Annotated in this window: 51 protein-coding genes (1 of these 51 only partly in view); 31 read left to right on the forward strand and 20 right to left on the reverse strand. The window is 67.0% G+C overall.

Annotated features, from left to right (window positions below; translation table 11 throughout):
• Positions 1–105: 105 nt before the first annotated feature.
• Positions 106–285 carry a 30S ribosomal protein THX gene (locus ACTJJM_RS02315; protein WP_010483110.1) on the reverse strand — a complete coding sequence of 60 codons (180 nt, stop codon included), beginning with the start codon at positions 283–285 and terminating at the stop codon, positions 106–108.
• Between the two features lie 110 nt (positions 286–395).
• Positions 396–809 carry a MerC domain-containing protein gene (locus tag ACTJJM_RS02320; RefSeq protein ID WP_019338435.1) on the reverse strand — a complete coding sequence of 138 codons (414 nt, stop codon included), beginning with the start codon at positions 807–809 and terminating at the stop codon, positions 396–398.
• Between the two features lie 135 nt (positions 810–944).
• Here ACTJJM_RS02320 and ACTJJM_RS02325 point away from each other — a divergent pair, with 135 nt between their 5' ends.
• The 4 genes from ACTJJM_RS02325 (at position 945) to ACTJJM_RS02340 (ending at position 6,711) form a co-directional block, all read left to right on the forward strand.
• Positions 945–3,149 (forward strand): TonB-dependent receptor, encoded by a 2,205-nt coding sequence (locus tag ACTJJM_RS02325; RefSeq protein WP_010483114.1) that lies wholly within the window; start codon positions 945–947, stop codon positions 3,147–3,149.
• A gap of 163 nt (positions 3,150–3,312) precedes the next feature.
• Positions 3,313–3,879, forward strand: a complete 567-nt coding sequence (locus ACTJJM_RS02330) for a TetR/AcrR family transcriptional regulator (RefSeq protein ID WP_010483118.1) — start codon at positions 3,313–3,315, stop codon at positions 3,877–3,879.
• Positions 3,879–5,552: an MFS transporter gene (locus ACTJJM_RS02335; RefSeq protein WP_241874655.1), complete on the forward strand. Its 1,674-nt coding sequence runs from the start codon at positions 3,879–3,881 to the stop codon at positions 5,550–5,552. Before ACTJJM_RS02330 ends, ACTJJM_RS02335 begins: the two co-directional genes overlap by 1 nt.
• 10 nt (positions 5,553–5,562) lie before the next feature.
• Entirely contained in the window at positions 5,563–6,711 is a 1,149-nt protein-coding gene (locus ACTJJM_RS02340; protein ID WP_019659169.1) for an HlyD family secretion protein, read from the forward strand.
• A 70-nt stretch (positions 6,712–6,781) separates the two neighbouring features.
• Here the strand turns inward: ACTJJM_RS02340 and ACTJJM_RS02345 are convergent, their stop codons facing one another.
• The 7 genes from ACTJJM_RS02345 to creB all read right to left on the reverse strand — a co-directional run bounded on the left by ACTJJM_RS02345 (position 6,782) and on the right by creB (position 14,659).
• Positions 6,782–7,273 (reverse strand): Fur family transcriptional regulator, encoded by a 492-nt coding sequence (locus ACTJJM_RS02345; RefSeq protein ID WP_004150412.1) that lies wholly within the window; start codon positions 7,271–7,273, stop codon positions 6,782–6,784.
• Between the two features lie 34 nt (positions 7,274–7,307).
• The gene (gltX, locus tag ACTJJM_RS02350; protein WP_010483126.1) at positions 7,308–8,711 is read right to left on the reverse strand and encodes a glutamate--tRNA ligase; all 1,404 of its coding nucleotides are present in this window, start codon (positions 8,709–8,711) and stop codon (positions 7,308–7,310) included.
• A 153-nt stretch (positions 8,712–8,864) separates the two neighbouring features.
• Entirely contained in the window at positions 8,865–10,451 is a 1,587-nt protein-coding gene (locus ACTJJM_RS02355; RefSeq protein WP_125437099.1) for a M28 family metallopeptidase, read from the reverse strand.
• 196 nt (positions 10,452–10,647) lie between these two features.
• Complete coding sequence (locus ACTJJM_RS02360) at positions 10,648–11,058, reverse strand: hypothetical protein (RefSeq protein WP_049482784.1); 411 nt, start codon at positions 11,056–11,058, stop codon at positions 10,648–10,650.
• 10 nt (positions 11,059–11,068) lie between these two features.
• Positions 11,069–12,388 (reverse strand): cell envelope integrity protein CreD, encoded by a 1,320-nt coding sequence (creD, locus tag ACTJJM_RS02365; RefSeq protein WP_071305705.1) that lies wholly within the window; start codon positions 12,386–12,388, stop codon positions 11,069–11,071.
• Positions 12,389–12,469: 81 nt separating this feature from the next.
• Positions 12,470–13,930, reverse strand: a complete 1,461-nt coding sequence (gene creC, locus ACTJJM_RS02370) for a two-component system sensor histidine kinase CreC (RefSeq protein ID WP_071305704.1) — start codon at positions 13,928–13,930, stop codon at positions 12,470–12,472.
• A gap of 3 nt (positions 13,931–13,933) precedes the next feature.
• The gene (creB, locus tag ACTJJM_RS02375) at positions 13,934–14,659 is read right to left on the reverse strand and encodes a two-component system response regulator CreB (protein ID WP_099559257.1); all 726 of its coding nucleotides are present in this window, start codon (positions 14,657–14,659) and stop codon (positions 13,934–13,936) included.
• A 35-nt stretch (positions 14,660–14,694) separates the two neighbouring features.
• On the opposite strand from creB, the gene ACTJJM_RS02380 reads away from it, so the two are divergent.
• From ACTJJM_RS02380 to ACTJJM_RS02395, 4 genes are all read left to right on the forward strand, one after another.
• Entirely contained in the window at positions 14,695–15,552 is an 858-nt protein-coding gene (locus tag ACTJJM_RS02380; RefSeq protein WP_019338445.1) for a 23S rRNA (adenine(2030)-N(6))-methyltransferase RlmJ, read from the forward strand.
• A gap of 95 nt (positions 15,553–15,647) precedes the next feature.
• Positions 15,648–16,193 (forward strand): GNAT family N-acetyltransferase, encoded by a 546-nt coding sequence (locus tag ACTJJM_RS02385; protein ID WP_004150340.1) that lies wholly within the window; start codon positions 15,648–15,650, stop codon positions 16,191–16,193.
• Positions 16,194–16,342: 149 nt separating this feature from the next.
• Positions 16,343–19,807, forward strand: a complete 3,465-nt coding sequence (gene mfd / locus ACTJJM_RS02390; protein WP_049411323.1) for a transcription-repair coupling factor — start codon at positions 16,343–16,345, stop codon at positions 19,805–19,807.
• 46 nt (positions 19,808–19,853) lie between these two features.
• Positions 19,854–20,471 (forward strand): HD-GYP domain-containing protein, encoded by a 618-nt coding sequence (locus tag ACTJJM_RS02395; RefSeq protein WP_071305701.1) that lies wholly within the window; start codon positions 19,854–19,856, stop codon positions 20,469–20,471.
• Between the two features lie 95 nt (positions 20,472–20,566).
• Here ACTJJM_RS02395 and ACTJJM_RS02400 read toward each other — a convergent pair whose 3' ends face one another.
• Positions 20,567–22,660: a M13-type metalloendopeptidase gene (locus ACTJJM_RS02400; RefSeq protein ID WP_241873803.1), complete on the reverse strand. Its 2,094-nt coding sequence runs from the start codon at positions 22,658–22,660 to the stop codon at positions 20,567–20,569.
• Between the two features lie 211 nt (positions 22,661–22,871).
• Positions 22,872–23,621 (reverse strand): 2,3-diphosphoglycerate-dependent phosphoglycerate mutase, encoded by a 750-nt coding sequence (gene gpmA, locus ACTJJM_RS02405; protein WP_019337589.1) that lies wholly within the window; start codon positions 23,619–23,621, stop codon positions 22,872–22,874.
• Between the two features lie 94 nt (positions 23,622–23,715).
• Between gpmA and nfi the strand changes: the two genes are divergently transcribed.
• On the forward strand, positions 23,716–24,390 hold the full coding sequence (gene nfi / locus ACTJJM_RS02410) for a deoxyribonuclease V (RefSeq protein WP_010483161.1): 675 nt from the start codon (positions 23,716–23,718) through the stop codon (positions 24,388–24,390).
• Positions 24,391–24,428: 38 nt separating this feature from the next.
• Here the strand turns inward: nfi and ACTJJM_RS02415 are convergent, their stop codons facing one another.
• Positions 24,429–25,409 (reverse strand): cation diffusion facilitator family transporter, encoded by a 981-nt coding sequence (locus ACTJJM_RS02415; RefSeq protein WP_010483164.1) that lies wholly within the window; start codon positions 25,407–25,409, stop codon positions 24,429–24,431.
• A 142-nt stretch (positions 25,410–25,551) separates the two neighbouring features.
• Positions 25,552–27,801: a TonB-dependent siderophore receptor gene (locus ACTJJM_RS02420; protein WP_313310746.1), complete on the reverse strand. Its 2,250-nt coding sequence runs from the start codon at positions 27,799–27,801 to the stop codon at positions 25,552–25,554.
• Positions 27,802–28,087: 286 nt separating this feature from the next.
• Here ACTJJM_RS02420 and ACTJJM_RS02425 point away from each other — a divergent pair, with 286 nt between their 5' ends.
• A complete protein-coding gene (locus tag ACTJJM_RS02425; RefSeq protein WP_010483168.1) occupies positions 28,088–29,503 on the forward strand; it encodes a GGDEF domain-containing protein in 1,416 nt (471 codons plus the stop codon).
• 107 nt (positions 29,504–29,610) lie between these two features.
• Here ACTJJM_RS02425 and ACTJJM_RS02430 read toward each other — a convergent pair whose 3' ends face one another.
• A complete protein-coding gene (locus tag ACTJJM_RS02430) occupies positions 29,611–30,825 on the reverse strand; it encodes an MFS transporter (RefSeq protein WP_414609959.1) in 1,215 nt (404 codons plus the stop codon).
• Between the two features lie 78 nt (positions 30,826–30,903).
• On the opposite strand from ACTJJM_RS02430, the gene ACTJJM_RS02435 reads away from it, so the two are divergent.
• The 15 genes from ACTJJM_RS02435 (at position 30,904) to map (ending at position 43,559) form a co-directional block, all read left to right on the forward strand.
• Positions 30,904–31,353 carry a winged helix-turn-helix transcriptional regulator gene (locus ACTJJM_RS02435; RefSeq protein ID WP_053442728.1) on the forward strand — a complete coding sequence of 150 codons (450 nt, stop codon included), beginning with the start codon at positions 30,904–30,906 and terminating at the stop codon, positions 31,351–31,353.
• Between the two features lie 73 nt (positions 31,354–31,426).
• Positions 31,427–32,554 (forward strand): metallophosphoesterase, encoded by a 1,128-nt coding sequence (locus ACTJJM_RS02440; RefSeq protein WP_414609960.1) that lies wholly within the window; start codon positions 31,427–31,429, stop codon positions 32,552–32,554.
• Between the two features lie 134 nt (positions 32,555–32,688).
• Positions 32,689–33,372: a response regulator gene (locus ACTJJM_RS02445; protein ID WP_019337583.1), complete on the forward strand. Its 684-nt coding sequence runs from the start codon at positions 32,689–32,691 to the stop codon at positions 33,370–33,372.
• Positions 33,369–34,748: a sensor histidine kinase gene (locus ACTJJM_RS02450; protein WP_440865115.1), complete on the forward strand. Its 1,380-nt coding sequence runs from the start codon at positions 33,369–33,371 to the stop codon at positions 34,746–34,748. Before ACTJJM_RS02445 ends, ACTJJM_RS02450 begins: the two co-directional genes overlap by 4 nt.
• 79 nt (positions 34,749–34,827) lie before the next feature.
• Positions 34,828–35,664: an alpha/beta hydrolase gene (locus ACTJJM_RS02455; protein WP_010483180.1), complete on the forward strand. Its 837-nt coding sequence runs from the start codon at positions 34,828–34,830 to the stop codon at positions 35,662–35,664.
• Position 35,665: 1 nt separating this feature from the next.
• Positions 35,666–36,025 (forward strand): EamA family transporter, encoded by a 360-nt coding sequence (locus tag ACTJJM_RS02460; protein WP_012479558.1) that lies wholly within the window; start codon positions 35,666–35,668, stop codon positions 36,023–36,025.
• Positions 36,022–36,420 carry a DMT family transporter gene (locus ACTJJM_RS02465; RefSeq protein ID WP_049433897.1) on the forward strand — a complete coding sequence of 133 codons (399 nt, stop codon included), beginning with the start codon at positions 36,022–36,024 and terminating at the stop codon, positions 36,418–36,420. The genes ACTJJM_RS02460 and ACTJJM_RS02465 overlap by 4 nt, the downstream gene beginning before the upstream one ends.
• Positions 36,421–36,430: 10 nt before the next feature.
• Positions 36,431–37,633, forward strand: coding sequence for a DegT/DnrJ/EryC1/StrS family aminotransferase (locus ACTJJM_RS02470; RefSeq protein ID WP_440865116.1), 1,203 nt, complete (start codon positions 36,431–36,433; stop codon positions 37,631–37,633).
• A 174-nt stretch (positions 37,634–37,807) separates the two neighbouring features.
• The gene (locus tag ACTJJM_RS02475; RefSeq protein ID WP_010483189.1) at positions 37,808–38,524 is read left to right on the forward strand and encodes an MtnX-like HAD-IB family phosphatase; all 717 of its coding nucleotides are present in this window, start codon (positions 37,808–37,810) and stop codon (positions 38,522–38,524) included.
• A gap of 48 nt (positions 38,525–38,572) precedes the next feature.
• On the forward strand, positions 38,573–39,973 hold the full coding sequence (locus ACTJJM_RS02480) for an aspartate aminotransferase family protein (RefSeq protein ID WP_005408663.1): 1,401 nt from the start codon (positions 38,573–38,575) through the stop codon (positions 39,971–39,973).
• Between the two features lie 28 nt (positions 39,974–40,001).
• Positions 40,002–41,066, forward strand: a complete 1,065-nt coding sequence (locus tag ACTJJM_RS02485) for a GNAT family N-acetyltransferase (RefSeq protein WP_049455637.1) — start codon at positions 40,002–40,004, stop codon at positions 41,064–41,066.
• A gap of 3 nt (positions 41,067–41,069) precedes the next feature.
• Positions 41,070–41,954 carry an arginase family protein gene (locus ACTJJM_RS02490; RefSeq protein WP_224329129.1) on the forward strand — a complete coding sequence of 295 codons (885 nt, stop codon included), beginning with the start codon at positions 41,070–41,072 and terminating at the stop codon, positions 41,952–41,954.
• A gap of 171 nt (positions 41,955–42,125) precedes the next feature.
• On the forward strand, positions 42,126–42,485 hold the full coding sequence (locus ACTJJM_RS02495; protein WP_010483197.1) for a bleomycin resistance protein: 360 nt from the start codon (positions 42,126–42,128) through the stop codon (positions 42,483–42,485).
• A gap of 68 nt (positions 42,486–42,553) precedes the next feature.
• Entirely contained in the window at positions 42,554–42,766 is a 213-nt protein-coding gene (locus tag ACTJJM_RS02500) for a ParD-like family protein (RefSeq protein ID WP_005412680.1), read from the forward strand.
• Positions 42,767–42,776: 10 nt separating this feature from the next.
• Positions 42,777–43,559 carry a type I methionyl aminopeptidase gene (gene map / locus ACTJJM_RS02505; RefSeq protein ID WP_224329384.1) on the forward strand — a complete coding sequence of 261 codons (783 nt, stop codon included), beginning with the start codon at positions 42,777–42,779 and terminating at the stop codon, positions 43,557–43,559.
• On the opposite strand, the gene ACTJJM_RS02510 is transcribed toward map, so the two are convergent.
• Positions 43,556–44,170: a LysE/ArgO family amino acid transporter gene (locus tag ACTJJM_RS02510; RefSeq protein ID WP_049433903.1), complete on the reverse strand. Its 615-nt coding sequence runs from the start codon at positions 44,168–44,170 to the stop codon at positions 43,556–43,558. The two genes, map and ACTJJM_RS02510, sit on opposite strands and share 4 nt — an antisense overlap.
• A gap of 103 nt (positions 44,171–44,273) precedes the next feature.
• Here ACTJJM_RS02510 and ACTJJM_RS02515 point away from each other — a divergent pair, with 103 nt between their 5' ends.
• The 5 genes from ACTJJM_RS02515 (at position 44,274) to ACTJJM_RS02535 (ending at position 49,954) form a co-directional block, all read left to right on the forward strand.
• Positions 44,274–45,167 (forward strand): LysR family transcriptional regulator ArgP, encoded by an 894-nt coding sequence (locus tag ACTJJM_RS02515; RefSeq protein ID WP_224329127.1) that lies wholly within the window; start codon positions 44,274–44,276, stop codon positions 45,165–45,167.
• 78 nt (positions 45,168–45,245) lie between these two features.
• A complete protein-coding gene (locus tag ACTJJM_RS02520; protein WP_224329126.1) occupies positions 45,246–46,652 on the forward strand; it encodes a TolC family protein in 1,407 nt (468 codons plus the stop codon).
• A complete protein-coding gene (locus ACTJJM_RS02525) occupies positions 46,645–47,658 on the forward strand; it encodes an HlyD family secretion protein (protein WP_224329125.1) in 1,014 nt (337 codons plus the stop codon). The genes ACTJJM_RS02520 and ACTJJM_RS02525 overlap by 8 nt, the downstream gene beginning before the upstream one ends.
• Complete coding sequence (locus ACTJJM_RS02530) at positions 47,643–48,830, forward strand: ABC transporter permease (RefSeq protein ID WP_224329124.1); 1,188 nt, start codon at positions 47,643–47,645, stop codon at positions 48,828–48,830. Before ACTJJM_RS02525 ends, ACTJJM_RS02530 begins: the two co-directional genes overlap by 16 nt.
• Positions 48,827–49,954 (forward strand): ABC transporter permease, encoded by a 1,128-nt coding sequence (locus ACTJJM_RS02535; RefSeq protein WP_049455632.1) that lies wholly within the window; start codon positions 48,827–48,829, stop codon positions 49,952–49,954. The genes ACTJJM_RS02530 and ACTJJM_RS02535 overlap by 4 nt, the downstream gene beginning before the upstream one ends.
• 44 nt (positions 49,955–49,998) lie before the next feature.
• Here ACTJJM_RS02535 and ACTJJM_RS02540 read toward each other — a convergent pair whose 3' ends face one another.
• The 3 genes from ACTJJM_RS02540 to ACTJJM_RS02550 form a co-directional block, all read right to left on the reverse strand.
• On the reverse strand, positions 49,999–51,375 hold the full coding sequence (locus tag ACTJJM_RS02540) for a hypothetical protein (RefSeq protein ID WP_010483218.1): 1,377 nt from the start codon (positions 51,373–51,375) through the stop codon (positions 49,999–50,001).
• Positions 51,376–51,520: 145 nt separating this feature from the next.
• Positions 51,521–51,889, reverse strand: coding sequence for a glycine zipper 2TM domain-containing protein (locus ACTJJM_RS02545; RefSeq protein ID WP_005415760.1), 369 nt, complete (start codon positions 51,887–51,889; stop codon positions 51,521–51,523).
• Between the two features lie 166 nt (positions 51,890–52,055).
• The gene (locus tag ACTJJM_RS02550; RefSeq protein WP_440865117.1) at positions 52,056–54,275 is read right to left on the reverse strand and encodes a methyl-accepting chemotaxis protein; all 2,220 of its coding nucleotides are present in this window, start codon (positions 54,273–54,275) and stop codon (positions 52,056–52,058) included.
• Positions 54,276–54,557: 282 nt separating this feature from the next.
• On the opposite strand from ACTJJM_RS02550, the gene ACTJJM_RS02555 reads away from it, so the two are divergent.
• Entirely contained in the window at positions 54,558–54,950 is a 393-nt protein-coding gene (locus ACTJJM_RS02555; protein WP_049455629.1) for a barstar family protein, read from the forward strand.
• A gap of 30 nt (positions 54,951–54,980) precedes the next feature.
• On the opposite strand, the gene ACTJJM_RS02560 is transcribed toward ACTJJM_RS02555, so the two are convergent.
• Together ACTJJM_RS02560 and ACTJJM_RS02565 are read right to left on the reverse strand one after the other, a co-directional pair.
• Positions 54,981–55,973, reverse strand: a complete 993-nt coding sequence (locus tag ACTJJM_RS02560) for a glycosyltransferase (RefSeq protein ID WP_010483226.1) — start codon at positions 55,971–55,973, stop codon at positions 54,981–54,983.
• On the reverse strand, positions 55,973–56,701 hold the 3' portion of the coding sequence (locus ACTJJM_RS02565; protein ID WP_235303970.1) for an O-antigen ligase family protein. 534 nt of this gene lie beyond the right edge of the window; the window shows 729 of its 1,263 coding nt (coding positions 535–1,263); its start codon lies beyond the right edge, outside the window; it ends in the stop codon at positions 55,973–55,975. The genes ACTJJM_RS02560 and ACTJJM_RS02565 overlap by 1 nt, the downstream gene beginning before the upstream one ends.

The raw sequence follows: 56,701 nt of genomic DNA on the forward strand, positions 1-56,701 counted from the left end.
TCTTCTGCGTTCCCCAACCAGATCGTGGTCTTGCCTCCACAAAAACGTGCATAAAAAAACGCGGCGCCAGGCGCCGCGTTTTTCGTTGAACCGGTCTGGGCCGGATCAGGCCTTGGCGACGGTCTTCTTCGCCACAGCCTTCTTCGCCGGAGCCTTGGCCACGGTCTTCTTGGCAACCGGAGCGGCGGCGCCTACGGCGACCTTGCTCGCGGTGTGCGAACGGGCGTTGCCGTAGCTGGCGTTGTAGCGCTTGCCCTTGGCGGTCTTGCGGTCACCCTTACCCATGTCTTCAACTCCTCAAATGTGAAATCTGGTTACCCCGTACTGACACGGGTTCGGCGGGGCCGCCTTGCTGGGCGCCCCCGCGCACGATCGAAAATCCTACCATGGAGCGCCTAGTGCGCGCAGCTGGCGTCGTGCACGTGACCGTGGTTGAGGCGCAGGTTGACCAGATGGGCCACACCCACCAGCAGGCCGCCGACGGTCATCACCACCGCGTGCGGCACCGCATTATGGTGCAACGGGTCGTACAGCACGCCGGCCCACAACGCCACCAGGCCGGGAATCAGGAAGCCCAGCGCACGCAGCGCACCGTGGCGACGGTAGCCCCAGACCAGGCTGAACAGCCCCAGCAGGGTCACGAACACCACCAGCGCCTGTTCCACGCCGTCGCTCAGCCAGAACGACAGGCCCAACGAGGGCGCTGCCGCCAGCAGCACCGGAATCACCGCGCAATGCACCGCGCACAGCATCGAACCCGTGGCGCCGAAACGGTCGAGCAGGTGGCGCAGGCGTGAGGACAGGGACATGACTTCCAGCAGGGTCGGCGAATCGTTATGGAATAATATAACATCCCTTCCCGACCCGCACGGTTTCCCTCCCCCTGTCCCGCTGACGGGATGCGTGCGCCCAGCGATTGATACAGTGTAACAAAGGACCCACCGATGCCCGCCCGTACCCCGCGGTTGAAGCCGCATTCCCTCGCCCTGGCCCTGACCGCCCTGCTTCCGACCGTAGCCTTCGCCGCCAGCGAAGACGATTCCCATCGTGACCGCCACCTGACTGAACTGTCGTCGGTGCAGGTCACCGCGTCGCCGCTGCAGGGCGACGCAGAATCGCTGGCACGCCCGGTGGAGGTTCTGGCCGGTGAACGCCTGGACGAGCAGAAGGCCGGCACCCTCGGCGATACCGTGGCCAAGCTGCCCGGCGTACAGAGCACCTTCTTCGGTCCCGGCGTCGGCCGCCCGATCATCCGCGGCCAGGAAGGCCCGCGCGTGGCCGTGCTGTCCAACGGCATGGGCAACATGGATGCATCCACCGTCAGCGCCGACCATGCCACCAGCATCGAGCCGTTCCTGGCCGACCAGATCGAAGTGCTGAAGGGTCCGGCCACGCTGCTGTTCGGCAGCGGCGCCATCGGTGGTGCGGTCAATGTGGTCGATGGCCGCATCGCGCGCGAACTGCCGGAGCGCCCGCTGAGCGGCCGCGCAGAACTGCGCGGCAATTCGGTGAACAACGAACGCAGCGGCATGTTCCGCCTCGATGGCGTCAGCGGCAATGTCGTGCTGCACGTGGATGGCCTGGTCCGCAATGGCGACGACTACCGCATCCCCGGTTATGCAGTGATCGACAGCCTTGAAGATCATCATGACCACGATCACGACCATGACGCGGCCGAGGGTGAAGAGCCGCGTCGCGGCCGCCTGGACAACAGCTCGATCCGTACCCGCGCCGGTGGCGTCGGCGCAACGTGGCTGGGCGACGGCGGCTACTTCGGCGTATCGGCCAGCACCTACCGCACCAACTACGGCATTCCCAATGGCGCGCACGTGCACGCCGATGGTGATGATCATGGCCATGACCACGGTCACGACCATGGCGATGAAGAAGAAGGCGGCGACGAGCACGACGTGCGCATCGACATGGTGCAGAACCGCTTCGAGACCAAGGCCGGCATCTACGACCCGGTCTCGTTCCTGAAGAACATCAACGCACGCGTGGCCTACACCGACTACGAACACGTGGAGCTGGAAGCCGGCACGCCGTCCACCCGCTTCACCAACCGTGGCATCGAAGCGCGTCTGGAAGCCGTACAGCAGCAGATCGGTGGCTGGGACGGTGCCTTCGGCCTGCAGTTTGGCAACAGTGATTTCGGCGCCAAGGGCGAAGAGGCGTTCGTGCCGGATACCGGCACGAAGAACATCGGCCTGTTCGTACTGCAGGAAAAGCAGTTCGGCCCGTTCAAGCTGGAACTGGGCGGCCGCCACGACCAGGTCAAGCTGGACCCGACCGGTGACTACCGCCGCCGTACGTTCGGTGCCACCAACCTGTCTGCCGCCGGTATCTGGAAGCTCAACGACGCCGTTGACCTGCGCATCGGCGTGGACAGCTCCGAGCGTGCACCGACCAACGAAGAGCTGTATGCCGCCGGCGCACACATCGCCACCCGCTCGCTGGAAATCGGCGACGCCAACCTGAAGACCGAGCGCGGCCAGCGCGTGGAACTGGGCATCCACACCCACAGCGAGCGCCTGGACTTCTCCGCGTCGGTCTACCAGACCAGGTTCAAGGACTTCATCTACCTGGCCGACACCGGTGTTACCGAAGGCCTGCCGGTCCGCGCCTGGACCCAGCAGGACGCGGTGTTCCGCGGCGCCGAGGCCGAAGCGCTGGTGCACCTGTTCGAGGGTGGCGCCGGTGACTGGGATCTGCGCCTGTTCGGTGACTACGTGAAGGCCAAGTTGGATGGCAGCGGCAGCCGCAACCTCGACATCGCCGTGCCGCACGGCGACCACAACCACAATTACAACGTGGAACTGGCCAACACCGGCTACCTGCCGCGTATCGCCCCGGCCCGCGTCGGTGCCGACCTGCGCTGGTCGAAGGACGGCTGGCGCGCCTCGGTCGGTGCGGTGCGCTACAGCCGCCAGAAGGACGTCGCGCAGAACGAGGAGCCGAGCAACGGCTACACCCTGGTCGATGCGCACCTGGCCTACCGCTGGGACCGCAACGCCAGCAACAGCTACGAGGTCTTCCTGGATGGCAGCAACCTGACCAACCGCGAAGTGCGTCCGCATACCTCGCTGCTGCGTGACTACTCGCCGCTGCCGGGTCGCGGTGTCGCATTCGGCATCCGCGCGTTCTTCTGATCGCGTAAGGCGGGGTCGGATCCCACGGGGGCCTTCGGGCCCCCGTTTTCATTTCGATCCGCACCATCACACATTCGTCACAAAGATGTGCGTACCACAACAAGCGGACAATCCCGTCACTCAAAGTCTCGCCAATCGGACATTTTTGTCCGAACATAATTCCATGACTGCCCAACGTGCCGATGCTGCTGCCCGCCGTGCCCTCATCCTCGACGCCGCCGATCATGTGTTCGGCCAACACGGTGTCACCGCCCCGCTGGACCTGGTGGTCGAACGCGCCCAGGTGGGCCGCGCCACCCTGTACCGCAACTTTCCCGACCGCACCGCGCTGATCCAGGCGTTGCTGCAACGCACGGTCGACCGCATCCGGCGCCAGGTCGAACAGCTCGGCGACCGCGACGATGCCCTGTTCGAGGTGTTCGAGGGCATGGCCCAGCGCATCATCGATTCACCTGCCTTGGCCGACTACTGGCGCGCAGTGGATTCGGACGTGCCGGCCATGCGTACCGCGCGCGAGACCGTGCGCGATCTGCTGGAAGCACCGATCGCCCGTGCCAAGGCCGCCGGCCTGTGCCGTGCCGATCTGGAGAAGACGGACATTTCACTCATCTCGGGCATGCTGGGCGCGGCCCTGCGCGGCAAGACCCGCGACGAGCGCGCCCACCTGGCCGGGCGCGCCCTGCAGCTGCTGCGCGGGGGTCTCCAGGGAGCAACCAGCGAGGCCCGCTGATGGTCCAGCCGTATCTGAAGCCGGTTCCGGATTGGGAGGAGCACGAGAAGCCGACCATGCCCGGTTCGGCTTCGATGCCCTGGCACCCACCGTACCGTCGGTTGGCCTATGCACTGGTATCGCTGCTGGTGGCGATCACCGGCGGCCTCGGCAATGCGCTGGTCACCGCCAACCTGCCGTTCCTGCAGGGCCAACTGGCACTGACCCCCACCCAGGGCAGCTGGCTGGTGGCCGCCTATGCCATGGTCAATGTCACCGCCAACCTGCTGGCCTTCAAGTTCCGCCAGCAGTACGGCATCCGCCTGTTCGCCGAGATCGGGCTGGGCCTGTATGCGGCGCTGGCGGTACTGCACCTGTTCGTCGGCAGCTTCGAGACCACGATGCTGACCCGCGCCGCCAGCGGCTTCGCGGGTGCGGCCTGTTCGACACTGGGCACGCTGTACATGCTGCAGGCGCTGCCGCGTCGCTTCACCGGCAATCTGCTGGTCGTCGGTGTCGGCCTCTCGCAGCTGGCGGTGCCGATCGCCTGGATCGTGTCGCCGGGCCTGGTCGATACCGGCCAGTGGCACCAGCTCTACTCGTTTGAGGCCGGGCTGGCACTGTGCGCGTTCGCGGCGGTGGTGGTGCTGAAGCTGCCGCCCGGCATCCAGGTGAAGGCGTTCGAGCCGCTGGACTTCCTCACGTTCGCCCTGCTCGCACCGGCCGTCGCCCTGCTGGTGATCGTGCTGGCGCAGGGCTACACCCGCTGGTGGCTCAACACGCCATGGCTGGGCTGGGCTCTGGTCGCTTCGATCGCGCTGTCCACCACCGCCTTCATCATCGAGCACTACCGGCGCAATCCGTTGCTGCAGATCCGCTGGCTGTCGAAGCTGCCGGTACTGCACTTCATCGTCGGTGCGTTCCTGATCCGATTCCTCACCACCGAGCAGTCCTACGGCGTGATCAACCTGATGCGCACGCTGGGCATGGGGCCTGACCAGATGCGCCCGCTGTTCGTAGTGATCCTCGCCGGGGTGATCGTCGGCATCGCTGGCGCCTCGCTCACCTTCGGCCCCAAGCGGCTGATCGCCCAGCTGCTGATGGCGATCCTGCTGCTGGGCGCCGCCGCGTTCTTCGACCAGCACCGCACCAGCCTGGACCGGCCACACGATTTCTACGCCAGCCAGTTCCTGGCCTCGGTCGGTGCCGGTATGTTCATGGGCCCGCTGATCATGCTCGGCATCTCTGCCGCGTTGAAACAGGGCGTGGATCACATGATCACCTTCCTGGTGACGCTGTCGATCACCCAGACGCTGGGTGGCCTGGCCGGCTCGGCGGTGCTGGGCACCTTCCAGCTGCATCGCGAGCAGTTGTACTCCAGCGCATTGACCAGCCAGCTCGACCCGGCCGACCCGGTGGTGGCACAACGCCTGCGCATCCAGCAGCAGCTGTACAGCGCACAGATCACCGACCCGGTGCTGCGCAGTGCGCAGGGCAGCGCGCAGCTGGCGCAGACCACTCGCCGCGAAGCCAACGTGCGTGGATTCAATGATGTGTTCACATTGAGCGGTTGGCTGGCCATCGGCTTCCTGTGCTGGTTGCTGCTGCTGTCGCTGCGCACCGCGGTGCTCAAGCAATGGCGCAAGCGCCACACCACTTCCCCCGCTGCGGCCACGCCGGCCGCGCCCCGCTGAGTCCTCCGCCATGCCTCCCGTCCCGCCCCGACCCGACGACAACGTGACCCCTCCGCCGCCGACCGACGCGGCACCTGCGCCCACACCCGTTGAGCCGGCGGTCGCGCCGAAGTACCTCAAGCCCAGCGCGCGCAGTGTAGTGGTGATGGTGGTGGTCGCCCTGCTGGGCATTGCGCTGATCCTGCGCGCCTGGCACCTGTGGCCATTCACCAGCAGCGTGATGGTGACCGACAACGCCTATGTACGCGGGCAGATCACGGTGATGGCGCCGCAGGTGAACGGCTACGTGACCGAAGTGCTGGTGAAGGACTTCCAGCACGTGAAGCAGGGCGAGCCGCTGCTGCGCATCGATGACCGCATCTACGCGCAGCGCGTCGCCCAGGCGCAGGCGACGCTGGACAGCGCACGCGCGGCGTTGGCCAACTCGGACCAGTCGCAGGCGCAGAACCGTGCGCAGATCGCCTCCGCACACGCCACGTTGTCGGCCGGCCAGGCGGAGCTGCAACGCTCACGCAACGAGCTGAAGCGCTACGAGGAGCTGGCCGCGCAGCAACTGGTGTCAGTCAACGACCGCGACAAGTTCCGCACCACCCAGGCGTCGGCACAGGCCAGCGTCCAGCAGTCACAGGCGCAGATCCGCATTGCCGAGGAAACCCTGGTATCGACCCAGGTGGCGCGCAAGAGCCTGGAGGCGCAGGTGGAGAGCGCGCAGGCGCAACTGGAACTGGCCCGCATCGATCTGGCCAACACGGTGATCCACGCACCGCGCGACGGCCAGATCAGCGAGGCCAGCGTGCGCGTGGGCCAGTACGTCGCTGCCGGTTCGCAGCTGCTGTTCCTGGTACCTGACACGTTGTGGGTGGTGGCCAACTACAAGGAAGGCCAGACCTGGGGCATGGCGATCGGCCAGCCGGCCACGTTCTCGGTGGACGCGTTCCAGGGGCAGGTGCTGCGGGGCCGCGTGCAGGAGATCGCGCCGGCTACCGGCTCGGAATTCAGCGTGCTGCGCCCGGACAATGCCAGCGGCAACTTCACCAAGGTGGTGCAGCGGCTGCCGGTACGGATTTCGATCAACGAGGGCCAGAAGCTGGCGGCACAACTGCGGCCCGGCATGTCGGTGATCGTGCGGGTGGATACCGCAAGCAAGCCGATGGACTAGCGTTTGTCATGAAACGGGGGTCAGATCCCTTTTGCCAAGGCAAAAGGGATCTGACCCCAGGACCCATTGCTCAGCCCGCGCAGCGCGCGCAGAGGCCGTGCACTTCCAGAGTCTGCGCCTGCGGCTGGAAACCCAGCTCCTTGGCGCGCTTCTCCAGCTGGGTGACGATTTCGCGGTCTTCCAGCTCCACCGCGCTGTGGCAGCTGTTGCAGATCAGGAACGGCACCGAATGCGCGGCGCTGCTGGGATGGTGGCAGGCCACGAAGGCATTGACCGACTCCAGCTTGTGCACGAAGCCATTGGCCATCAGGAAATCCAGCGCGCGGTACACGGTGGGCGGGGCATCAGCGCCCACGCCCTTGCCGTTGCGCACCCATTCCAGCAGCTCGTAGGCCTTGACCGGCTTGCCGGCCTCGGCGATCAGCTTCAGCACATTGGCGCGGATCGGGGTCAGGCGCAGCCCGCGTTCGCGCGAGACGCGCTCGACCACCGCCACAAAATCCGATGCATCGTGGACGTGGTGGTGCGGGGCCGTACAGGCAGTGGCGGTCTTGGCGGGCATGCGTGTTCTCCGGTTCGGGCCTGGCAAGGATGCCTCAGGCCGTTGCTACCTTGGTGATGGCCACATCAATGCGTTTCAAGGCCTGCTCGCGGCCGGCCAGGTACACGGTATGGGAAATGTCAGGGCTGACCTGGGTGCCGGTGATGGCCACGCGCAGCGGCTGGGCGACCTTGCCCATGCCGATCTCCAGCGCGGCGGCGACGTCGTGCAGGGCCACGCCCACCGACTCGGCGGTCCATTCCGGCAGGGCTGCCAGCAGCTCGCGGGCCTTGCCCAGCGCCACCTCGGCACCGGCCTTGAAGTGCTTGGCCACCGCCGCTTCGTCGTACTCGGTCAGCGGCTGGTACCAGATCACGGCCTTTTCGGCCATTTCCTTCAGGGTCTGCACGCGCTCACGCAGGGCGATCACCACGTCCTCCGGGGCCGGGCCGGCGGCCACGTCCAGGCCCAGCTTCTGCAGCTGGTAGACCAGGTGCGGCACGATGGCGGCCACGTCCTCGGTCTTCAGGAAGTGCTGGTTGACCCAGCCCAGCTTGGCCATGTCCAGGCGCGAGGCCTTGGAATTGCAGTCCTTCACGTCGAACAGGTCGATCAGTTCCTGGCGGCTGAACAGCTCCTGGTCACCGTGCGACCAGCCCAGCCGGGCCAGGTAGCTCAGCAGCGCATCGGGCAGGTAGCCGGCGTCCTTGTACTGCATCACGTCGGCCGCGCCGGTGCGCTTGGACAGCTTGGCCCCCTGCTCGTCCAGGATCATCGGCATGTGGCCGAACTTCGGCACCGGCGCACCGATGCCTTCGTACAGGTTGATCTGGCGCGGGGTGTTGTTGATGTGGTCGTCACCGCGGATGACCTCGGTGATGCCCATGTCCCAGTCGTCCACCACCACCGCGAAGTTGTAGGTGGGGTAGCCGTCCGGACGGAAGATGACCATGTCATCCAGCTCGCTGTTGGCGATCTCGATGCGGCCCTTGATCAGGTCGTCGAACACCACCGTACCTTCCAGCGGGTTCTTGAAGCGGATGACGCGGTTCGGGTCGTCTCTGTACGGCAGGCCCAGTTCGCGTGCAGCGCCGTTGTAACGCGGCTTTTCCTGCCTGGCCATGGCGGCCTCGCGCATCGCATCCAGCTCTTCGCGGGTTTCGTAGGCGTAGTACGCCTTGCCGTCGGCGATCAGCTGCTCGGCCACTTCCTGGTAACGGGCGACGCGGTCGGTCTGGTAGATCGGGCCCTCGTCGTAGTCCAGGCCCAGCCACTCCATCGCCTCCAGGATGGCGTCGATCGCGCCCTGGGTGCTGCGTTCACGATCGGTGTCCTCGATGCGCAGCACGAACTCGCCGCCACGGTGGCGGGCCTCCAGCCAGCAGTACAGCGCAGTGCGGGCACCACCGATGTGCAGGTAGCCGGTGGGACTGGGGGCGAAGCGGGTGCGGCAGGTCATGGACGGCTCGAGGAACGGGAATCCCCCGATTTTACCAGCCCTCCGCCCCCGACGGAAAAAGGGGACGGAGGGATTAAGTCGCGATTGCCCAGCCTCTGGGCGCTGCGACCGGGAAACGGAGGGGAGAAACGACTTAATCCCCTCCGTCCCCTTTTACGGTTCCTGCTTGCGCGGGAAGGACTGCTCGCGCATGGCGGCGTTGTAGGCGAACGAGGCGACGATGGCGGCGGCCTGTTTCAGGTCTTCCGGCTCGGCGTGGTCCCAGGTATCCAGGTGGCTGTGGTGGACGTTAGTGAAGTAGTCCAGCCGGTCCTGGATGAACTGGAAGCCCGGAAGGCCGATGCGGTCGAAGCTGATGTGGTCGGTACTGCCGGTGTTGCGGGTGGCCACGGTGGTGGCGCCCACGTCATGGAACGGCGCCAGCCAGGCTTCGAAGATCGGCATCGCCGCCAGGTTTTCCTGCGCGTAGATGCCCCGGAAGCGGCCCGAGCCGTTGTCCATGTTGAAGTAGACCTGGAACTTGCTGTAGTCGCGGGTCTTCTGCAATGCACCGGTCGGCTCGCGCAGCGAGGCCGGCAGCGCCTTCTGGGCCGGGTCGGTGGGTTCCGGGAAACGACCGAAGTGCTTGGCCACATAGGCCTGCGAGCCGATAAGGCCCTGCTCCTCACCGCTCCACAACGCCACGCGGATGGTGCGCTTCGGCTTGGCGCCGGTGGCCTTGAGGATGCGCATCGCCTCCATCATCACCGCCACGCCGGCCGCGTTGTCAGCCGCGCCGGTGCCGCTGTGCCAGGAATCCAGGTGAGCGCCGATCATCACCACTTCGTCGGGCCTGCTGCTGCCGCGGATCTCGGCCAGCGTGTTGTAGCCGGGCTGGTCAGCCTCGTCGGTGAAGCGCGCGGCTACATCCACGCGCAGGCGTACCGGCTGCTTGGCATCCAGCGCGCGCACCAGCGGATTGAAGTGCTCGGCGATCATCGCCAGTTCCGGGATGCCCACCGATTCGCCGGCCTTGCGCGAACCGCCGCCGGCGACGCGGATGATACCGTTGTCCCAGCTGCTGATGCTGATCGCGGCCAGCGCGCCCTCTTCGACGAAGAAGGCGTTGACCTTGGCGGCCAGCTCCTGGCGTTCCTTGTATTCCTTCACCCGCTTGGCCCGCTCGGCGGCGACGTCCTTGGGCAGGGTGAATTCCTGCAGGCCCTCCAGCGAGGTGGCGTCATGCCGGTGCGAGTCCGGCTCGGTGCCGCGCTTGTACTCGCGCGCCTCGCCCAGCAGCAGGATCTTGCCGCGCAGCTTGCCGCGATACTTTTCGATGTCCTCGGGCTTCTTGATCTCCACGTGCACCAGCTCGCCCTCAACCGGTCCCTTGGTGCCTGGCGTCCAGGCCTTGGGCAGCGCATGCAGCGGCTGCACGCGGTCACCCAGCATTTCCACGCTGGCCGAGGTGAACTCCCAGCCACGGCCGAAGTCATCGAAGGCTTCGTCGTGCACGTTGTCCAGCTTCCATTCGCTGAACTTGCCGCGGGTCCACGCGTTGGCGCGGCCCATCGCCGGAGAATTGGTCAGGCGCGGGCCGATGCGTTCGGTGAGGTAGCTGAAGGTATCCATCACCTGCGAACGGTGGAAGGCCTCCTGGCGGATGCGGCTGACCATGTCCAGGTCCACCGACTCGCGCTGCTGCGCCATTGCATTGCCACCCATCGCCAGCGCTACGGCCAGCACGCCCCACTTCAACACATCGCACCCCTGCCCTTCGGCTCGATCATCAACCCATCGAGTCTAGCCAGCAGGGGCGCGCCGATACCGTCCCATCGGTCATGGGCAGGAGCGTGCGAACCAAGGTTCGCACCCACAGGTGACCGGTCAGCTCGCACCCACCAGAGGGCGGGGTTCCCGCCAGTAGATCCACGCCATGCGTGGATGAACAACCCGATCACCCACTCCACCCCAACCACAACTGCGCCCGCTCCGGCAGCAACAACAACCAATGCCGCCGATCGATGCTGCTGCAGCCATACACCGACGCGTGTGCCGGCCAGTCATCCGGCAGGCCGCCGATGCCGATCTCGGCCAGCGCCTCCGCCCCGGCCTTCCATGGCCGGTAGCGCGGCACCCGGCCGGCCACCGCGCCGCGTCCCTGCCGCGCGTCCTGCAGCCAGCGCAGTCCCTGCCCCTGCAATCCCTCGCAGGTCACCGCAGCCAGCTGGAAGCGGACCAGGCCGGGGGCGATCCGTGCCCCCGGCAGGGCCGCCAGCACGCCATGTGCCTGCAGCAGTGCATCCACTTCCAGCAGGGCCGGAATGCCCTGCCGTGCCCGTTGCCGCAATCCCTGGCGCCAGCCCATGACGTACTCCTTACTTCAGTTCCGCGCCAAGCGCGTACCAGTCGACCCGGCGCGTCACCCACATCGCCAGCGCCAGGATCACGAACAGCAGCAGCGAACCCATCAGCAGCGCGTTGTTCTCCGACACCAGCAGGCCATACAGCGCGCCGTACAGCACGGTCAGCAGCGCAGCGAAGCCGAGACCGCGCTTCCAATGGCCCAGCACGTTGGCCAGGTACACCGCCTGCAGGCCGATACAGGCCACCGCCGATACCAGGTAGGCCTTCCAGAACGCGATGTGCTCGGACAGGCTGATCAGCAACAGGAAGAAGATCGCCAACGCCAGGCCCACCATCAGGTACTGCAGCGGGTGGATGCGCAGCGACTTGATCAGTTCGAACAGGATGAAGCCGACGAAGGTGAGCAGCACGAACAGCACGCCGTACTTCGAGGCGCGATCGGCCTGGGTGTAAGCATCGACTGGATCGACCAGCGATACCGTCACCGCCTGCGAATCGACCGAACCGTCATTGCGCAGCTGTCGCTGTGCGTCGGAGGCCAGCGAGGACACGGCCCAGCGCGCATCGAAACCCTGTGCATCAACGCGTCGCTCATTGGGCAGGAACGCCCCGCTGAACGACGGGTGCGGCCAGCTCGAACGCAGCGCGATATGCGTATCGTCGCCTACCGGCACCACCGACAGCATGCGGCTGCCGTCCAGGCGCAGCTCCAGTTCAACGGTGCTGGCAGCCAGCGTGCCGCCCTGATCCGCAGCGAAACCGGCCACCGGTGCATGCAGGCCTCGCCCCACTTCGCTGGCCGCGCCCACGCCGGGCAGCAGCCGCAGCTGCTTGCCATCCACGCGCAGATTCGGCGTACCGACCAGGCCACGCACATCGGAAATGCCCACGGCTACATACGGCTGGCCGTAACTGCGGCCGGCCTTCACCGGATAGTCGTCTTCGGCGAACGTCGCCTTCATCTGGCCGTTCCAGCTGTAGACCGGCACCTTGAACAGCCCGACCTCACGCTGGCTCGGCAGCATCTCACCGCCCACCTCCAGCGACGCCGGCATCTGCAACCAGTGCCCCTCGGTGACCTGCACCTCGGTCTTCTTGACGCCCAGCGGATCGACCAGTTCAACCTGCTTGCGCTCCACCCACGGCACCACCCGCACCGGCCCGACCAGCTGCTGTGCACCGGCGCGGCTGTCGGCCACCCGCGCGAAGGCCTCATCGCGGTACGCACTGCGTTCGTTGATGACCCCGCGGATCATCGTCAGCGGGATCAGCAGCAGCAGGATCAGCCCGCCGACAATGGCGAACCGCAGCAGCATCTTCAGGGATTTCATGGTCCATCCTCGTTGGAGAGGACTGCAGGATGGACCGCTGCAGTGAGCAGGGTTTGTGGCGAATTTGAAGCGAGTGTGAAGTCAGCGGCGCGAGCGCTGGCCCGGTGTACCCAGCGGCAACCACAGGCTGGCTACGGTACCGCCGCCGTCGCGTGCATCGACACTGGCGCGCCCATCGTGCAGGCGCGCGACTTCCCGCACGAACGGCAGGCCCAGGCCGGAACTGCGCCGCCCGCTGCCGGGGCGCGCCAGCGAATAGAAACGTTCGAACACCCGCTCACGCGCGTAGTCGGGAATGCCGGCGCCACGGTCGGCCACCTGCAGGCGCACGCCCTGCCCGTCCACCTCGGCCTGCAGCGCGATCTCCGCGCCAGCCGGCGAGAAGGCAATCGCGTTGTCGATCAGGTTGTGCAGTGCCTGTCGCAGCAGGTAGCCGTCGCCCTGCACCTGCAGGTCGGGCACGCTGCCGATGCGGACCTGCACGCCTGCCGCTTGTGCGCGCACCTGCGCGGCAGCGGCCGCATCGGCCAGCAATGCCGGCAGCGCGATCCGGTCGCGGGTCTGCAGCCAGCCGTGCTGTTCCACTTCAGCCAGTGCCAGCAGCTTGTCGATGGTCTCGGTCAGCCGCTCCTGCTGGTCGACAATGCTGCGCGCGAAATGCACGCGATCGGCTTCGGGCAGCGGCTCCTGCAGCAGCTCGGCGGCACCGCGGATGGCCGCCAGCGGGCTCTTCATCTCATGCGTCAGCGACTGCACGTACTGCTCGACGTAGGCCTTGCCTTCCAGCTTGCGGCGCATTGTTTCCAGCGCCTGGCCGAGATCGCCGATCTCGTCGCGGCGGCGGCGCGGCGGCGGCACCGGTTCGCCGGCGCTGACCGCACGCGCATAGCGGCTGAGCTGGCCCAGGCCGGTGGTCAGCCACATCGTCACCAGCACACCGACCAGCGCCGACAAGCCGATCAGCCAGGCCCCGCGCTCGATGATGGCGCGCTGGCTGGCGGCGATGAACGGATCGATGCTGCGGTTGGGCTGCGCCAGGCTGAGCACGCCGATGAGGGTGCGCCCATCGGCCGGGTCATATACGGGCGCCGCCACATGCATCACCGTGTCGCCCTCTTCGCCGGCAATCTCGGGACTGGAACGCGCGCCGTACTCACCTCGCAGGGTGCGATAGACATCATTCCAGCGCGAGTTGTCGCGCCCCAGGTCGCGGCCCAGCGAGTCGTAGATGACGATGCCCTTGGCATCGGTGATGGTCACCCGGTAATCCAGCGAGCGCTTCGGGAAGCGCCAGACCATCGCCTTCAGGTCGCGCTGGCGTGCCTTGGCGAGGTTGCGGGTGAAGCTGCCGCTGCGGATGGTGCCGGCCTTGACGTCGGCGGCGGCCATTTCGGCCAGCACGTTGGCCGCATCGACCAGGGTCGATTCCATCGCCTGGCGCACACCGGGCTTCACTTCGTTGACGAACACGCGCATCACGAAGAACGCCGCGATGCCGGTGATCAGGAAGAAGCCCAGGAACAGCTTCAGTACCAGGCGCATCGGCTAGACCTCCAGCGCGTAGCCAAGGCCACGGTGGGTACGGATCGGGTCGTCGCTGGCACCGGCCGCGCGCAGCTTGGCGCGCAGCGTCTTTACATGCGTATCAACGGTGCGGTCGGCGCTGTCGGCGCTGCTGTCCCAGCCACGGTCCATCAGCTGCGCACGGCTGAGGATGGCGCCCGGGCGCAGCAGCAGCGCTTCCAGCAGCGCGTACTCGTAGCGGGTCAGGTCCAGTGCCTGGCCACGGAAGCGGATGCGCCGGCCTTCGCGGTCGATGGCAAAGGCGCCATGTTCCTGCCAGCCCGCATCGGCGCCGGGTGCTGCCACGACCGGTGCCGCGCGGCGCAGGCGCGCACGCACCCGTGCCACCAGCTCGCGCGGCGAGAACGGCTTGGTCATGTAGTCGTCGGCGCCCAGCTCCAGGCCGAGCACCCGGTCCACTTCGTCGTTGCGGGCGGTCAGGAAGATCACCGGCAGCTGCGCCGACGGCCCGGGCTGCGCGCGCAGTCGCCTGCAGACCTCGAAGCCGCCCAGGTCGGGCAGGCCCACGTCCAGCACCACCACGTCGATATCCCCGGCCTGCAGCCGTTGCAGGGCCTCGCCGCCCAGCAGGCAGTGGCTGGCGGCATAGCCCTCGCTGCGCAGCGCATAGAGCACGGTTTCGGCGATGGCGGCTTCGTCCTCGACCACCAGGACATGGGCAACAGGAGCTGTCATGGCGCGCAGCATAGCCGCTGCGGCCGCCGCCCCGTACACTGCCGCCCATGAACTATCGCCACGCCTTCCATGCCGGCAACCATGCCGACGTGCTCAAACACATCGTGCAGCTGGCCCTGATCGACAGCTTCAAGCGCAAGGACAGCCCGTTCTTCGTGCTCGACACCCACGGCGGTGCCGGCCGCTACCTGCTGGCCAGCGAAGAGAGCCGCAAGACCCTGGAGGCCGAATCCGGAATCATGCGGCTGATGGCCCAGCCCAAGCTGCCGGAGGTGGTCGAGCGCTACCTGAAGGCGGTACAGGCCGACAACCCGGTCGGCGCGCTGACCAATTATCCGGGTTCGCCGCTGCTGAGCGCACAGGCGATGCGTGCGCAGGACCGCATGGCGGTCTGTGAGCTGCAGGAAGCCGAAACGGCCACGTTGAAGGCCCTGTTCGCCCATGACAGCCGCGTCGATGTGCGCTCTGGCGATGGCTATGCGCTGCTGCGCTCGCTGCTGCCGCCGAAGTTCAACGGCAGCAAGATCGGCCGTGGCCTGGTCCTGATCGACCCGCCCTACGAAGCCCAGGATGCCGAGTACCAGGCGGTGCTGGCCGCCCTGGCCGAAACCCTGGCGCGCTGGCCGCAGGCCACGTGTGCCGTCTGGTTCCCGATCAAGCAGCGCCGGACCATCCTGCATTTCCTGCGCAAGGCCACCGCCCTGCCGGTGAAATCGGCGATGACGATCGAGTTCCTGGTGCGCCCGGACGACTCGCCGCTGCGCCTCAACGGCAGTGGCATGCTGCTGCTCAACCCGCCCTGGCAGTTCGACCGGGTGGTCGGCCCGGCCCTGCCGGCGCTGCGCCAGCACCTGGGCGAACCGGGTGCCAGCACCCGCCTGGATTGGCTCAAAGCACCCGAGTAACGGCCTTCACGAGGCTGTACCGCCGTGAGCCTTTCGTTCACGGAATGCAGCCCCGGTGATGCCACAATCGATGGACCACCAAGGAATCACCCGGTATGGCCACTCGCAACCGCATGCCGCCCTGGCATGAGATCTTCAAGGCTCCCAGCGGCCACGAGCTGCTGATCCGCCCCATCCGCCCGGAAGATGGCGCACCGCTGCAAGCGGCGTTCAGCCTGTTCGGACCGGAAGAAATCCGTGATCGTTTCCTGCAGGCGGTGACCGAGCTGTCGCCGGAAACCACCCAGCGCCTGACCCACCCGAATCCCAAGACCGAGATCACCCTGGTCGCTGCCGAATCCCTGCCTGCTGGCGAAGCAGTGGTCGGTGCGGTCGCCCGGGCCTCGATCATCCCCGGTACCCGTGAAGCCGAGTACGCGATCCTGATCAGCCGCTTCCTGATCGGCCAGGGCCTGGGCCGGCAGCTGATGCGCAAGCTGGTGAAGTGGGGCCGCGGCAAGTACCTGGACCGCCTGTACGGCGACGTTGCCGCCGAGAACGAGCCGATGAAGCAGCTGGCCGCCTCGCTGGGCTTCAAGCCGGTGCCGCACCCGACCGGTGCCGAAGGCCTGGTGCGGATGGTGCTGGAGCTGGACAACTGACGGATACGCCGGGCCCTGCCCGGCCACGTCTCCCGGTAGTGCCGGCCGCTGGCCGGCATTGTGTTCCCCCAACGGCACATGAGGCTGTCGGCAACCGGCGAGCCCGACCCACCGGGCCTGGATCAGGCTTCTGCTAAAATCCGGGGTCCATGTCGCGTACCTCATACCCCGCCCCGCCGCTGCCGCGCGCCGGCCAGCTCCGCGCCTGGTGGCGCGCCCCCGCCTCGCCGACCGCCCTGGCCTGGTATCTGGCCCAGGCCGCGCGCGCGCACGACGCGCCGCTGCTGGTGATCGCCCGTGACAACCACGGTGCCAACCAGCTCGAAGCCGACCTGCAGACCCTGCTCGGCGGCGACCCGGCCCTGCCGGTGGTCGCCTTCCCGGACTGGGAAACCCTGCCCTACGACCGCTTCAGCCCGCATCCGGACATCATCTCGCAGCGTTTGTCCGCCCTGCACCGCCTGCCCTCGCTGAAGCGCGGCCTGGTGATCGTGCCGGTGCAGACCCTGCTGCAGCAGCTGGCCCCGCGCAGCTATGTGATCGGTGGCAGCTTCGACCTGAAGGTCGGCCAGCGCCTGGATCTGGAGGCCGAGAAGCGCCGCCTGGAAAGTGCCGGCTATCGCAACGTGCCGCAGGTGATGGACCCCGGCGACTTCGCCGTGCGCGGCGGCCTGCTCGACGTGTTCCCGATGGGTACCGACGAGCCGCTGCGGGTGGAACTGCTGGACGAGGACATTGATTCGATCCGTGCGTTCGATCCGGAAAGCCAGCGTTCGCTGGACAAGGTCGAGTCCGTGCACATGCTGCCCGGCCGCGAAGTGCCGATGGACGAGGCCAGCATCGCCCGCGTGCTGGCCGCGCTGCGCGAGCGTTTCGATGTGGATACCCGGCGCAGTTCGCTGTACCAGGATCTGAAGTCCGGGCTGGCCCCGGCCGGCGTCGAGTACTACCTGCCGCTGTTCTTCGAACGCACCGCCACCCTGTTCGACTACCTGCCCGACGGCAGCCTGCCGGTGGTCTGCGCCGGTGCGTATGAAGCGTCCGTCGCGTTCTGGGCGCAGACCGCGGACCGCTATGAGCAGCGCCGCCATGATGTGGAGCGCCCGCTACTGCCGCCGTCGGCGTTGTACCTGTCGCCGGAGCTGCTGCGCGAGCGCCTGAACGATGCCCCGCGCATCGAGGTGTGGTCGGCTGACCACGCGCGCATCGCCGATGCCCATGCGCTGGGCGACCAGCCGCTGCCGCCGCTGCCGGTGGCCGCACGCGAGGCCCCCGCAGGCGACGCGCTGAAGTCCTTCCTCGGCCACTATCCAGGCCGGGTACTGATTGCCGCCGATTCGCCCGGGCGTCGCGAGGCCCTGCTGGAAGTGCTGCAGGCCGCCGAGCTGAAGCCGCCGGTGGTGGCCGACCTGCCCAGCTTCCTCGCCGACGATGCGCGCTTTGCGATCGCGGTGGCGCCGCTGGAAGATGGCTTCGCGCTGGACGACCCGCGCATCGCGGTGCTGACCGAGCGCCAGCTGTTCCCCGAGCGCGCCGGCAGCACCCGCCGCACGCGCCGTGCCGGCCGCGAGCCGGAAGCGATCATCCGCGACCTTGGCGAGCTGACCGAGGGCGCGCCGATCGTGCACGAGGACCATGGCGTTGGCCGCTACCGGGGCCTGATCGCGATGGACGTCGGTGGCATGCCCGGCGAGTTCCTGGAAATCGAGTATGCCAAGGGCGACCGCCTGTATGTGCCGGTCGCCCAGCTGCACCTGATCAGCCGCTACTCCGGTGCTTCGGCGGAAACCGCGCCGCTGCATTCGCTGGGTGGCGAGCAGTGGAGCAAGGCCAAGCGCAAGGCCGCCGAGAAGGTGCGCGACGTCGCTGCCGAGCTGCTGGAGATCCAGGCCCGCCGCCAGGCGCGTGCCGGCCTGGCGCTGCAGGTGGACCGCGCGATGTACGAGCCGTTCGCGGCCGGCTTCCCGTTCGAGGAAACGCCGGACCAGTTGGCCGCCATCGATGCCACCCTGCGCGACCTGGCCAGCAGCCAGCCGATGGACCGTGTGGTCTGCGGCGACGTCGGCTTCGGCAAGACCGAGGTCGCGGTGCGCGCGGCGTTCGCCGCCGCCAGTGCCGGCAAGCAGGTGGCCGTGCTGGTGCCGACCACGCTGCTGGCCGAGCAGCACTACCGCAACTTCCGCGACCGTTTCGCCGATTACCCGCTGAAGGTCGAAGTGCTGTCGCGCTTCAAGAGCACCAAGGAGATCAAGGCCGAACTGGAGAAGGTCGCCGCAGGCACCATCGACGTCATCGTCGGCACGCACCGCCTGCTGCAGCCGGACGTGAAGTTCAAGGACCTGGGCATGGTCATCGTCGACGAGGAGCAGCGTTTCGGCGTGCGCCAGAAGGAAGCGCTGAAGGCGCTGCGCGCCAACGTGCACCTGCTGACCCTGACCGCCACGCCGATCCCGCGTACGCTCAACATGGCCATGGCCGGCCTGCGCGACCTGTCGATCATCGCCACGCCGCCGCCGAACCGGCTGGCGGTGCAGACCTTCATCACCCAGTGGGACAACGCGCTGCTGCGTGAGGCCTTCCAGCGCGAGCTCGCGCGCGGTGGCCAGCTGTACTTCCTGCACAACGACGTGGAAAGCATCGGCCGCATGCAGCGCGAGCTGTCCGAGCTGGTGCCGGAGGCGCGCATCGGCATCGCCCATGGGCAGATGCCGGAGCGCGAGCTGGAAAAGGTGATGCTGGATTTCCAGAAGCAGCGCTTCAACGTGCTGCTGTCGACCACGATCATCGAATCGGGCATCGACATTCCCAACGCCAACACCATCATCATCAACCGTGCCGACCGCTTCGGCCTGGCCCAGCTGCACCAGCTGCGCGGCCGCGTCGGTCGTTCGCACCATCGCGCCTACGCGTACCTGGTGGCGCCGGACCGCCGATCGATCACCCCGGATGCGGAGAAGCGCCTGGAAGCGATCGCGTCGATGGACGAACTGGGCGCCGGCTTCACCCTGGCCACGCACGATCTGGAGATCCGCGGTGCCGGTGAACTGCTCGGCGAGGACCAGAGCGGACAGATGGCCGAGGTCGGCTTCAGCCTGTACACCGAACTGCTGGAGCGCGCGGTGCGCAGCATCAAGCAGGGCAAGCTGCCCGACCTGGATGCCGGCGAGGAAGTGCGCGGCGCCGAAGTCGAGCTGCATGTGCCGGCGCTGATTCCGGAAGATTACCTGCCGGACGTGCACACCCGCCTGACCCTGTACAAGCGCATTTCCAGCGCGCGCGAAAGTGATGCGCTGCGCGAACTGCAGGTGGAGATGATCGACCGCTTCGGCCTGCTGCCGGATGCGGCCAAGCACCTGTTCGCCATCGCCGAGCTGAAGCTGAAAGCCAACACGCTGGGCATCCGCAAGCTGGACCTGGGCGAGAACGGTGGCCGCATCGTGTTCGAGTCCAAGCCGAACATCGATCCAATGGCGGTGATCCAGCTGATCCAGAAACAACCGAACCTCTACGCCATGGAAGGGCCCGACAAGCTGCGCATCAAGCACCCGCTGCCGTTGCCGGAAGACCGCTTCAATGCGGCCCGTGCCCTTCTGACCACCCTCGCCCCGGGTTGATCGCCCCCCCGAACACCCCGCACCGGTCCCCACCCGGTGCGGGCGGATGACCATGTTCCCTGACGCCGTACCCGCCCCCGACCTGCTGCACGCGCAGGCCTGCCTGATCGATGCCCTCTCGATGTCGCTGCAGATGCGCGACGCCTACACCCGCCACCACTGCGACCGCGTTGGCCTGCTCGCGCAGCGCCTGGCCACGCACTGCGATCTCGACGACGATGCCTGTGCGCAGATCGGCCTGGCCGCGCGCTTCCACGACGTCGGCAAGATCGGCATTCCCGACGATGTGCTCCTGGCACCGCGCCGGCATACCGATGAGGAGCGCGCGATCATGCGCGAGCATCCGGTACGCGGCGAACACATCTTCCTGGCCACCGGCCGCAGCGACGCCGCACCGGTCGCACGACTGATCCGCGCCCATCACGAGGCGTTTGATGGCAGCGGCTACCCCGACGGCCTGCGTGGCGAGAGCATTCCGCTGGGCTCACGTATCGTCACCGTTGTCGATGCCTACGATGCAATGACCAGCGTGCGCCCCTATCGCGATGCGATGGAGCATGAAACCGCATTGCGGATCATCGAAGCGCAGTCCGGCGGGCTGGTGGATCCCTACGTGCTGCAGCGCTTCCGTCGCATGCTGGCGCGGGAGCCCGAGCTGGCCTGAGATGCCCACCAGGCATGGCCCGGCACTACCGGCCGCGCAAAACAAAAGGCCCGGCATTCGCCGGGCCTTTCGCATCATGCATCACGGATGATCGATTACCAGATCACCACGCGCTTGTCGTCGGCACGCACCATCGCATCACCGGCCTTGCACTGGAATGCAGCGGCATAGGACGGCATGTTCGACGGCGCACCGTTGGCACGGAAGTTGGCCGGCGCATGCGGGTCGGTGTTCAGGCGGACGCGCAGCTCACCATCGGTGAAGTTGCGGCGCCACACGGTGGCCCAGTTCATGAAGAAGCGCTGGTCCTGGCTGTGGCCATCAACCTCGACATTCGCCTTCGGATCTTCCTTCAGCGCCATCTGCAGCGCGTCGTAGGCCACGGTCAGGCCGCCCAGGTCGCCGATGTTTTCGCCCAGGGTCAGCTTGCCCTTCACGAACACGCCCGGCACCGATTCATAGCCGTCGAACTGCGCGACCAGCTGGTCGGTACGCTCGGTGAAGGCCTTGCGGTCGGCGTCGGTCCACCAGTTGTCGAAATTGCCGTTGGCGGCGAACTGGCTGCCCGAGTCATCGTAGCCGTGCATCATTTCGTGGCCGATGACCGCACCGATGCCGCCGTAGTTCAGCGCCGGATCGGCCTTGGCGTCGAAGAACGGTGCCTGCAGGATCGCCGCCGGGAACACGATCTCGTTCTTGGTGGCGTTGTAGTACGCGTTGACGGTCTGCGGGGTCATGCCCCACTCGGTCTTGTCCACCGGCTTGCCGATCTTGTCCAGCATGTAGCGGTAGTTGAACGCACGCGCCGCCTGCATGTTGCCCAGGTAGCTGTCCCCGTTGGTCTGCAGGCCTGCCCAGTCACGCCACTTGTCCGGGTAGCCGATCTTCGGGGTGAAGCTGGCCCACTTCTCCAGTGCCTTCTTCTTGGTTTCTTCGCCCATCCACGGCAGCTGCTCCAGGCGCGCCTTCAGTGCCTGCGACAGGTTTTCCACCAGATGCTGCATGGCGACCTTCGACTCGGCCGGGAACACGGCGTCGACGTACAGCTGGCCCAGCGCTTCACCCATGCCGCCGTTGACCGACTCCAGCACGCGCTTCCAGCGCGGCTGCATTTCCTTCTGGCCACGCAGGGTGGTGCCGTAGAAATCGAAGTTGGCCTTCTCGAACTGGCTGCTCAGGTACGGCGAGGCATCGTCGATGGTGTGGAAGCGCAGGTAGGCCTGCCAGGTGCTGGCCGGCACATCGGCGAGCATCTTGTCCATTTCACCGAAGAAGGCCGGCTGCGCCAGCGAGAACTTCTGTGCGGCCGGCACCTTCAGGGTGTCGAACAGCGCGGTCCAGCTGAAGTTCGGGGTCAGCTTGTCGGCATCTGCGGCTCTGAGCGGGTTGTAGCGCTTGGCCGGGTCACGCATTTCGATGCGCGACATCGAGGCCTTGGCCAGGCGGGTTTCGAAGGCCATCACGGCCTTGGCCTGCTCGGCGGCCTGCGCCGCGTCCACACCGGACAGGGTCAGCACCTGTGCGATGTAGGCCACGTAGGCGTCGCGGATCTTGGCCTGCGCGTCGTCGAAGTAGTAGCCCTTCTCCGGCAGGCCCAGGCCGCCCTGGCCGACGTAGGCGATGACGTTGGCCGAATCCTTGTAGTCGGCATTGGCGAACAGCGAGAACAGCACGCCCTTGCCCTCGGCCTGGCTGTCGCGCAGGTACTGGGTGATGGCAGCGGTGTCGTTCAGTGCAGTGATCTTGTCCAGCTGCGGCTGCAGCGGCGCCAGGCCGGCGGCTTCGATCTTGGCTTCGTCGTTGCCGGTCTTCCAGATGTCACCGATCTTGGCTTCCACCGAACCGGCCTTGGCCTGGCTGGCGGCGGCCTGCTGGACCAGCGCGTGCTGCACTTCCAGCGAGCGCTCACGCAGGATCTCGAAGCTGCCCCAGGTGGTCTGGTCGCCCGGCACCGGGTTGGCCTTCAGCCACTTGCTGTTGACGAAGCCATTGAGGTCGGTACAGGCCGAGATCGACGGGTCCAGATCGGCGCTGTTGAGCGAGATCAGCGGCGTCTTGATCTGCGACTGGTCGAAGGCCGGCTTGGCGTCGGCACTGGCCGCCGGTGCGGCTTCATTCTTGCCACAGGCCGCCAGCGAGGCAGCAATGGCGATGGTCAGGCCCAGCGGGACCAGGTTGCGGACGTTCATGTGGCTCTCCTGCGGGTAATTTCACAGGGTAGCCGGGTACGCCCACGACAGGGACCGGCCAAAGGTCACAGGGGCGAGCTTCCTGTAGAGTCGAGCCATGCTCGACTGCGGTTGGCCTCCCGCAGGGGTCATGAACCCGCAACGGAGAGCAGTCGAGCATGGCTCGACTCTACAAAAAGCGAAGGCCGGCTTGCGCCGGCCTTCTGCTTCTTTATTTCGCCTTGCCTTGGTTGGCCACGGCCTCAGCAGCCTTGCGTGCCGCTTCCGGGTCGCCCAGATAGCGGAACGACTGCACGGTCAGATCGTCGTTCAGTTCGAACAGCAGCGGAATGCCGGTCGGGATGTTCAGCTCGAGGATTTCCTCGCGCGAGACATTGTTGAGGTACTTGTACAGCGCACGCAGCGAGTTGCCGTGGGCGGTGACCAGCACGGTCTTGCCGTCCTTCAGCTGCGGCGCGATGGCGTCATGCCAGTACGGCAGCACGCGGTCCAGGGTCGTGGCCAGCGATTCGGTGCCCGGCAGCGCGTTGCGGTCCAGGCCGGCGTAGCGGCGGTCGTGGATAGGGTGGCCCGGATCTTCCAGGTCCATGGCCGGCGGCGGGATGTCGTACGAACGACGCCACACCTTGACCTGGTCTTCGCCGTGCTTGGCAGCGGTCTCTGCCTTGTCCAGGCCCTGCAGGCCGCCGTAGTGGCGCTCGTTGAGCCGCCAGGACTTGTTCACCGGCAGCCAGTCCTGCTCCAGCTCGGCCAGTGCACCCTGCAGGGTGTGGATGGCGCGCTTGAGCACGGAAGTGTGGGCGACGTCGAACTGCAGGCCTTCCTCGCGCATCAGGCGACCGGCGGCAGCCGCTTCCCGGCGCCCCTGCTCGGTCAGGTCGACATCGACCCAGCCGGTGAAGCGGTTGTCCAGGTTCCACTGGCTCTGGCCATGGCGCAACAGTACGAGTTTACGGGTCACTGCAGGGTCTCCAACGCGAGGAAAGGCAGGCTGCCATTGTAGCCCCGGGCGCCACTCACCGGGCCGTGGCGCCGCGCATGCGATGCTGCGGCCAATGAATACGGTGATCGACCCCGGACGCTGGGAAGGCAGCGTCGCCACTGCCCGCGCGCAGCAGATCCAGCTTGCCGGCCGCGTGGAGCGCCAGGACCGCTTGCCCCGCGACATGCGCTGGCTGGCCGGGCTGGATGTCGGCTTTGAAGACAACGGCGCCATCACCCGCGCCGCGGCGGTGCTGCTGGATGCGAAGACGCTGCAGCCCGTGGCGCAGGAGATCGCGCGGATTCCTACGGTGATGCCCTACATCCCCGGCCTGCTCAGTTTCCGCGAGCTGCCGGCGCTGCTGGCGGCACTGGCGCTGCTGCCGCAGGCGCCGGATCTGGTGTTCGTCGATGGCCACGGCATCAGCCATCCGCGCCGGCTGGGCGTGGCCGCGCATCTGGGCGTGGTCACCGACCTGCCGAGCATCGGCGTGGCCAAGTCGAAGCTGGTGGGCCGGTTCGTCGAGCCGGGCGCCGAGGCCGGTGCACATACGCCGCTGCTGGAGGGCGATGAACAACTGGGCTGGGTGCTGCGCAGCAAGGTGCGCTGCAAGCCGCTGTTCGTGGCCGGCGGCCATCGGGTCAGTGCCGATACCGCGCTGGCCTGGGTGCAGCGCACCCTGCGCGGTTACCGGCTGCCGGAGCCGACCCGGCTGGCGGATCGGCTGGCCTCGCGACGGGACGAATAGCTGCGGCGGGCATCGCCCGGCACGCGCGTCACCTTCGATCAGCGATGCACGTGACCGCGATGGCCCTGCGCGTCCTCGCCGTGGTCATGGCCCTCATGGCCCTCGTGCTCGCCGCCCTTGGCCGGCACCGGCTCACCACAGGCTTCGCCGCAGTGGTCCGCTTCGATCTGCAGTGTCACGTGCTCGATGCCGAAGTCATCGTGCAGGCGCCCGCCCAGTTCACGGCGCAGCGCATCGGCATCGGTGCCGTCGCGCATCACGATGTGCGCGGTGAGCGCTGGGGTGCTGGAAGCAAGCGCCCACACGTGCAGGTCATGCACATCCAGTACCGCAGCGTGGCCGGACAGGCTGTCACGTACCCTGGCCACGTCCATGCCCTTGGGCACGCCTTCCAGCAGCACGTTGATCGCCTCACGCATCAACACATAGGTGCGCGGCAGCACCCACAGGCCGATCAGCACCGCCAGGATGGGATCGATCGGCTTCCAGCCGGTCCACTTGATCAACAGCGCACCAGCAATCACCGCCACCGAGCCAAGCATGTCCGCCCACACTTCCAGGTAGGCGCCCTTCACGTTGAGGCTCTCGCCGCTGCCGGCCTGCAGCAGGCGCATCGAGATCAGGTTGATGACCAGGCCCGCTGCGGCAATCACCAGCATGCCCGACGAGGCAATCTCCTGCGGCTCGCGGAAACGCCCAATGGCCTCCCACAGGATGTAGCCAGCGACCACGAACAGCATCGCACCGTTGATCATCGCGCCCAGCGCTTCCAGGCGCGCATAGCCGTAGGTGCGGCGCGCGTCGGGCGGGCGACGGCTCAGCCGTACCGCGACCAGCGCGATCATCAGCGCCAGCGCATCGGTGGCCATGTGCGCCGCGTCGGACAGCAGCGCCAGGCTGTTGGTCCAGAACGCGCCCACCACCTCGACGACGAGGAAGGTGGAGGTCAGGCCGAGCGCCCACCACAAGGGTTTCTCGTGGCGGATCTCGGATGGCAGGTGATCGTGGTCGTGGCCCATGGCAACAGCTCCTTTGCGATGCGGTGCAGGCTACGCCGTGCTGGCGGGGGAGACTATTACGGTGTTTATAACATTGCAGGCGTACCGGTCCGGAGCCGCCAGGCATGCCTGGCGAGCCCCGTGGAACGACGCCGGCCTGGGGTCAGAACCCGAAGCGCAGGCTGGCCCAGTACGCGCGACCCGGCTCGTTGTAGGTCGCCGCACCGGCATCGCTGCTGTTGGCCTCGCGGAACAGGCGCTTGTCGGCCAGGTTGTTGACGCCAAAGCCGAAGCTGACCGTCTCGGTTACCTTGTAGCGCGCGCTCACGCCCCAGATGTTGTACGCACCGCGATCCTGCAGTGCAATCGACGGGTCGCAGGTGCCGGTGCAGCGCGGGTCGTTGTTGATGTTGGTGGTGGCCGGTTCCTGCTTGCCGTAGAACGTGCCGGTCAGCAGCAGCGACAGCTTGTCGGTGGCCTGCCAGTCCAGCATGGTGTTGATGGTGTACTTCGGGATCACCGACAGCGGCTGGCGCGTGGTCTTGTTCTCGTTCTCGACCATGTAGGTGAAGTTGTTGCTCCACTTCAGGCGGCTGCCCTGCTCGCCCAGCAGCGGGATCACCAGGTTGCCTTCAAGCCCCTGCACGATCGCCTTGGGTGCGTTCTCCCAGCGGAATATGCGGCCCTTGGTGTCGGCGGTCAGCCCGATCTGGGTGTAGCCGGCCTGGATCTTGTCCTTGTAGTCGTTGTGGAAGTAGGTCAACGACGCCTGCCAGCCGCTCTGCGGTGCCCACTCGATGCCCAGTTCCTTGTTCAGGCTGGTTTCCGCCTTCAGGTCCGCGTTGCCGCGCATGTAGCAGCCGGCGCCCAGGCTCGGCAGTGCATTCGGGCAGCCATTGCCACGGGTGTAATACAGATAGTCCGGATTCGACTGGTACAGGTTCGGTGCCTTGAATGCACGGGCGATACCCCCCTTCACCACCCAGTCGCTGTTGATGCGGAACTGCGCATTGAGGCTGGGGCTGGTGTTGTTGCCGAACTGGCTGTGGTGATCGAAGCGCAGGCCCGGGGTGACGATCCAGCGCTCACCCAGGTAGATGTTGTCTTCGACGAATACGGCGGTGGTCTGCGCATCGGACTTGCCGCGCGCGCGATCGGCCGACAGCCCCGGAATGCCGCCGCCGCTGCTGCTGGACTGGCTCATCGAGTACGGGTCGGTCAGGCGGCTGTCCAGGTATTCAAAGCCCAGCGTCCAGATGTTCTCGGCGCCGCCCAGCGTGGTCGGGAAGCTCACTTCGCCGTCCAGTTGGTAGTTGCGCAGGCGCGAGGTCGACCAGTCGGTGCCGTTGAAGCTGCCCTCCGGGCCACCGGCCAGGCCTTCGTTGATGCGCGAGTTGTTCACCGCCTCCACTGCCGCCGTTACCCGCGAGGTCACATCACCCCAGCGGCCGCGATGGGTGATCGCGCCGGTGTTGCGGTACATGCGGTTGGTCTCGGCCTGCTGCTCGGCCAAGGCCCCCAGATCGATCGGTGTCGAGGTGCCGGTGGTGCTGACCGCGCGGTCACCCGCATAGATGTTGCCCTGGCGGCTGGTGCCGGCCTCGAACTCGACCACCTGGTTGGCGGTCACGTCCCAGCGCAGCAGCGCGTTGACATCGCGGTTCTTGACGCCCTCGCGGCCAGCCGGCGGCACTGCGTTCGGGTTGGTGGCGTACTGGCGGTTGAGGTCCAGCGAGTCGGCGTCGGTCTTGTTGAGATTGCCGTACAGGCGGAACGACAGGGTATCGGTCATCGGCCCACTCAGCTGCAGGCCGACACGCTCGCTGCCACCTTCGGCGCTGTGCTCGGGCACCAGCCCGTACAGGTCGACCGCACCGGTCAGGTCGCCGGTCGGGCGCTTGGTGATGATGTTGACCACGCCGCCAGAAGCACCGGAGCCGTAGCGTGCTGCCGCCGGACCGCGCAGCACTTCGATGCGCTCGATCATCTCCGCCGGCACCCAGTTGGTATCGCCACGGGTATTGCGCTCGCCGCTGCGGCCCATGCGCACGGCATCGCGGGCACCGATGCGCTTGCCATCGACCAGGATCAGGGTGTTTTCCGGGCCCATGCCACGCAGGTCGATCTGGCGGTTGTTGCCGTACTGGCCCGAGGCGCTGTTGCCGGTGAGGTTGACGCCCGGCATGGTGCGCAGCAGTTCGGCGATGTCGTTGGCCGGCGGGCGCCTGGCGATGTCCTCAGCGGTGATGGTCGAAGTGCCCAACGCCTGGCGGGCAATCTGCGAGGCGGTGACATGCACCGTGTCGATATCGGTGGCGTCGGTTTCAGCCTTGGCGGTCAGGGCGCTGCCCGCCAGCAGGGCGGCAACGGCAAGCGCCAGCGGGCGCGGCGAAAGGACAACGGCAGGAGACATGATCTGGACCTTCTGGCAGGGCAACGGGGCCTCTGGCAAAGGGCTTGAGGCAACGACGAGGGGGAGGCGGAGCGTCGCTGCAGTCGCCTGCGGCCCGATCCGTGCGCGTATTCTCCCATCAATGCGAGTGATTCTCAAATGCGTTCACTCATTGCCGCAGCGGCACCGTTGTGCTTTGCGCACCGTGCAACCCTGCATCGCGCGTAAACTGGCCGGCCAACCTGCCATCAACCGTACGCCACCGCGGCCGATACCCGTGGTTTGCCGTACGCAGTCAGAGATCGACGTGGAACCACCCCAACTGGACGATGCCAGCCAGCCGCTGGCCGAGGCCTGGCAGCACTGCCTGCAACAGGCCGGCCCTGCCGCCACCGCGCTGCTGCACGCCGCCGCCGCCGATGCCCCGCCGGCGCTGGCCCAACGCTTCTACGAAGTACTGTTGCAGGACGGGCGTGCACGCCGCTTCCTGTCCCATGACCAGGTCAAGCAGCGCCTGCAGCCAGCCATGCAACGCTGGCTGGTGCAGCTGCTGACCACCGATGCCGACGGTATTGCCAGCACCGTTGCCTCACAGCGCGTGATCGGCGATGTGCATGCCCGGGTCGGCATTCCGGTCGATCTGGTCACCCGCGGCGCGCGCGTGCTCAAGCACGAACTGTTCGTGCGCCTGCGCGACGACGCGCCCGACAGCGCCACCGCGTTCGCCGCCATCGACTGCCTCAGCGCGATCATGGATATCGCCATGGAAGGCATGACCCTGGCCTACACCCATGCACGCGAGCGCTCCACCCGTGCCGATGCTGCGTACCGGCTGTTCTCGCTGGTGCAGAACGTCGGCACCGAACGCGAGCGTCAACGCGCACTGCTGCTGGACTGGGAGAACGCCCTGCTCTACGCACTCGCCGGTCATGTGCAGGCCAGCGACAACGCCAGCCTGGCCACCTCGGAGTTCGGCCTGTGGTTCACCCACAAGGGCATCCCCAGCTTCGGCGAAAGCAGCGAAACGCAGCAGGTGGGCCAGTTGATGGCCCGCATTGACGGCCACCTGCAGCGCGCGAGCGGCGATGCCCCGGCACAGCGACTGGCGGTGCTGCCGGCCATACGCGAGGACCTGGCCGCCATCCGCACCCTGATGACACTGCTGTTCGAGCGCATCGGCGAACTGGATGCCGGCAGCGATGCCCTGACCAATCTGCTCAACCGCCGCTTCCTGCCCACCGTGCTGCGCCGGGAAATCGAGCTGGCCACGCGCAACCGCACACCGTTCTCGCTGCTGCTGCTCGACCTGGATCATTTCAAGGCAATCAACGACGGCCATGGCCACGATGCCGGCGACCGCGCGTTGCAGCATGTGGCCGGCCTGCTCGGCCAGCTCACGCGTGGCAGCGACTACCTGTTCCGCTATGGCGGCGAAGAATTCGTGGTGGTGCTGGTGGCCGCCAGCGAATCGCAGGCGACCGTGATCGCCGAAAGCCTGCGCCGGCAGATCGCACAGTCGCCGGTAGCGCTGGCCAATGGCCAGGTGCTGGAACTGAGCGCCAGCATCGGCGTGGCCGGTCACGATGGTCATCCGGATTACGAGCGGCTGATGGCACGTGCCGACGCCGCGATGTACGAGGCCAAGCGCAGCGGCCGCAACCGCGTGGTGGTGGCCAGCGAGGCATTGCAGGAGGCCCCCGGGCGGCGCGCGCTGCAGCGGTAACGCTGCGCGGCAGGCAACCCATGTGTAGAGTCGACTGCCAGTCGACTATCACGCGCAGCGCGGGCTTTTCGCGCTCCGCGGCAAGAGCAGTTGACCAACGGTCGACGCTACCGACAGCCGACGCCACCGACACCAGCGCCAGCCGCTGCTTTCACCGCCACCACCCGCCATGCTGCCCACCACAGCAGCGCCAGCAACGCGATGCCTGCCCCCAGCAGGCACACGGCAGGCCAGCCATGCCGCACCTGCATCCAGGGCCCCGCCGCCGCTCCTGCACCACTGCCCACCGCATAGAACAGCATGTACAAAGCCACCAGGCGCCCATGCTGTTCTGCCGGTGCACGCAGCAGCAATGCCTGGTTCGAAACATGTAGTGCCTGGCCGCCCAGGTCGAGCACGACCACACCCAACAGCAAGGACAGCGATTGCGGCAGGCCCAGCAGCGGCCACCACGCGACCAGCATCAACAGCAGCGCGCCGAGGCTGACCCGATGTGCGAAACCGCAGTCCATCCAGTGCCCGACCCGCGCCGCCATCAACGCACCGACCACGCCGGCCAGGCCGAGCGCGCCGATGGCTGCGGTCGACCAGTGCAGCGGCGGGGCCGACAGCGGCAAGGGCGCCGCCGCCCAGAATACGTTGAGGCCGGCAAACAACAGCAACGCCAGCGGGCCACGCTCGCGCAGCATTCGATTCCGGCACAGCATGCCCAGCATCGAGCCCAGCAGCTCATGCCAGCGTGGAGGGACCGACGGCACCGGTACTGCGGGCAAGCGTTGCCACAGCAGCGCCGCCAATGCCGCCATCACCACCGCGGACAGCAGGTAGACCATCTTCCAGCCAAAGGCCGCCGCCACCGTACCCGACACCACGCGCGCCAGCAGCAGGCCGATGAACACTCCGCCCTGCACCACGCCAACCATGCGACCGCGCTGCTCGGGCGGTGCCAGCGTGGCGGTGTAGGCGATCAGGCCCTGGGTCAGCACCGTGCCCAGCAATCCGGCCAGCAGCATGCCAGACAACAGCCAGCTCGCCGTGCGCGACGCCGCCAGCCACAACAGGGTCAGCACCAGTGCGATCAGCTGCAGCCGCAGCAGGCGTCGCCGGTCACCGCGGTCCGCCAGCGGCAGCAGGCCAAGCAACGCCAGCACGCTGCCGGCCTGGGTGGCAGCCAGCACCGCGCCGGCCACGGCCCGGTCCAGTGCAAAGGCGCGTGCAAGCTGATCCAGCAGCGGTTGTGCGTAGTAGACATTGGCAACGCTGACGCCGGCGGCAACCGCAAGCAGGACCAGCAGCGGGCGGGGAAGAGATGCGGCACTCATCTTGTAGTTGCAATTTGAAACCAGATGCAGGCTATCGCCATTGGTTTTAAACTGCAACCACATTCGGAGGTACCCAGCATGCACGCCGACAGTCCCTGTCCTGTAGCCCGCAGTGCCGACCTGCTCGGTGACCGCTGGGCATTGCTGGTGATCCGCGACGCGTTCGACGGCATCACCCGCTTCGGTGATTTCCAGCGCAGCCTCGGCGCGGCGCGCAACATCCTCAGCGACCGCCTGCGCCGGCTGGTCGAGGCCGGCATCCTGCAGCTGCGGCCGGCCTCCGATGGATCGGTCTACCAGGAGTACGTGCTCACCGCCGCCGGCCAGGAACTGTTCCCGCTGCTGGTCGCGCTGCGCCAGTGGGGAGAGCGCCATCGCTTCGGTATGGGGGAAGCCCATTCACAGCTGGTCGAATTGGCGACGCGGCGGCCGCTGCCCTACATGCAGCCGCGCGGGCGCGACGGCCAGCCGCTTCAGCCCGCCGCCACCCGCGTACGCAAACTCAAGGACGACGGGCGCGACACCTGACCCGCCCATTCGCGCACACCGACGAACGCCCGCGCCGGTTAGCATCGGTTTTTTCCGCCGCTGGATGCCCCCGATGTCGCGCGATCGCCCTTCCCTGCTGACCGCCCTGCTGTTACCCCTGCTGGCCTGCGTCACAGCAACCACGCAGGCCCGCGAGGTTGCCGCGCCCGCCGACCACGTGCAGGCCGATGGCCCCTATGTGTTCCGCCAGGGCAACCAGCTGCAGGCCAGATGGATCTGCGACGACAAGGTCGAGTCGCACACGCTTGCCACGCAGGCCTCAGGCACCGACATCGCCCCGCGTTGCGGCTACGAACACAGCGTGCACGTGGCTGCACCCAATGCACCTTCGATCTCCGTGTTGCCGGCCGTGCCGCGCATCGTTGCGCTGTCCGACATCCACGGCCAGTACGGGCTGCTGGTGCGCCTGCTGCGCGCCAATAAGGTGATCGACGCACAGGACCGCTGGGCGCTGGGCAAGGACACCCTGGTCATCGCCGGCGATGTGTTCGACCGTGGCCCACAGGTGACCGAAGCGTTCTGGCTGCTTTACGGCCTGCAGCAACAGGCGGCTACCGCCGGTGGCGCGGTGCACTTCGTGCTTGGCAACCACGAGACCATGGTGCTGTACGACGACCTGCGCTACGTCAACCCGAAGTACCTGCGCAGTGCCCAGCTGCTGGGGCGCAGCTACCCGCAGCTGTATGGCGCCGACTCGGTGATCGGCCAGTGGCTGCGCACCCGCCCGGTGCTGCTGAAGATCGGCGACACCCTGTTCCTGCACGGCGGAATTTCGCCCGAAGCAGTACAGCTGGCGCTGGACCCGGCGCGCACCAATGCGGCCTACCAGGCCTCGCTCGGCCTGCCCAAGGCCGAAGTGAAGGCCGACCCGGCCACCGCACCGCTGTATGACGGCAAGACCAGCCCGATCTGGTACCGCGGCTACTTCGATGGCCGCCTCGACACCGCAGGAGTGCAGAAGGTGCTCGACCGCCTGCAGCTCGCGCGCATCGTGGTCGGCCACACTTCGATGCCGCACGTCAGCAGCTTCCATGGCGACCGCGTGATCGCCATCGACAGCAGCATCAAGAACGGCGAGAACGGCGAACTGCTGTTCATCGAAGATGGCAAACTCAGCCGTGGCCTGCTTGACGGTTCGCGGGTGCCGCTGGCGCAGGGCGAGCCGGGCCTGCAGGACTGAATGGCCGGAAAGCGCGACCGCGACCGACGGCGCCGGCGCGCTCCACCTTCACCCGGTTTGCGGCTACCCTCGGCAGCCGAGAGAGGCCCACCCCCGTCCATCCGGCGGGCCAGACCGTTACAGGAGCCCCGCGCATGCGCGTTCTGATTGCTGAAGACGACCCGGATATCGCCTCCGGCCTGTGCGCCTCGCTGCGCCGGCAGGGCCATGTGGTCGACCACGTCGACAACGGCGCGCACGCCGACGCCGCGCTGGGCTCGACCCAGTACGCGCTGCTGGTGCTGGACCTGGGCCTGCCGCAGTTGGATGGCCGCGACGTGCTGCAGCGCCTGCGCCAGCGTGGTGATGGCCTGGCGGTGCTGGTGGTGACCGCCCGTGACGGCCTGGCAGAACGCGTGCGTGTGCTCGACCTCGGCGCCGACGACTACCTGGTCAAGCCGTTCGCACTGGACGAATTCGAAGCGCGCGTGCGTGCGCAGCTGCGCCGGGTCACCAGCAATGGCAACCCGGACCTGCGCATCGGCCGCCTGCGCATCGACCTGGCCGGGCATCGGGTGTGGATCGACGACCAGTCGCTGGAACTGACCGCGCGCGAGTTCGGCCTGCTGTCGGCACTGGCGGTACGCGCCGAGCGCATCGTGTCGCGCGCGCAACTGGTGGAAGCGCTGTGCGACTGGGGCCAGGACCTCACCGACAACGGCCTGGACATCGCCCTGCACCGCCTGCGCCGGAAGTTGCAGCCCGGCGGCATGGGCATCCGCACCGTGCGCGGGCTGGGCTACATGCTGGAAGACGCGCAGGACGACGGCACCCCGTGATCAGTGGACCGCCCAGCCTGCGCCGGCGCCTGCTCGCCTTCCTGGCGTTGCCGATGCTGGGCCTGCTCACCTTCAACACGATCCTGGCCTATTACGTTGCGCTGGACTATTCCAACCGCATCCACGACCGCAACCTGATCGACGACACGCATTCGTTCGCACAGATGCTGAGCACCATGCCGGTGACCAGCGACCTGTCTCCGCAGGCGCGCTTCCTGATCGAGTACGACCCCGACGGCCATCGCTATTTCAACGTCGACAGCAGCCGCATGGGTACGCTCAGCGGCAATGCAGACTTCAGCCCGTATGCCCCTTCGCAGGACTGCGCCGGCGTGCATCCGGCGCTGTACGACGGCAACCTCAATGGCCAGCAGGTGCGCATGGCCACCGTCTGCACGCAGGCGATGAACGATCCGCAGGACCAGCTGGCGGTGACCGTGGCCGAGAGCATGGCCGACCGCCGGCAGCGTGCGCGCGAGATCCTGATGATCATCATCCCGCTGATGACCATGCTGGCGCTGGGTACCGCGGCGCTGGTCTGGTTCGGCGTGACGTACGGCCTGCGCATCCTGACCCCGCTGAGGACCCGCCTGGCGCAGCGCCGCGGCGAACTGGCGCCGATCTCCGATGCCGACGTACCGGAAGAGATCCAGCCGCTGATCAGCACCATCGACGATCTGTTCGCGCGCCAGGCGGAAATGATCACCCTGCAGAACCGCTTCATCGCTGATGCCGCGCACCAGCTGCGCTCCCCATTGGCGGGCATGGCACTGCACGTGGACCAGGCGCTGGCGCACGGCGACCCGGACACGGTGCGCGAGGCACTGCAGCACATCCGCCGGCTCAACCAGCGCACGGCACGGGTCAGCACCCAGCTGCTGGCGCTGAGCCGGGCACAGACCGTGCCGGAAACGGTCGAGGCATTGGATCTGGGCGTTCTGGTACCGCAGTGGGTCGGCATGCGGGTACCGGAAGCGATCCGTGATGGCATCGATCTGGGCTACCGCGGCAGCCCCCATCCGCTGCGTGTACTCGGCAACGGCGCCATGCTGCAGGAGGCGCTGGACAACCTGATCGACAACGCCCTTCGTTATGCCGGCCGCAATGCGACGGTCACGGTGGGCGTGCATGCGCTGGACGACAATGATGTCGAACTGTATGTGGAAGACAACGGTCCCGGCGTGCCCGACGACGTGATGCCACGGCTGGGCGAGCGCTTCTTCCGGGCGCCGGGCACCGCTGCCAGCGGCACCGGCCTCGGCCTGGCCATCGCGCATGAGGCGGTGGAGCACTTCGGCGGCCGCCTGAGCTTTCTGAACCGCCCCGGTGGCGGATTGAAGGTCGCCATCACGCTGCCGCTGCTGAAGGCGCCCTGACCCGGCCCGGGGCGATGAAAGGCTGGCGAAAATCGCGCTTGCGATCCTGCCATCCCCACTGCCGTCCCGGAGCCGCCAGGTGACCGAATCGCACGACTTCTTCCTCCCCGGTGGCCCACAGGGCGTGCTGCTGGTCCATGGCCTGACCGGCACCCCGGCGGAAATGCGCATGCTGGGCAAAGGGCTGAACAACGCCGGTTTCACCGTGCACGGCGTGCAGCTGCCCGGCCACTGCGGCAGCGTGGATGACCTGCTGGCGACCACCTGGGAACAGTGGTACCAGGGCGTGGAGGATGCGGCGGCAACCCTGCGCGGCAAGGTTGACCAGCTGTTCGTCGGCGGCCTGTCGATGGGCGCGGTGCTGTCGCTGGCCCTGGCTGCCCGGCGCCCGGAATGGGTGTCCGGGGTCGGCGTGTACGGCGCCACGTTCCGTTACGACGGCTGGAACATTCCCGCCGTAGCCCGCTTCTCGTTCCTGCTGCCGTGGTTCAAGCGCTTCAACATCGGCCGCGACCGCATGTTCATGGAAGAACCGCCGTACGGCCTGCGTGACGAGCGCCTGCGTGCGCAGGTGAGCGCCGCCATGCTGTCCGGCGACAGCGCCGCCGCCGGCCTACCGGGCAACCCCTGGCATGCGCTGGCCGAGATGCGTGCGTTGAGCAACTGGACCCGACGCCATCTGCACCAGGTCACCGCACCGTGCCTGGTGATGCACGCCCGCGAAGACGACGTGGCCAGCATGGGCAACGCCGAGCTGGTGATGTCGCGGGTCAGCGGTCCGAAGGAACTGGTGGTGCTGGAAGACAGCTACCACATGATCACCATCGACCGCGAACGCCGCGACGTGATCCGCCGCAGCGCGCGCTTTTTCACCGAGATCGGTGAACGCACGGGCGTGCTCAAGGCGGTGGCCTGAAATGGGGGCACTTGCCACGCTGCTGTGGCTGGCCAATGTGGTACTCGATACCGGTGGCCAGCTCGCCTTCAAGGCCGCCGCCAGCGATCCGCAGGAAGGCGAAGGACTGCAACGCTGGAAACACATGCTCAGCCGCCCCTGGCTGTGGATCGGCATCGCCTGCTACGTGCTTGAGTTCGTCGCCTGGATCGCGTTCCTGTCGCTGGTGCCGTTGTCCAAGGGCGTGCTGTTGGGCTCGATCAACATCGTCGCGCTGATGATCGCCGGCCGTTTCCTGTTCCGCGAGAAACTCACGCCGCTGCGGGTGACCGGCATGTTGCTGGTAACCGCAGGCGTGGCGGTGGTGGGGGCCGGCTCATGAGGCGCCTCTATGTCATCGGCTTCCCGCTGCTGATGGCCTTCGACACGCTGGCCCAGCTGTGCTTCAAGTACGCCGGTGATGCCGCGCTGCCGGTCGAGGCCAACACCGCGTGGCTGCTGCGCGTGCTGTCTCAGCCGTGGGTGTACGGCGCCATCCTCGGCTACGTGGGTGCATTCTTCACCTGGATGAGCCTGCTGCGGCATGCGCCGATCGGCCCCGCATTCGCCGCCTCGCACCTGGAAGTGATCAGCGTGCTGCTGCTGTCGGCGTGGCTGTTGAACGAGCCGCTGACGCTGCACCATCTGCTCGGTGCGGTGCTGATCGTGGCCGGCATCGTCTGCCTCGGCCGCGCGGAAGCCGACGACCCGCACAGCCCCGCCGAAAGTGCCCCATGAGCACGCTGCGATGAGCCTGTTAGCGCGCGAACTGCCCCCGACGGCTGGCCTGCCGATGCAGGCCAGCGATTTCCTGCCCGGTGGTGGCGACCTGCGCGACGTCCTGGCCAGCCAGCTCGGCACACCGCCGCTGCAGCTGACCTGTTCCGGTACGCACGCGCTGCTGATCGCGCTGCGTACGCTTCGCAAGCGTGCACCCAAGCGCGACACCGTGATCCTGCCGGCCTATACCTGCCCGCTGGTGCCGATCGCGGTGCACAGCCTGGGCCTGCGCGTGCAGCTGTGCGATACCCGCCACGGTCATTTCGACTTCGACCCCGGCCAGCTCAAGCGTCTGGCCGATGCGCGCACGCTGGCGATCCTGCCGACCCACCTGGGCGGGCGCATCGCCGATGTCGAGCTGGCCTGCGAGGTTGCGCGCGGCGCTGGCGCCTGGGTGATCGAGGATGCCGCGCAGGCGCTCGGTGCACGGGTCGGCAGCAGCAGTGTCGGCCTGCGTGGCGATATCGGATTCTTCAGCCTGGCCGCCGGCAAGGGCCTGAGCCTGCACGAAGGCGGCCTGCTGGTCAGCCGCGATGACGAGCTGCGTGCCGCGCTGGCCGGACATGCCGCCGAACAGGTGCGTTCCAGCCTGCGCTGGGAACTGCTGCGCAGTCTGCAGCTGCTTGGCCTGGCCGCCTGCTATCGGCCATCGCTGCTGTCGTTGGTGTACGGCAATCCGCTGCGCAGTGCGTTGCAGCGTGGCGACCTGGAAGAAGCGGTCGGTGACATTTTCCCGCTGCAGATTCCGCAGCACCGGGTCAGCCAGTGGCGGCAGAACATCGGTGCCCATGCCGCGCGGCGCCTGCCGGCCTTCCTGCAGGCAGGGCGCCTGCGTGCATTGCAGCTGCGCGTGCAGCTGGCACAGCTGCCAGCCGTTGAGGTGGTCGACGGCCTTGCCGGTAGCGGTGGCACCTGGCCGATGCTGATGCTGCTGCTGCCCAGCCAGCGCGCCCGCGATGCCGTATTGAAAGACCTGTGGCCACGCGGGCTCGGCGCCAGCCGCATGTTCATCCATGCCCTGCCCGACTACGCGTACCTGCGCGGCATCGTGCCGCAGGACGACATGCCCAACGCACGCGACTTCGCCGCACGCATGCTTACCCTTGGCAACAGTGCCTGGCAGACCCGTGAAGAGACGGCCGAAATACTGCAGGTGCTGGCCCGCGCGTGACTTCAAGACGCACGGATGGACTGCACCTCACGCATTCATCCATGCACCTTCCTGAACGCTTTCCCAGCCCGTCAATGAAGCCTTTCAACAGGAAAGGAACGAGAAAGGCGGCCTGCCTACATTGATTCTGCCCCGGCATCGGGCCGGGCGTTTCTTTCATCGACGGACCTGCCCATGCACTGGAGCATCCTGTGTGACTTCGATGGCACCATCAGCCTCGAAGATGTCATCGACTCGCTGCTGGAAAAGTACGGCCAGCCGGGCTGGCAGGAACTGGAAGACCAATGGAAGGCTGGAAAGATCGGCTCGCGTGAATGCATGCAGGGCCAGGTGCGGCTGCTGAAGCTGGACCCGGCCACGCTCGATGCGCACCTGGACCAGGTGCAGATCGATCCGGGCTTCGTCGCCTTCGTCGCCCGCGCCGAGCAGCTGGGCGTGCCGCTGCGCATCGTCAGCGACGGCCTGGATTATGCGATCCACCGCATCCTCGCCAACCATGGCCTGTCGCGACTGCCGGTGGTGGCCAACCACCTGCGCTGGTACGGGGACCACTGGGAACTGGAATCGCCCTACCAGGCCGAAGGCTGCCGCAGTGGCACCTGCAAATGCACCTGCGCCGCGCAGGCGCGCGCCAACGAAGCACCGCGCGTGCTGATGATCGGTGACGGCAGCTCGGATTTCTGCGTATCCGAAGATGCCGACTTCGTGTTCGCCAAGCGCCGCCTGATCACCCATTGCGCCAATGCCGGCATCGGGCATGCCGCCATCGCTACCTTCCACGATGCAATCGCGCTGTTGCCGCGCCTGCTCGATGGCAGCCTGCTGCAGCCACGCCGCATCGACACCAGCCCGCAGCCCACCGCACTGCCCCTGCTGCTGGCCACCGCCTGAGCACGCCCCCGCCACCTCTTTCGAACGTCCTTCACGGAACCGAACTGCATGAACATTTTTGACAAGAACGCCGACGCCGCTGCCTCCGACGCGCAGCTGCTGGCCGACGAAGCCCGCTACAGCTCCTTCGGCGACACCGTCCACTACGTCGACCCGCCGAAGATCTTCCAGCGCGGCGAAGGCAGCTACATGTTCGACGGTGCGGGCGTGCCCTACCTCGACCTGCAGATGTGGTACTCGGCCTGCAACTTCGGCTACAGCAACAAGCGCCTGAACGACGCGCTGAAGGACCAGATCGACACCCTGCCGCAGGTCGCCAGCCAGTACCTGCACCCGACCCGCGTGCAGCTGGCCAAGACCATTGCCGTGGACATGCACGAGAAGTTCGGCCTCGACGGCCGCGTGCACTTCAACGTCGGCGGCGCGCAGGCCATTGAAGACTCGCTGAAGATCGTGCGCAACGCGCGCGGCGGCAAGAGCCTGATGTTCGCCTTCGAAGGCGGCTACCACGGCCGCACCCTGGGTGCGTCTTCGATCACCTCCAGCTACCGCTACCGCCGCCGCTACGGCCACTTCGGCGAGCGTGCGATGTTCATCCCGTTCCCGTACCCCTTCCGTCGCCCGAAGGGCATGACCCCGGACGAGTATTCCGACCACTGCGTGTGGCAGTTCGAGCGCCTGTTCGAAAGCGAGTACAACGGCGTGTGGGATCCCAAGGTCGGCCAGGCCGAGTACGCCGCGTTCTACGTTGAGCCGATCCAGGGCACCGGCGGCTACGTCATTCCGCCGCGCAACTTCTTCACCGGCCTCAAGCGCGTGCTGGACAAGTACGGCATCCTGATGGTCGTCGATGAAATCCAGATGGGCTTCTGGCGCACCGGCAAGCTGTGGTCGATCGAGCACTTCGGTGTCACCCCGGACGTGCTGGTGTTCGGCAAGGCGCTGACCAACGGCCTGAACCCGCTGTCGGGCCTGTGGGCTCGCGAAGAGCTGATCAACCCGACCGTGTTCCCGCCGGGCTCCACCCATTCCACCTTCAACTCCAACCCGCTGGGCACCCGCCTGGGCCTGGAAGTGCTGAAGCTGGGCAAGGAAATGGACTACGAGCGCACCGTGCCGGAGAAGGGCGCGTACTTCCTCGACGGCCTGCGTGGCCTGCAGAAGCGCCACCCGGAAATCGGCGACGTCGACGGCCTGGGCCTGGCCCTGCGCGCGGAAATCTGCCAGGCCGACGGCTACACCCCGAACAAGGAACTGCTGGACCGCATGGTCGACATCGGCCTGGCCGGTGACCTGCTGCACGACGGCAAGCGCATGGGCCTCGTGCTCGACGTGGGTGGCTGGTACAAGAACGTGATCACCTTTGCGCCGTCTCTGGACATCAGCTACGAAGAAATCGACCTGGCGATCACCCTGCTCGACCAGGCGCTGACCAAGGCCAAGGGCTGAGGTCGATGCGCTGCCGGTTCCCGTGCCGATGGAGATGACGTCACGCGCATCCAGCACCGCGCTGGAACCGGCCGCGCTGCTGGAGGGCTTCCTGGCCCACCCGCCGCTCGGATTCGAGGCAGGCCGCCTTCCCAGCGGCCTGCCGTCCTTCCGTGCACCGCTGGACCTGACCACGACGATGGACGACGAACTGCGCGGCAGGCTGCTCGGCCTCCCGCTGTCGCGCCTGTGGCGGCCGTGGATCACCTGGAAGACCCGCTTCGTCGGTGCCACCAGCACCGAGTACACCCCGCTGCCGGCACACGTCGCGCCGGAGGCGCTGGCCGAGGACGTGACGCGTCACGCGATCGGCGATACCCGGCTGCTGGTGGTCAAGGACCTGGCGATCGATTCACCACTGCTGGACGACGCGGCCAACGCGCACAGCGCTGCCTTCCTGCAGGCATTGCTGGCGCGCGGCTTCGTTGAACTGGAAGGCATGCCGCTGGCCTGGGTGGCGATCGATTTCGATTCGATCGACGGCTATCTCGGCCGCCTGTCGTCCTCGCGCCGCAAGAACATCCGGCGCAAGCTGCGCTCGCGCGACGACCTGCAGATCGACTGCATCGCCACTGGTGATCCGGCCCTGGCCGACCCACGGCTGCAGGCCGAACTGCATGCGCTGTACCTGGGTGTGTATGCGCAGAGCGCGGTGCACTTCGACCAGCTCGGCCTGCCCTACTTCCAGCATCTGCTGGCCGACAGCCAGGGCCAGGGACGGATGTTCCTGTACCGCCACCAGGGCCAGCTGATCGGCTGGAACCTGTGCTACGTGCATGCCGGCAAGCTGGTGGACAAGTACATCGGCCTGGCTTACCCGCAGTCGCGCGAGCACAACCTGTACGCGGTCAGCTGGATGCACAACCTCGAGTACGCCCTGCAGCACGGCCTGAGCCACTACGTGGCTGGCTGGACCGACTCGCGGATCAAGGCCGAGCTGGGGGCCCGCTTCACCTCCACCCGGCACGCGATCCATGCCCGTTCCCCGCTGCTGCGTGCCGCCCTGCGCCGGCTGGCCCCGTACCTGCAGGGCGAACCTGATGGAGGCGGCTGAGCGATGCTGGTGCGTTCCCCGCTGATCCTGGACCTGGACGGTGGCGTATTGCCGCTGCAACAGGCGCAGACCCTGGCCCTGCCGCAGTGGCACGATCCACTGCGCTTCGCCTGCAGCAATGCCACCCTGGACCGTTTCGCCGCCGAAGTGCTGGCACCGCTGCCCGCGCTGCTCGGCACAGTGATGCTCGGCAGTGGTGACTTCCATCACCTCAGCCTGCCGCTGCTGCGCCGCATGCGCGCGCAGGCGCCGTTCCAGCTGGTGGTGCTGGACAACCATCCGGACAACATGCGATTCCCGTTCGGCATGCATTGCGGGTCGTGGGTCAACGCCGCCAGCAAGCTGCCGCAAATCTCGCACATCCATGTACTCGGCATCACCTCCAGCGACATCGGCCTCGGCCATGCCTGGGAGAACCACTGGCGCCCGCTGCTGGGCGGGCGCCTGACGTACTGGTGCATGGACGTGGATGTCGACTGGGGCCATCGCCTCGGCATGGGCCACGCCTTCCGCCGCTTCGAGCATCCCGAGGCCCTGGTCGCCGCGTTCGCTGCCGAGCAGGCCAAGTCGCCGCAGCCGACCTATCTGTCGATCGACAAGGACGTGTTCGCCGCGGACGTCGCCCGCAGCAACTGGGACCAGGGCCGCTTCCAGCTGGAACACGCGCTGGTGGTGATCGAAGCACTGCGCGCCGGCGGCCTGGTCGGCAGTGACATCACCGGCGAAGTGTCGTTGGCCAACTACCAGAGCCGCTTCAAGCGCTGGCTGTCGTCGCTGGATGGCCAGCCGGACGTCAGCGCCGATGATCTTCCTGCCTGGCAGGCCCGGCACCAGCAGGTGAACCGCGAACTGCTGGCGGCAATGGCCGCCGTGCCGACGGCCTGCTGACCACTGTCCGGCAATGCCACCAAGGTTGGCAACTACCAGAGCCGGGTAGAGCCGAGCCCACGCTCGGCTGGCGCCTTCTGTAGAGTCAAGCCATGCTCGACTGCGGGCACCGCGAACAGCAGCCGAGCATGGCTCGGCTCTACACTGGGTTCCCACCTCGGAGCCCTCGCCATGCCCCAGACCGTCATCCCGCAACTGCGCATGCGCCATGCCGACACTACCCTGCCGTTCTACGTGCAGGGGCTGGGTTTCGTGGTCGACTGGGAACATCGCTTCGAACCCGGCTTCCCGCTGTTCGCCCAGCTCACCCGCGACGGCCAGACGATCTTCCTCACCGAACACAGCGGCGACTGCGAGGTCGGCGGCGCGGTGTACTTCATCGTCGACGATGTTGACAGCCTGCACCGCGCCTTCAGCGCGGCCAACGTGCCGATCGAGCAGCCCCCGCATGACACCGAATGGGGCAGCCGCGAAATGCTGCTGCGCGACCCGGACGACAACCGGTTGCGCTTCGCCACACGCGTGGACTGAACGACGCCGGGTTGAGATGAATATACGAAACATATACGCTTCGTATATTGAACCCTCCAGGACCGCCCATGGGCATCGTCAACATCGATGACACCCTGCACGACCAGCTGCGCCGTGCCTGCACCGTCTCCAGCCGTTCGATCAACGCCCAGGCCAACTTCTGGATCCGGGTCGGCATGCTGTGCGAGCTGAACCCTACGCTGAGTTTCCAGGACATCGTCGCCAGCGAGCTGCGCGCGGCCGGCGTGCAGCCACCGTTGCTGCCCCCGGGCCAGGTCTGAGCCGATGGGCATCATCAAGCGCCCCGACGAGATCGCGCTGATGGCCGAATCGGGTCGCCTGCTGGCGCAGGTGTTCGCCGCACTCGACCAGCTGCCGCTGCAGGGCCGCAGCACGATGGAGATCAACGAGTTCGTCGAGCGCATGATCGTCGATGAGTTGCAGGCGCGGCCGGCCAGCAAAGGGCAGTACGGCTTCCCGTACGTGCTCAACACCTCGATCGACGACGTCATCTGCCACGGCGTTCCCAGCACCACCGACGTGCTGCGCAACGGCCAGATCGTCAACCTCGACATCACCCTGGAGAAGAACGGCTACATCGCCGACTCCAGCACCACCTACCTGGTCGGTGAGGTCGACTACGCCGCGCGCAGGCTGGTGCAGACCGCCTACCAGGCGATGTGGAAAGGCATCGCCGCGGTGCGCCCCGGCGCACGCCTGGGCGACATCGGCCACGCCATCGCCCGCCACGCGCGCAGCCACGGCTACAGCGTAGTGAAGGAATACTGCGGCCATGGCATCGGCCAGGAAATGCACGAGGAACCGCAGATCCTGCACTACGGCCATCCCCACACCGGCATGGTGCTGGAAGAAGGCATGGTGTTCACCATCGAGCCGATGCTCAACCAGGGCAAGCCGGCCATCCGCCAGCAGCCGGACGCATGGCCGGTCTACACCCGCGACGGCAAGCTGTCGGCGCAGTTCGAACACACCGTGGCGGTTACCCGCAGCGGCGTGCGCGTGCTGACCCTGCGCCCCGGCGAAACCCCGCAGTGCGCGGTGGACGTGGCCTAGAGCGGGCGCAACAGCAGCAGCGTGGCGAGGCAGAACATGAACACTGCCACGCCAGCATCCAGCACCCGCCAGGCACTCGGCCTGCGGAACACCGGCTGCAGCAGCCGCGCGCCATAGCCCAGCGCACAGAACCAGATCACGCTGGCTGCGCAGGCGCCGGCAGCAAACGCCCAGCGCAGATCGCCCGGATAGCGCGTGGACAGGCTGCCCAGCAGCACCACGGTATCCAGGTAGACGTGCGGATTGAGCAGGGTGAACGCCAGGCAGGTCAGCAGCACCTGCCGTCGATTGCCACCCTCCACCTCGCCCGCCGCCAGCGCACTGCCACCGCGCCACGCGCGCAGCCCGGCCTGCAGGCCATACCAGAGCAGGAACGCTGCACCACCGAAGCGCAGCACCTGAAGCAGCAACGGCCACTGCAGCACCAGCGCGCCCATGCCGCCCACGCCCGCCAGGATCAGCGCGATGTCCGCGCCGGCGCAGGCGGCCACCACCGTTCCCACATGACGTTGCTGCAAGCCCTGGCGCAGCACGAAGGCATTCTGTGCGCCGATGGCGATGATCAGGCCGGCGCCCGCGAACAGGCCGGCGACGGTAGCGGTGATCCACATCAGGACAGGCCAGGCAGCGAAGGGATGCGCAGGGTGCGGCCAATAACCGGTTAAGACAATCTGGTTTTTCTTTATCCTGTGCAGAAAAACTGAAGAGGCCCGCATGGATCTGGTACATCCACAACTGGCCGCGTTCGCTGCCGTGCTGGAGGAAGGCAGCTTCGAGGCCGCCGCACGCCGCCTGTCGATCAGCCCGTCGGCGCTGTCGCAGCGGATCAAGGCACTGGAGGACCGGCTCGGGCAGGTGCTGCTGGTACGCCAGGCGCCGTGCCGCCCCACCGCCGCCGGTGAGGCGCTGCTGCGCCGGGTACGGCCGATGCAGGCGCTGGAAGCCGAAGCATTGGCCGAGCTGCTCCCCGAACGTGGCCGTGACGCCGTGCGTACGCCGATCCCGCTGGCGGTCAATGATGATTCGCTCGATACGTGGTTCGTGCCGGCCATCGCCGACCTGCACCAGCGCCATGGCTACCTGTTCGACCTGCGCATGGACGACCAGGACCACACCCTGCAGCTGCTGCGCGACGGCAGCGTGCTGGGTGCGGTCACCGCCGAAAGCCAGCCGGTGAAGGGCTGCAACGTGCATCCGCTGGGTGCCATGCGCTACCACGCCATCGCCTCACCGGGCTTCGCCCGCCAGTACTTCAGCGACGGCATGCAGGCAGCAGCCCTGGCGCGCGCACCGATGCTGGTATTCAACCGCAAGGATGAACTGCAATGGCGCTTCGTGCGACGGCTGACCCGCGCGCGGCTGCAGCCGCCGCTACACTACCTGCCCTCCTCCACCGGTTTCGTCGAAGCCGCCGCGTGCGGACTCGGCTGGGGCATGGCCCCGGAAACCCTGGTCGCGCCCGCCGTGCACGCCGGCCGCGTGGTGGTAATGGAACCCCGCCGCTGGCTCGATGTGCCGCTGTACTGGCAGCATGCCGCCGTACGCTCAAGCACGCTGCAGCACATCACCCAGGCGCTGCGCACTGCGGCCAGCGGCACCCTTCGTTGAGGACAATCCGATGATCGCAGACCCGGGCTTCACGCCACGCGCACTACCGTTTGCGCACTTCTTTACCACTGGGACGGCATGGGCGTGATCGGCCGACGTACAAGGATGCACCGCGCGAAGCCCGCGCTGGCGCTGGCGCTGGCGACCTGCCTGCCATTCGCTGCGTCCGCGCAGAACAACACCGACGCACCTGCATTGGACTGGGAACAGGCGCGGCAACGCCTGGAGCAGGTCTCCGATGCACTGGCGGCCGCTGACGCAGCGGTACGCAACAAGCAGGACCTGCAGGACGCGACCCGCCTGCTGCGCCTGCCGGAGATCACCGGCGAAGTGCGCCGCCTGCAGTTCCAGAAGACCCTCACCCTGCCACTGGGCTCGCTGGCCCCCGTGGCTGAAGCCTTCGGCATCGATTCGCCGCTGTCGTTCACCGAGCGCGACTGGAGAACGCGACCGGTGGTGACGGCTGTGCTGCCGCTGTACACCGGCGGCGTGATTCCGGCCGCGCAACGTGCCGCCAGCGCCGCCCACGAACAGGCCAGCGCCGAGCGCGAAGCACAGCGCCAGTCGCTGACCGTGCAGCTGGCCCAGGCCTATTTCGGCCAGCGTCTGGCCGAGCAGGCGGTGGACGTACGCCGCGACGTGCGCGATGGCCTCAACCAACATCTGTCCGATGCGGAGAAGCTGGAGCGCGAGGGCTTCGCCACCCGCGCGCAGCGCCTGCAGGCCACCGTGGCCCGCGACAAGGCCGAGCGTGAGTACCAGAAGACGGTGAACGATCTGGCCACGTTGAAGGCTGCGCTGGCCACGCTGCTGCGCAGTGGTGGCGAAGTACAGCCCGTATCGCCGTTGTTCGTGCAGCGCGTACCGCTGGAGCCGGTGGCCAGCTTCGAGCGCACCGCGCAGGCGCGCCAGCCGCAGATCGCACGCCTGCGGGCGATGGTGGCGCAGGCCGAACAGGGCGTGCGCGTGCAGCAGGCCAAGCTGAAGCCGCAGATCTTCGCCTTCGGCCAGTACGACTTCCGCCGCCGCGACGAGATGCTGACCGATCCGGACTGGGCGTTCGGCATCGGCCTGAAGTACACCTTCCTGTCGCCGAACTCGCGGCCGGCGCAGATCAGTGCCGCACGTGCGCAGCAGGAGCAGGCCGAAGCCGGCCTGCGCGAGGCCGAAAACCAGGTCGCACTGGGCGTGCGCAAGGCCTGGAACGAACTGGAAACCGCGCGGCAGCAGTTCGTACTGCTCGACAGCAGCATCGCCCAGGCACAGGAAAACCTGCGCCTGCAGGAGCTGGCGTTCCGCGAAGGCCAGGCGACTTCGCTTGATGTAATCGACGCGCGGCTCGGCCTGGGCGGTGCCCGTGTCGAGCGTGCGCAGGCCGCCTACCAATACGATATTGCGCTGGCACAGTTGCTGGAGGTCAGTGGACAGATGGACCGTTTCGAAGAGTTCCGGCGGCGTGCGGACGAGGTGATCGACCATGAGTGATGTGCTGCACGACGAAGCGAAAACGCCCCCCGGCAAGCGCCGCTTGGGCCCGATCCTGATAGTGGTGCTGCTGATCGTGGTGGTGCTCGGCCTGTGGCTGGCCTGGCGCAGCCCGGCCGACCAGATCCAGGGCATGGCCGATGCGGACACGATCAACGTGGCCGCCAAGATCACCGCGCGCGTGGCCGAACTGAAGGTGCGCGAGGGCGACCGCGTACAGCCCGGCCAGGTGCTGTTCCTGCTCAACAGCCCCGAAGTGGCCGCCAAGGAACAGCAGGCGCACGGCGCATTGGCCGCCGCGCAGGCGGTGGCCGACAAGGCCGACGAAGGCGCGCGCAGCGAGGACATCCGCGCCGCCGAAGCGAACTGGAAGCGCGCCGAAGCCGGTGCGACGCTGGCCGAGGCCACCTACCAGCGCGTGCAGAACCTGTTCAACGAAGGGGTGATGACCCGGCAGAAGCGCGATGAAGCGCATGCCCAGGCCACCAGTTCGCGCGAACTGGCCCGTGCTGCCCGCGCGCAGTACGACATGGCGTTGGCCGGCGCGCGCGAGCAGGACAAGCGCGCCGCGCAGGGCCAGGTGCAGCAGGCACAGGGCGCGGTGGCCGAAGTCAACGCCGCGCGTGTCGAAGTCGAAGGGCGCGCGCCGGTGGCCGGCGAGATCAACAAGCGCATGGCCGACCCCGGCGAACTGGTGCCGGCCGGCTACCCGGTGTTCACCCTGGTCGACATCGACCGCATGTGGGTGGCGATGAACCTGCGCGAATCGCAGATGCAGGGTCTGAAGGTCGGCAGCAAGCTGAAGGGCAACGTGCCGGCACTCGGCCAGGACGGTGAGTTCGAGGTCTACTTCATCAACCCGGCCGGCGACTATGCAACCTGGCGCACCACCCGTCAGTCGTCCGGCTACGACGTCCGCAGCTTCGAGGTGCGGGTGCGCCCGGTACGCCGCATCGAGGGCTTCCGCCCCGGCATGAGCGTGCTGTTCGCATGGCCCCAGCACTGAGCCCCGACCGCAACGGCTTCGCCGCTTCGTGGCGGCGCGAGCTGCAGTCGCTGCGCGGCAACCGTGCCGACCTGCTGCTGGTGACCCTGCTGCCCCTGCTGATGCTGGCGGTGATGGCGTGGATGTTCACGCCGTCGGTGATGCGCGATATCCCCATTGCTGTGGTCGACCTCGACCACAGCAGTGACAGCCGCCTGCTGCTGCGCATGCTCGATGCCAGCCCCGGCGTGCGCATCGCCAGCCAGCCCGTGGACATGGAAGACGCCCGTTCGCAGCTGCGCCGCCTGGATGTGTTCGCCATCGTACTGGTGCCGCGTGATGTCACCCGACAGGCGTTGCGTGGACGGCAGGGCACGGTGTTCGCCTATTACAACGCCACCTACATGACCACTGGCCAGTCGGCGGCGCGCGATATCGGCGACGCCGTCTCGGCCTGGAACGCGCGCCTGCTGCGCGAGCACATCGGCCTGCAGGTCGGCCCGGGCAAGCTGCGTGCGGCGCCGATCGCGGTGCAGTCGGACATCCTGTACAACCCGGCACGCAGCTACGAACTGTTCCTGCTGCCACTGATCTTCCCGGCGGTGCTGTCGCTGGTACTGGCGCTGGCCGTAGCCGGCAGCCTTGGCCGCGAGATCCGCGACGGCACCCTGCCCGCCTGGCTGGGTCGCATGCCGTGGTCGGCGATTGCCGGCAAGGTCGCGCCGTACATCCTGCTGTTCTCGTTGTATGGCGCGCTCGGCATTGGGTACCTGGCCTGGATGCGCGGCGATGGCGTGGCCGGCAGCGTGCTCGTGCTCCTGCTCGCACAGCCACTGTTCTGCTTGGCCACGGCCGCCTACGCGTTGTTCTTCGTCGGCGTCACCCGCGACATGGGTACCGCGCTGTCCGCGGTCGGCCTCAGCATCGGCACCGCACTGGCGTTCTCCAGCGCCACCTTCCCGGTGCTGGATGGCCCCCTGTTCACCCGTATCTGGCATCAGTTGCTGCCACTCAGCGCCTACATCAAGCTGCAGACCCAGCAGCAGTTCATCGGTTCGCCGCTGCAGGTTTCGATATGGCCGCTGACCACGCTGTTGTTGATGACGATGGTGGCCGGTGGCATCGGCGGCCTGCGCCTGATCGCCTTTGCGCGTACGCCTGAAGCCGCGCAGCCTGCGGGAGCCGACGCATGAGCGCACTCTGGCGCAGCCTCCGGCAGACGCTGATGGCAGTGCTGTGCGACCGCTACGCGATCGTGGTGATGGTCGGCGCGGTGATCCTGTACTCGTTCTTCTACCCGGCCGCGTACCGCCACCAGGTGGCCGGCAACCTGCCGGTGCTGGTGGTGGACGAAGACCACAGCGCGACCAGCCGCGCGCTGCTGCGAAAGCTCGATGCACTCCGCGTTGCACGCGTGGTCGGGCAACCGGCAGACATCGACAGTGCACGCCAGCAGCTGGAAGCCGGCCACGCCGAGGGCATCGTACTGATCCCGGCCAACCTGGAACGCGACATCCTGCGCGGCCATCCGGCCAAGCTGGTGTTGCTCGGCAACGGCGCCTACCTGGGCCGTGCCAGCTGGGTGCTGGGCAGCGTGGCCGATGCACTGGGCGCGTTCGGGCGTGAGGCGGTAGTCGGCCAGGCGGCCTTCATGGGCGCACCGCAGGCACCGCCGGTCACCCTGGTGCAGCGCCCGCTGTACAACACGCAGGAAGGCTATGGCAGCGCCATCGTGCCCGGCGTGGCCGAGCTGATCGTTCACCAGACCCTGTTGATGGGCATCGGCGTGCTGCTCGGTGGCCGCCGACTCGCGCTGGGCCGGCGCCTGCGCTTCGACCTGCCAACGCTGGCGGGCATGGCATTGGGCTTCAGCCTGATCGGCCTGTTCGGTCTGTTCTGGTACGCCGGCTTCACCGCGTGGGTGCAGGACTATCCGCGCGGTGGCAATCCACTGGGCCAGTTATTGGGCGGCACGCTGTTCATCGCCGCCACGGTGGCGTTCGGCCTGTTCGTCGGCAGCTTCTTCCGCACCCGCGAACGCGCCTTCCAGTACATCATCGCCACCTCGATCCCACTGTTCTTCCTGGCCAACCTGTCGTGGCCGGCGGTGATGACGCCGCAACCGCTGGTCTGGCTGGCGCAGCTGCTGCCGACCACCTCGGGCATCAACCTGATGGTGCGCCTGAACCAGATGGACGCCCGCCTGGCTGAAGTCGGCCACGAACTGATCACTCTCACCGTCCTGCTGCTGCTCTACGGCAGCCTCGCCGCCTGGCGCCTCCTCGAAAAAAAGGGGACGAAGGGGATTGAGTCGTAAACGGCAAGGTCGGGGGATGCGGCTCAATCCCCTCCGCCCCCTTTTCAGGGGTCGGGCGCGTACCAGAACGGGATGCGGTACTCGCGGCGTCGCTCCGGGCCGCGCTCGCCCCCTTCGGCATTCCAGACCAGGCTCAGGTCATGGCGACCCGGTGCCAGCGTCGCCATGGGCAGATAGCCCACCAGGCCACGCATGTCGAGATCGCGGCGCTCCATCGGCATGAAGTCGTGCAGGTCAACCGGCGTGCCATCCAGCTGCACCCGCCACAACCGGGACAGGCACTCCACCGCTGCGCTGGCAGCCTTTGCGCCAGTCGCTTCATTGCGTGCGGCGGGCAAGGCGGTGCAGTGCTGGCGCGCCAGCGGGTTGTCGCGCTGGGGGCGGTGTGGAATGAACACACGCAGGCGTGAACCACTGATAGTGTCCGACGGGATCATCGGGTACGGCAGCAGCTGATCGTGCGCCGAACGCATCGATTCGTAATGCGCGCTCAACATGCCGTGTTCGACGGCCTCGTCGGTCATCACCTGGTAGCGGTTGAACAGCGAGAACTTCACCGAACCCAGCACCTGCACCCCGCCCAGCACCATGGCCACCATCACCGCCAGCAGATAGACCGCCATGAACGAACGCGAGCGCAGGTTGCTCTGCAGGGTCAACTGCATGGTCTGCATCAGGCGCAGCAGGGGAATCCGTTGCAGGCCCGCCAGGAAGCGCTGCAGCCACCGCTGCAGGCCGTCATAGGGCTGGTCGCGCCGCTGCCGGCGCGCAATGACACGCTCCAGCAGTGCAGGAACCAGTGCGAGTACAAGCAGGCTGGCCAGCACGGTACCGACCACGATCATGGCCACACGATCGGAACCGCCGGCAAGCGCACTGATCGCCATCGCCACGCACAACGTCAGCACGGCCATCACCAGGGTGCCGGCCAGCGTTTGTACTGCCAGCAGCGTGGTGGAGAAGAGCATGGTGGCCAAACGATCAGCGCGTTCGATGCTGCCGTCCAGGCCACCGTCGCGCGCCTTGAGGAAAGCGCGCGATACCGGGCCCATCTGCGGCAGCCGTTCCCAGTCGATGCCCTTGGGAAAGTGCGATTTCAGCCCGATCAGGCCTATCCAGTACCCGCGCACGGTCAGGTGCGCGATCAGCGCTACCGCCAGCACGTAACACATGCCCACGCTGATGCTGAAACCAAACCACAGCACCTGGAAGTACATGCCTTCCGTGTGCAGGCTGCTGCGCGCCCACGCATCGAACAGGTACCCAGGCACCGCCAACAGTGCGAACGCCAGCAGGCCGGAAATGAACAGTTCCAACTCATCGGTACGCTCGCGCAGCCGACCGAAGCGGGTGCTCGCCTCGGGTCCGGGCTCGCGGTCGGCAACCGGCACGTGCGACTCTGCGACGGGCAATTCGTTCACAGGGCATTCATCCTTGGAGGTCGGCGCAGTATAGGCGCGACACAGCGGCCGGCGATACGGGGCCCCACAACGAGGAACGCCGGCACGGGGCCGGCGTTCGAGGAACTGCGTTGCGGAAGGGGGATTACGCTGTTGGCATCATCGGTCAGCGGTAAACGCGCTCGCAGCGGCGTTCGACCACGCGGTCGCCGTTCTTCTGCTGGCTGTTGCCCTGGATCTGGCGGCCGGCCGCACCACCGGCCACGGCACCGGCCACGGTGGCCAGCTTCTTGCCGTTGCCACCGCCCACCTGGTTGCCCAGCAGGCCACCAATCACGGCGCCAGTGGCGGTACCGGCGATGCGGTTGGGATCGCGCGAATTACGCTGCACTTCCACGTTCTTGCAGACCACGCGGCTGCCGTCATTGAACTTGCGTCCCTCATCGCGCGGCCCATAGGTCTGCGCGCCGGCCACCGACGAAGCCGCCAGCAGGGTGCCCAGCACAAGCAATCGGGTCGAGGTCTTCATGGCCATCTCCTGAGTTCCGGTATGGCACCAGTGTCCTCCCGCGGTTGGCAACCGGAAGTGAAATGCGCGTGTCCGCCACTTCATCGGCCATCGCACGTTCAGGAAGAAAATCCGCGCCCATCGCGACCAGCCGTCGCGATGGGCGCCGTCTCCCTGCCGGCATTGCCCTCTGCTAGAACTCTTCCCAACCACCCGCATTGGCGGCCAGCGTCGGCTCAAGCCGCGGCGACAGCACCGCAGGCCGGCGTACCGGCGCAACCGATGCCGCCACGGCTGCCAGCGCCGGGCGTACTGCGGCGGCGGTCACCGCCCCCGTGCGGAACACCGACACGGCTTCGGCCAGCAGGTTCGCCTGCTCCTCCATCGAGCGCGCTGCGGCACTGGCTTCTTCGACCAGCGCGGCATTCTGCTGGGTGGTCTCATCCATCTGCACCACCGCCTGGTTGACCTGTTCGATGCCCGAGCTCTGCTCCTGGGAGGCAGCAGAGATATCGGCCATGATGTCGGTCACGCGCTGCACCGAGGCCACGATCTCGCCCATCGTGGTGCCGGCCTGGCGGACCAGCGCCGAGCCATCGGCGACCTTGCCGACCGAATCCTCGATCAGGCCCTTGATCTCCTTGGCCGCGCCCGCCGAGCGCTGCGCCAGCGTACGCACTTCGCTGGCCACCACGGCAAAGCCCCTGCCCTGTTCCCCGGCACGCGCAGCTTCGACCGCCGCGTTCAGCGCGAGGATATTGGTCTGGAAGGCGATGCCATCGATGACCGAGATGATCTCGGCGATCTTCTTCGACGCGGCTTCGATGGCCGACATCGTGGTGACCACCTGCCCGACCACTTCACCGCCCTGCGAGGCAACACCATGCGCGCCGATGGCCAGCTGGTTGGCCTGGCGTGCGTGCTCGGCGTTCTGCTTCACGGTAGAGGTCAGTTCCTCCATCGACGCTGCCGTTTCTTCCAGGTTCGCCGCCTGCTGTTCGGTACGCCGCGACAGGTCGGTGTTGCCCGAGGCGATCTCGCCCGCTGCCAGGTTGATGCTGGAAGCACTGGCCTGGATACGGCCCACGATCTGCTTGAGCTGATCGACGGTGGCGTTGCAGTCATCACGCATGCGCGCGAACACGCCGTGGAAATCCCCCTGCATGCGCACGGTCAGGTCGCCGCGCGAGATGGCCTGCAGCAGGGTCGAGACCTGCACCAGGTTCTCGTCGGTGGTCTGCATCAGGCGATTGAGCCCTGCCACCATGTCGCGGAAATCGTAGGCGAAGCGATCTTCATCACCGCGCAGGCTGAAGTCGCCTGCCGCGGCCGCTGTCGCCAGCCGGCGGATCTCGCTGTTGATCGCCGACAGGCTGGACTTGGTTTCGTCCATCGCCTGGGTGATCGCCGCCTTCTCGCCGGGCAGCGGGTCCATGTCCACCGACAGATCGCCGCGTGCGTAGTGCTTCATCACCTCGATCAGCCGGTTCTGTACCTGCACGTGCGATCCAACCAGCGCATTGGTCTCATGCACCATGCGCCCGTAGTCGCCGGGGAATGCGCTCTCGTCCATGCGGTAGCTGAGGCTGCCGGCATCGTGCTGGCGTGCCAGCTCGCCCTGCGCCGCCATCACCGACTGCAGCTGTGCCTGCATGCGCTGCATCGACTTCAGCAGCTGGGTCACCTCGTCGTTGCCGGTGGCGTCGATGCTGCTGTCCAGGCGGCCACTGGCGATGCCGTCGGCCAGCTTCACCGCGCCTTCCAGCGGACGGGTCAGGCTGCGGGTGATCGCCCAGGCCGCCAACGTGCCCAGCAGCAGGCTCAGTGCCCCGAACGCGATCGACAGCGTGCCGGTCCACGATTCGGTTGCGCGGTACTCTTCGCGGCTGCGTTCGGTCAGTGTTTCCTGGTGGCGCAGCAGGGCCGAGATGGATTCATTCCAGGCCGTTGCCAGACCGTGCTCGGCCAGCAGCTCCTTCGCTGCCCCATCAAAATCCCCCACCTTCATGCGCTCATGCAGTTGCTGGGTTGATGCATCGGTGGCCTTTCGTGCCGCCTCGATGCGCGCGACCAGGGTATCGCCGGTGGCGTCACGCGGAATCTTGATGTACTTGGCCCAGATACCGTCATAGGTCCGCGACAACTCCTGGGCACGCTGGTAATCCCTGTCGAACTCATCACCCCGCTTGATCACCATCAGGCGGCGATGCATCAGCACCGCGTTGTTGGTATCAAGCATGTCATTCAACAAACGCATCTTGACCATGTTGACGTCCACCACTTTCTCGAACTGGGCGGATTTCAGCTGATTCCCATACAGCACCAGGCCAACGATGGCCATGATGAACAGCAGCAGCAGACCGAAGCCGGCGCCAAGCCGGGATCCCACACGGAGATTACGTAAGGCAAGCATCTCAATTCCCTTGATCGTGGCCGTACGTTCGATGGCGGCGCAGCGAAGGGAAACTTTACAGGACTTTATATATGGACCGATCCAAATATATGGAACTGTGCAGGCAGTCAGAAAACAAGGCGACAGATAATGGCGCCATATCATTATCGAATACCGCTGACACGCCAGCGCCCGATGAAAATCACGCAGGTTTAACACCATAATCATGCCAACTCCATCCGAAGCGGCCCTGGATTATCTGCGCCGGACACAACCGCCGCCCGGGAGGGCTACAGTCTGCAGATGACACGGATCCTGCACATCGAAGGCGCGTCCATCAACGACATCGCCAGCCTCTACGTGGAAATCAATCGCGTGTTCATGGCCGACGAAGACTGGCAACTGGGCGCAAGCCTGGATGCGCTTGATGACCTGCTTCACGGCGGCTACGGCGCTCTCGCAGGCCATGCCATCGCCACGGTGGTGTGGCGTGACATCGCCCACAGCCGCGATGCACTGGGCCGCGAGACCACGCGCGCCTGGCTGCAGTCGAAACTCGCTCAGGGCGGCAGGTTCAACGGTGCGGCCATCCACGCTCAGTTGACGGCACTGGCGTTTGGCCAGGGACAGACCTACTTCGAGATCGTCATGGAGATCTTCGGCAGCCATCCGCAGATCACCCTGGTGCCTGGCTGAGCGGGCTGCAGCGACCAGCCCCACATCAGCTCAGAGCTTGGCCAGGGCATCGCCCAGACGGCGCGGGAACGCCACCTCGCTGGCCAGGTGCCATGCGCGTGCATTGGCGCCCAGCCGGGTCCACTCGGCCTCATCCATCGCCAGCGCGCGCTCGACGGCCTGTTCCAGCGCCTTCTCATCCACATGCCAGGTCCTGGACAGATGGCAGGGCTCGCCCTCGTGCGCGGCAACCAGGATGCCGCGGCTGTCGTCGATCATCTGATTCATCGGCGCGCCGTCACAGGTGATCACCACCGCCCCGCAGCTCATCGCTTCCACCAGATAGTGGCCCCAGCCTTCGGTCTGCGACAGGCACAGGTGGAACGCATGTTCGTTCTGCAGGCGCTGCACCTCCTGGTCGGGCAGCCGCTCGCGGACGATTCTCAGGTTCGCGGCACCGCCCTCATCTTCGTCCGAAGGGCCGCCGCGCAGGATGGTCAGTAAGGGCCATTCGGGGTGCCGTTTCCAGACATTGACGAGTGCAGCCGTTCCCTTCATACGGCTGGTACCGGCCGCATGCAGGAAGCTGCGCGGCCTGCGCGGCACTGCCGGGTCGTAGCGGTCACGGCTGCAGAAACCGACTTCCAGCGCGCGCATGCCCAGCGCGTTGAAGATGCGCGTGGCTTCTTCGGTCTTGGTCAGCAACGCATCGAACCGCGGCAGGATCCGCAGGCTGCGTGCGGACACCCATTCCGGATTCGGGATCAACAGATTGACGTTGGCCAGTCCGAAGCTCGCCGGCCGGACATGTTCCAGCGAGATGTTGACGTCGAACCGGGCCGGCGTGCGCCCCAGGCTCAGCCACGAGGCCAGCAGCCTGCGCAGGCGCATTCCGCGGAGTTTCCAGGCGCCACCATTGCGCACCGCGTCCAGGCGGCTGACCGTCACCGTGTGCCCGAGCTGCTGCAACGAGCGCTCGATCACCTGGATGTCATGGGACAGGCCACGCTGGTTGTCGGCGGCCAGCAGATGGATATGCGCCATCAGGAAGGACTCCCTGGCCGGAGCAGGTCACGCGCCGGCAAGGCGGTCGCCAGCATGAAACCCAGCACCAGGTAGAAATAGAACGAATGCGGCATCGCCCGGTAGAACACGTTGTCCGTGAACGCCGAAAGCGCATAGACGATGACCACGGCAAGTCCGGCGGTGGCGATCATCGCGGTGATGTCGTCGGCGTGGCCGAGACGTCGCACGAAATGGATGCCGGGCAGGATGAAGACCAGCAGCATGATCAGCAGCAACGGCACGCCACCGGTCACCGCCGCTTCCAGGTACTCGTTGTGTGGGTGGTTGTAGCGGAAGATCGACTCGGACACCTCGCCGCGTGCGATGCCCTCACGTGCATAGGTACCGAACTGGTTCAGGCCCACCCCCGCCACGGGATGCTCGGCGAAGGCGTCGACCGCCACACCCCACATGGCGATGCGCTCGCGGACCGAGCCGACCTCGTTTTCCTGGTTGAAACCGGAGATCTCGCCACTGACCTCACCGAAGCGCTGGATCACCTCATGGTTCAGCACCGAGGTGGCGCCGACCACGCCAATGACCAGGGCACCGACGAAGGCCAGTGCCCCCCGCCAGCGCCGGGTGCGCCGGACGTGCACCGCAATCACCATCAGCATGGCGGGAATGAACGCCAGGATCGGCCCGCGGCTCTGCGCCAGGATCGAACCATAGACGCCGACGGCGATGGCCACGCCGTGCAGCCAGCG

This window comes from Stenotrophomonas sp. 22692 (genome assembly GCF_052045015.1).
In the GTDB taxonomy this organism is placed as follows: Bacteria; Pseudomonadota; Gammaproteobacteria; order Xanthomonadales; family Xanthomonadaceae; genus Stenotrophomonas; species Stenotrophomonas geniculata.

Excerpts from the sequence above, each read along its gene's own strand:
- ACTJJM_RS02475 (WP_010483189.1), top strand. The coding sequence starts at position 37,808 with ATGCACTGGAGCATCCTGTGTGACTTCGATGGCACCATCAGCCTCGAA.
- ACTJJM_RS02520 (WP_224329126.1), top strand. The coding sequence starts at position 45,246 with ATGGGCGTGATCGGCCGACGTACAAGGATGCACCGCGCGAAGCCCGCG.
- mfd (WP_049411323.1), top strand. The coding sequence starts at position 16,343 with ATGTCGCGTACCTCATACCCCGCCCCGCCGCTGCCGCGCGCCGGCCAG.
- ACTJJM_RS02315 (WP_010483110.1), bottom strand. The coding sequence starts at position 285 with ATGGGTAAGGGTGACCGCAAGACCGCCAAGGGCAAGCGCTACAACGCC.
- ACTJJM_RS02395 (WP_071305701.1), top strand. The coding sequence starts at position 19,854 with ATGACCATGTTCCCTGACGCCGTACCCGCCCCCGACCTGCTGCACGCG.
- ACTJJM_RS02500 (WP_005412680.1), top strand. The coding sequence starts at position 42,554 with ATGGGCATCGTCAACATCGATGACACCCTGCACGACCAGCTGCGCCGT.
- ACTJJM_RS02515 (WP_224329127.1), top strand. The coding sequence starts at position 44,274 with ATGGATCTGGTACATCCACAACTGGCCGCGTTCGCTGCCGTGCTGGAG.
- ACTJJM_RS02340 (WP_019659169.1), top strand. The coding sequence starts at position 5,563 with ATGCCTCCCGTCCCGCCCCGACCCGACGACAACGTGACCCCTCCGCCG.
- ACTJJM_RS02435 (WP_053442728.1), top strand. The coding sequence starts at position 30,904 with ATGCACGCCGACAGTCCCTGTCCTGTAGCCCGCAGTGCCGACCTGCTC.
- ACTJJM_RS02560 (WP_010483226.1), bottom strand. The coding sequence starts at position 55,973 with ATGGCGCATATCCATCTGCTGGCCGCCGACAACCAGCGTGGCCTGTCC.
- ACTJJM_RS02470 (WP_440865116.1), top strand. The coding sequence starts at position 36,431 with ATGAGCCTGTTAGCGCGCGAACTGCCCCCGACGGCTGGCCTGCCGATG.
- ACTJJM_RS02530 (WP_224329124.1), top strand. The coding sequence starts at position 47,643 with ATGGCCCCAGCACTGAGCCCCGACCGCAACGGCTTCGCCGCTTCGTGG.
- ACTJJM_RS02555 (WP_049455629.1), top strand. The coding sequence starts at position 54,558 with ATGACACGGATCCTGCACATCGAAGGCGCGTCCATCAACGACATCGCC.
- gltX (WP_010483126.1), bottom strand. The coding sequence starts at position 8,711 with ATGACCTGCCGCACCCGCTTCGCCCCCAGTCCCACCGGCTACCTGCAC.
- nfi (WP_010483161.1), top strand. The coding sequence starts at position 23,716 with ATGAATACGGTGATCGACCCCGGACGCTGGGAAGGCAGCGTCGCCACT.
- ACTJJM_RS02320 (WP_019338435.1), bottom strand. The coding sequence starts at position 809 with ATGTCCCTGTCCTCACGCCTGCGCCACCTGCTCGACCGTTTCGGCGCC.
- ACTJJM_RS02480 (WP_005408663.1), top strand. The coding sequence starts at position 38,573 with ATGAACATTTTTGACAAGAACGCCGACGCCGCTGCCTCCGACGCGCAG.
- ACTJJM_RS02420 (WP_313310746.1), bottom strand. The coding sequence starts at position 27,801 with ATGTCTCCTGCCGTTGTCCTTTCGCCGCGCCCGCTGGCGCTTGCCGTT.
- ACTJJM_RS02495 (WP_010483197.1), top strand. The coding sequence starts at position 42,126 with ATGCCCCAGACCGTCATCCCGCAACTGCGCATGCGCCATGCCGACACT.
- ACTJJM_RS02465 (WP_049433897.1), top strand. The coding sequence starts at position 36,022 with ATGAGGCGCCTCTATGTCATCGGCTTCCCGCTGCTGATGGCCTTCGAC.
- ACTJJM_RS02385 (WP_004150340.1), top strand. The coding sequence starts at position 15,648 with ATGGCCACTCGCAACCGCATGCCGCCCTGGCATGAGATCTTCAAGGCT.
- ACTJJM_RS02330 (WP_010483118.1), top strand. The coding sequence starts at position 3,313 with ATGACTGCCCAACGTGCCGATGCTGCTGCCCGCCGTGCCCTCATCCTC.
- ACTJJM_RS02335 (WP_241874655.1), top strand. The coding sequence starts at position 3,879 with ATGGTCCAGCCGTATCTGAAGCCGGTTCCGGATTGGGAGGAGCACGAG.
- ACTJJM_RS02490 (WP_224329129.1), top strand. The coding sequence starts at position 41,070 with ATGCTGGTGCGTTCCCCGCTGATCCTGGACCTGGACGGTGGCGTATTG.
- ACTJJM_RS02430 (WP_414609959.1), bottom strand. The coding sequence starts at position 30,825 with ATGAGTGCCGCATCTCTTCCCCGCCCGCTGCTGGTCCTGCTTGCGGTT.
- ACTJJM_RS02550 (WP_440865117.1), bottom strand. The coding sequence starts at position 54,275 with ATGCTTGCCTTACGTAATCTCCGTGTGGGATCCCGGCTTGGCGCCGGC.
- ACTJJM_RS02535 (WP_049455632.1), top strand. The coding sequence starts at position 48,827 with ATGAGCGCACTCTGGCGCAGCCTCCGGCAGACGCTGATGGCAGTGCTG.
- ACTJJM_RS02380 (WP_019338445.1), top strand. The coding sequence starts at position 14,695 with ATGAACTATCGCCACGCCTTCCATGCCGGCAACCATGCCGACGTGCTC.
- ACTJJM_RS02440 (WP_414609960.1), top strand. The coding sequence starts at position 31,427 with ATGTCGCGCGATCGCCCTTCCCTGCTGACCGCCCTGCTGTTACCCCTG.
- creD (WP_071305705.1), bottom strand. The coding sequence starts at position 12,388 with ATGAAATCCCTGAAGATGCTGCTGCGGTTCGCCATTGTCGGCGGGCTG.
- ACTJJM_RS02360 (WP_049482784.1), bottom strand. The coding sequence starts at position 11,058 with ATGGGCTGGCGCCAGGGATTGCGGCAACGGGCACGGCAGGGCATTCCG.
- creC (WP_071305704.1), bottom strand. The coding sequence starts at position 13,930 with ATGCGCCTGGTACTGAAGCTGTTCCTGGGCTTCTTCCTGATCACCGGC.
- creB (WP_099559257.1), bottom strand. The coding sequence starts at position 14,659 with ATGCTGCGCGCCATGACAGCTCCTGTTGCCCATGTCCTGGTGGTCGAG.
- ACTJJM_RS02445 (WP_019337583.1), top strand. The coding sequence starts at position 32,689 with ATGCGCGTTCTGATTGCTGAAGACGACCCGGATATCGCCTCCGGCCTG.
- ACTJJM_RS02325 (WP_010483114.1), top strand. The coding sequence starts at position 945 with ATGCCCGCCCGTACCCCGCGGTTGAAGCCGCATTCCCTCGCCCTGGCC.
- ACTJJM_RS02485 (WP_049455637.1), top strand. The coding sequence starts at position 40,002 with ATGGAGATGACGTCACGCGCATCCAGCACCGCGCTGGAACCGGCCGCG.
- ACTJJM_RS02525 (WP_224329125.1), top strand. The coding sequence starts at position 46,645 with ATGAGTGATGTGCTGCACGACGAAGCGAAAACGCCCCCCGGCAAGCGC.
- ACTJJM_RS02345 (WP_004150412.1), bottom strand. The coding sequence starts at position 7,273 with ATGCCCGCCAAGACCGCCACTGCCTGTACGGCCCCGCACCACCACGTC.
- ACTJJM_RS02510 (WP_049433903.1), bottom strand. The coding sequence starts at position 44,170 with ATGTGGATCACCGCTACCGTCGCCGGCCTGTTCGCGGGCGCCGGCCTG.
- ACTJJM_RS02460 (WP_012479558.1), top strand. The coding sequence starts at position 35,666 with ATGGGGGCACTTGCCACGCTGCTGTGGCTGGCCAATGTGGTACTCGAT.
- ACTJJM_RS02545 (WP_005415760.1), bottom strand. The coding sequence starts at position 51,889 with ATGGCCATGAAGACCTCGACCCGATTGCTTGTGCTGGGCACCCTGCTG.
- ACTJJM_RS02415 (WP_010483164.1), bottom strand. The coding sequence starts at position 25,409 with ATGGGCCACGACCACGATCACCTGCCATCCGAGATCCGCCACGAGAAA.
- ACTJJM_RS02400 (WP_241873803.1), bottom strand. The coding sequence starts at position 22,660 with ATGAACGTCCGCAACCTGGTCCCGCTGGGCCTGACCATCGCCATTGCT.